Genomic DNA, 55,436 nt, shown 5'->3' on the forward strand with positions numbered 1-55,436 from the left:
GCCGACGGCAGCCAGGCCTCCGGCTCCCCGGCCGCGGTCGCCCCCGCCGGCAAGCTGGCCGTCGCCACCAACCCCGACCTGGGCAAGGTGCTGACCGACGGCAGCGGCCTCACCCTCTACCGTTTCGACGCGGACACCGCCAATCCCCCCAAGTCGAACTGTGACGGCGACTGCGCCACCACCTGGCCGCCGGTGCCCGCCGACGACGCCTCGGCCGGTGAGGGCATCGACAAGTCGCTGCTCGGCGAGGTCACCCGCTCCGACGGCACCAAGCAGCTGACCGTCGCCGGCTGGCCGATGTACCGCTACGCCAAGGACGTCAACGCCGGTGACGTCAACGGCCAGGGGGTGGGCGGCAAGTGGTTCGCCACCGCCCCCGACGGCAAGAAGGCCACGCTGGCCGCCCTGCCCGGTCTGTCGGTCCGCAAGGACGCCAAGCTCGGCGACATCGTCGTCGACAAGAACGGCATGACCGTCTACCGCTTCATCAAGGACAAGGCATGGCCCAAGGTCGTTTCGAACTGCACGGGCGACTGCCTGACCAAGTGGCCGGCCGTGGCCGAGGTCTCCTCGGACGACACCAAGGGCATCGTGAAGAAGGGCCTGATGGGCTTCACCCGGCCCGACAACGGCCAGAAGCAGCAGACGGTCAACTGCTGGCCCATCTACACCTTCTCCGGTGACGCGAAGGCAGGGGACACCAACGGCCAGGGCGTCGGCGGCACTTGGTACGCCGTCTCGCCCGAAGGAAAGCTGGTCGGCGCGCCGAGCTAGCGAGAGTCCCGGACGACGACACGCAACGACGCACGACCGCCCGCCCCCTCCACACCGCACGGAGGGGGCGGGCTTCTTGGCGTCCCGAGGTGAAGCGCTCCCGAAGGGGCGCGGGGCTGTATCGATGTGCGGCTCCGCCGCGTGGGCGCGAGCAACCACGAATCACCCGCACCCGACGAACAAACCGAACGCGCCCCAAATCGAACACCGAATTCCCAGGTGGTGACCGGGAACGGATGGTCAATTTCCGTTTCGGCTACCCCTGTTCGCAGGCGATCAGTAGCCTCAGCTCGAACACCGGATCGTCTCAGTCTTGGAGAGATACATGGAGCGTCCCGCCTGGGCCCCACGGAGCATCGACATCTCGGTGCCGAGCGTTTCGCGTATCTACGACTACTACCTGGGCGGTTCGCACAATTTCGAGGTCGACCGGGAAGCGGCCCGCAAGGCGATGACCCACCTGCCCGGCCTGCCGAAGATCATGCAGGCCAACCGCGCCTTCATGCGCCGCGCCGTCCGCCACGCCGTGGCCACCGGCATCGACCAGTTCCTGGACATCGGTTCCGGCATCCCCACCTTCGGCAACGTCCACGAGGTCGCGCAGGCGGCGCACCCCGGCGCCCGCGTGGTGTACGTCGACCACGACCCGGTGGCCGTGGCGCACAGCAACGCCGTGCTGGCGGGCAACGAGGACGCGGACGTGGTCGCCGCCGACCTCCGCAAGCCCCAGGAGATCCTGTCCAGCCCTCAGGTGGAGCACCTGATCGACCTGAATCGGCCAGTGGCGCTGCTTCTCGTTGCCATACTGCACTTCGTGGAAGACGCGGACGACCCGTACGGGGCAGTGGCACAGCTGCGCGACGCACTCGCGCCCGGCAGCCTGCTTGTTCTCACGCATGCCTCGTACGAGGGAATCCCGTTGCCGGCCGAGCGGGCCGAGGGCGCGGTGGACGTATACAAGGACATTCGCAACCCGCTGATCATGCGCTCGCGCGACGAGATCGCGCGGTTCTTCGAGGGGTACGACATGGTGGAACCCGGACTGGTGCCGATGCCGCGCTGGCGGCCGGAGTCGGCGCCGGAGGACGAGGATCCGTATGCCTTCTCCGGATTCGCCGGCGTGGGGATCACGGCGTGACCGCGGAGCCGGGCGGCCCGGAGGACAGACTGCGCAGGTTCGCGACGATCTGGAGCCGGGCGGTGTTCCCGGTCACCTCGACGTCCCTGACCCGCCGGGAGTTCGAGGAGCAGCTGCTGCCGCTGGCCCGCCGCCTGAGCGAGATCCTGCTGGCGCACGGCTTCGACACCGACGAGGCCAGGCAGGTGGGCGCCGCGCTGATCGACGCGCACTGCACCGACCCCGAGGCGCTGACCCGCTCCCTCGACTGCGTCGACGCGTACCTGGTCCTGTACTGCGGCGAGGACGGCCCCCAGGACGAGCTGCGGATGCGGTCCTCGCGGATCCAGCACGCGATGGCCGCCGGGTTCGCCCAGGCGCTGCGTGAGCGCACGCTGGCCGAGCAGGAGGCCATCGCCCAGGCCGCGTTGCGCGCGCAGGGCGTGGTCGCGCAGGCGCTGCACGCCAGCGAGGCCCGCTTCCGCGCCGTCTTCGAGGGCGCGGCGATAGGAATCGGCATCGCCGACCTCGAAGGCAACGTCCTCCAGGTGAACGGCGCGCTGCTGCGCATGTTCGGCGGCTCCGAACAGACCCTGCGCGGCCGCAAGGTCGTGGAGTGGGCGCATCCCGAGGACGCGCCGCAGACCTGGCGCCTCTACGAGGAGCTGGTGCGCGGCGAACGCGAGCACTACCACGTCGAAAAGGCGTTCAACCGCTCCGACGGAACGGTCCTGTGGACCAACCTGACCGTCTCCCTGCTCCGGGACGCGGACGGCGAGCCGCAGTACCAGCTGGCCCTCATGGAGGACACCACCGAGCGCCGCCTGCTCAACCTCCGGCTGCGCTACGAGGCCACCCACGACGCGCTCACCGGCCTGCCCAACCGCACGCTGTTCTTCGAGCGCCTGGAGAAGGCCCTGGCGGCCGGCGAGGGCCAGCGCTTCGGCCTGTGCTACCTCGACCTGGACGGCTTCAAGACCATCAACGACAGCCTCGGCCACTCGGCCGGCGACCGGCTGCTCGTGGAGGTCGCCGACCGGCTGCAGTCCTGCGCGACGGCGCCCGGCGAGATGGTCGCCCGGCTCGGCGGCGACGAGTTCGTGGCCCTGACCACCGGGCCGGCCACCCAGCGCGAGGTCGACGACCTGGCCGACCGCATCATGAACGCCCTGGTCACCCCGATCCGCATCGACGGCCGTGAACTCATGGTCCGCGGCTCCATCGGCATCGTCGAGGGTCCGGCCGGCGAGCGGACCCCGGCCGAGGTGCTGCGCAGCGCCGACATCACGATGTACCGGGCCAAGTCGGCGGGCGGCAACCGCTTCGAACTGGCCGACCCGGAGGCGGACGCCCGCGCGATCACCCGGCACGGCCTGACCACGGCGCTGCCGGCCGCCCTGGACCGGGGCGAGTTCTTCATCGAGTACCAGCCGCTGGTCCACCTCGGCGACGGCAGTGTCCGCGGCGCCGAGGCACTGGTCCGCTGGCTGCATCCGCAGCACGGGGTCCTCGGCCCCGACCGGTTCATCCCGCTCGCCGAACACACGGGGCTCATCGTCCCGTTGGGCCGCTGGGTCCTGGAGGAGTCGATCCGCCAGGCCCGCGAGTGGCGAGAACGCTACGGCGAGCACGACAGCGCCGGTCCGCTGCGGATCAACGTCAACCTGTCCCCGTGCCAGCTCTCCCACCCGGGCCTGGTCCAGGACACGGTGGACATCCTGGAGCGGACCGGGGTGGCCCCGGACGCCCTCTGCCTGGAGGTCACCGAGTCCGCGCTCATCGGCGCCGACGACGACCTCCTCAAACCCCTGCGGCGCCTCGCCGAGATGGGCGTGGACATCGCCCTGGACGACTTCGGCACCGGCTACTCGAACCTCGCGAACCTGCGCCGCCTGCCCGTGAGCATCCTCAAGCTGGACCGCTCCTTCACCCAGAGCATGCAGCAGTTCCCGGCGGACCCGGTCGACCTCAAGATCGTGGAGGGCATCGTCACCCTCGCCCACAGCCTGGACCTGGCGGTCACGGTGGAGGGCGTGGAGACCGGCGCCCAGGCCGAACAACTCCGCATACTCGGCTGCGACACCGCCCAGGGCTGGTACTACGCCCGCCCGGGCCCACCGGAGCGCCTGCACGACCTGGCCTTGGTGGACGCCACGGGTTGAGCGCCCCAAAGGGGCGCGGGGAACTGCGCGACCAGCCACGCACGACCCTGCGCCCCCACCGGTGATCAACCAGAACGGCGCCGACGGGCACTCTCACCGCTCCAACAGCATCCTCTGAAGCTCCCGAGCGGCCCGAGGCGGCGCCACGTCACTCCGGTGCGCCAACGCGATGGTCCGGTGCAGACCCGGCCGAGCCAACGGAGTGACCCGAAGCCCGCGCCCCGACCGGGCGGCGACCATCCGGGGCACCACGGCCACCCCCAGCCCCGCCCGCACAAACCCCAGCACCGCGTCCATCTCACCCCCCTCGACGGCGAACCCCGGCTCGAACCCCGCGGAGCGGCACGCCGCGACGGTCAGCTCCCGCAGGTCGTACCCGTGCCGGAACATCACCAGCCGCTCCCCCTCCAGGTCGGAGATCCTCACCCCACCGCGCCCCCGCCCGGGCGCCGTCGCCTCGGGCGAGGACACCACCACCAGGTCCTCGCGCAGCAGCTCCACGGTCGTCAGCGCGGGCGACGCCGGCGGCAGCGGCAGCACGATGAGCGCCAGGTCCAGCGCCCCGCGCGCCAGCTCCCGTACCAGGTCGTGGGACCCGCTCTCCTCGATCAGCAGCTGGATCCCCGGATACCGGTCGTGGAACGCCCGCAGCACGTCCGGCAGCAACCCGGTGCACAGACTCGGCGTCGCCCCCAGCCGCACCCGCCCGCTCCGCAGCTGCACCAGCTCCTGCACCTCGTGCCGGGCGGTGTCCGCGTCCGCGAGGATCCGCCGGGCCAGCGGCAGCAGCGCCTCGCCGGCGTCGGTCAGCGTGATGTTCCCGCGCGCCCGCAGGAACAGATCCGCCCCGAGCTCCCGCTCCAGCGCCTTGATCTGCTGGGACAGCGACGGCTGGGCGACATGGACCAGCTCGGCGGCCCGGGTGAAGTGCCGGGTCTCGGCCACGGCGACGAAGTACTGAAGCTGCTGGAACTGCATGGTGACACGATAGCTTCCAGCTATGGAATCCAGCCGTGCCATGTCTTGGACCGATCGGGTCATCCGGCCTTAGCGTCGTCCCCATGGCTCTGGCAACGCGGACGGACCGACGGCCGTCCATGGCGCGCACGATGTGGGACAGCTCCGTCGGCAAGAAGACGGTGATGGCCGTGAGCGGCCTGATCATGCTGCTCTACCTGGTCGTCCACATGATCGGGAACCTGAAGATCTACTTCGGGGCGGGCGAGTTCAACCACTACGCCCACTGGCTGCGCACCATCGGCGAACCGTTCATGCACTACGAGTGGACGCTCTGGCTCATCAGGATCGTCCTGGTCGTCGCCGTGGTCGCCCACGCCACCTCCGCCTACCAGCTCAGCCGCCGCGACATCAAGGCCCGCCCCACCAAGTACGTGCACGGCAGGCCCCGGGCCAGCTACGCCACCCGCACGATGCGCTGGGGCGGGATCATCCTCGGCCTGTTCATCGTCTGGCACATCCTCGACCTGACCACCGGCACCGTGCACTCCGGCGGCTTCCAGGAGGGCCACCCGTACCAGAACGTCGTGGACACCTTCTCCACCTGGTACGGCGACGTCATCTACATCGTCGCGATGCTCGCGCTCGGCCTGCACGTGCGGCATGGCTTCTGGAGCGCCGCCCAGACCCTCGGCGCCGGCAGCCGCACCCGCGACCGCGCCCTCAAGGCCACGGCCAACGTCCTCGCGCTGCTGCTCACGGCCGGTTTCATCGCCGTACCCGTGGGTGTCATGACCGGAGTGGTGAGCTGAACATGACCGACTACGTGAACTACACGACCGGTGAAGCGGTCGCCGACGGCAAGGCCCCCGCCGGCCCGGTCGCCGAACGCTGGGACAGGCGCCGTTTCGAGGCCAAGCTGGTCAACCCCGCCAACCGGCGCAAGCACACGGTGATCGTCGTCGGCACCGGCCTGGCCGGCGGATCCGCCGGCGCCACCCTCGCCGAACAGGGCTACCACGTCGTCCAGTTCTGCTACCAGGACTCGCCGCGCCGCGCCCACTCCATCGCCGCGCAGGGCGGTATCAACGCGGCGAAGAACTACCGCAACGACGGCGACTCCGTCCACCGGCTGTTCTACGACACCGTCAAGGGCGGCGACTTCCGGGCCCGCGAGTCCAACGTCCACCGCCTCGCGCAGATCTCCGTCGAGATCATCGACCAGTGCGTGGCGCAGGGCGTGCCGTTCGCGCGTGAGTACGGCGGCCTGCTCGACACCCGGTCCTTCGGCGGCGTCCAGGTGTCCCGCACCTTCTACGCCCGCGGCCAGACGGGCCAGCAGCTGCTGCTCGGCGCCTACCAGGCGCTCAGCAGGCAGATCGCCGCCGGGAACGTGGAGATGCACCCGCGCACCGAGATGCTCGACGTGATCGTCGTCGACGGCCGGGCGCGCGGGATCGTGGCCCGGGACCTGATCACCGGCAGGATCGACACGTACTTCGCGGACGCCGTCGTCCTCGCCAGCGGCGGCTACGGCAACGTCTTCTACCTGTCGACGAACGCCATGAACTCCAACGCCACCGCGATCTGGCGGGCGCACCGGCGCGGCGCCTACTTCGCCAACCCCTGTTTCACGCAGATCCACCCCACCTGCATCCCGCGCACCGGCGACCACCAGTCCAAGCTGACCCTGATGAGCGAGTCGCTGCGCAACGACGGCCGGATCTGGGTGCCCAAGGCCAAGGGCGACACCCGGCCCGCGAACCGGATCCCCGAGGACGAGCGCGACTACTACCTGGAGCGCATCTACCCGTCCTTCGGCAACCTGGTCCCGCGCGACATCGCCTCCCGTGCCGCGAAGAACGTCTGCGACGAGGGTCGGGGCGTCGGCCCGGGCGGGCAGGGTGTCTATCTGGACTTCGCCGACGCGATCAGGCGGATGGGGCGGAAGGCCGTCGAGGCGAAGTACGGCAACCTCTTCGACATGTACCAGCGGATCACGGACGAGGACCCGTACGAGGTGCCGATGCGGATCTACCCCGCCGTGCACTACACGATGGGCGGGCTGTGGGTCGACTACGACCTCCAGACCACCGTCCCCGGCCTGTTCGCGGTCGGCGAGGCCAACTTCTCCGACCACGGCGCCAACCGGCTCGGCGCGAGTGCGCTGATGCAGGGCCTGGCCGACGGCTACTTCGTCCTCCCGGCCACCATCAACGACTACCTCGCCCGCAACCCCCACCAGGAGGCGGTGACGGCCCAGCACCCCGTCGTCCAGGAGGTGCTGGCCGAGACCGAGGACCGGCTGAACCTGCTGCTGTCGGTCGACGGCGACCGTACGCCGGACTCCTTCCACCGCGAACTCGGCGAACTCATGTGGGAGTTCTGCGGCATGGCCCGCACGGACGCCGGTCTGCGCAAGGCACTCGAACGGATCCCGCAGATCCGGGAGGAGTTCTGGCGGCGGATCAAGGTGCCGGGGACCGGCGAGGAGTTCAACCAGTCCCTGGAGAAGGCCAACCGCATCGTCGACTACCTGGAACTCGCCGAGCTGATGTGCCTCGACGCGCTGCACCGCGCCGAGTCCTGCGGCGGCCACTTCCGGGAGGAGTCCCAGACGCCCGACGGCGAGGCCGCCCGCAAGGACGACGAGTTCGCGTACGCGGCCGCCTGGGAGTTCACCGGCACCGGGGACGCCCCGGTCCTGCACAAGGAAGACCTGGTCTTCGAGTACGTCCACCCCACCCAGCGGAGCTACGCATGAAGCTCACCCTGCGCGTCTGGCGGCAGAAGAACGCCGACGCCGACGGCGCGATGTCCACGTACGAGGTGGACGGCATCTCCTCCGACATGTCCTTCCTGGAGATGCTCGACACCCTCAACGAGGAACTCATCCTGCGCGGCGAGGACCCGGTCGCCTTCGACCACGACTGCCGCGAGGGCATCTGCGGCGCGTGCTCCCTGGTGATCAACGGGGACGCGCACGGACCGGAGCGCACCACCACCTGCCAGCTGCACATGCGGTCCTTCAAGGACGGCGACACGATCGACATCGAGCCGTGGCGGGCCTCCGCGTTCCCGGTGGTCAAGGACCTGGTGGTGGACCGGTCGGCGTTCGACCGGATCATCCAGGCCGGCGGGTACATCACCGCGCCGACCGGGGCGGCGCCGGAGGCCCACGCGACGGCGGTGCCGAAGGCCGACGCCGACTTCGCGTTCGAGCACGCGGAGTGCATCGGGTGCGGGGCGTGTGTCGCGGCCTGCCCGAACGGGGCGGCGATGCTGTTCACGTCCGCCAAGGTGAATCACCTGAACGTGCTGCCGCAGGGGGCGCCCGAGCGGGAGACGCGGGTGCTGGACATGGTGGGGCAGATGGATGCGGAGGGGTTCGGGGGGTGCACGTTGACGGGCGAGTGCGCGACGGCCTGTCCGAAGGGGATTCCGCTGGTGTCCATTACGAGCATGAACAAGGAGTGGCTGCGGGCTGCCCGCAAGGCCGGGAAGCGGTAGCGCCGTTGCGGGGCGCTGCGCCGTGGGGGCTGGTCGCGCCCACGCGGCGGCAGCCGCATAGCAAATGCAGCCCCGCGCCCCCGACGGGGCGCTGGTGTGCGGGGCGCTGACAAGTGAAAGACGTTCGCCGAGAGGTGCGGACGGGCGGGGTCGGGGTTGGTGCTCTCCGGCCCCGTCTCGCGTTCTTTACGGCCGTTTGATCACGGCAGGGTTACTCTCGGGCGTCTGTGAGTGACCGGAAACGGTCCGACCCCCGGCATTCAGCAGTCGCACATCCACGGGTCCCGCGCATGTCACGCCGAGTCCAGCCTGCCACGGAAGAAAGCAGGTGCAGATTTCCTCAGCTTCCGCTCGGCGCAGGAGACCTCCATGACCGCCATGCCCGCCTCACCCCCCGCTCTCGCCGCCCCAGCCGGGGATTCCGGCTACCTGGTGCAGCTCGCCCGTGACGAGGACGACGTCCGGGCCGCACAGCGGCTGCGCTACCAGGTGTTCGCCGGAGAGATGGGCGCCCGGCTCGACGGGCCGGAGCCGGGACTGGACGTGGACGCCTTCGACGCGTACTGCGACCACCTCCTCATCCGCGAGGCCCTCACCGGCGAGGTCGTCGGCACCTACCGGCTGCTGCCGCCGGAGCGCGCCGCGGTCGCCGGCCGCCTGTACTCCGAGGGCGAGTTCGACCTGAGCACGCTCGCCCCCATCCGCTCCGGCCTGGTCGAGGTCGGCCGCTCCTGCGTGCACCCCGCCCACCGCGACGGTGCCGTCATCGGCCTGATCTGGGCCGGCATAGCCCGGTACATGGTCGACCGCGGACACGAGTGGCTGGCCGGCTGCTGCTCCGTCCCGCTCGCCGACGGCGGCACCCTCGCCGCCGCCACCTGGGACAAGGTCCAGGCCAAGCACCTCGCGCCGGAGGAGTTCCGGGTGCGGCCGCTGAACCCCTGGGTACCCGGCGTGCCGGCCCCCGAAGGACGTACCGAGCTGCCCGCCCTGCTGCGCGGTTACCTCCGCCTCGGCGCCTGGGTGTGCGGGGAGCCCGCGCACGACCCGGACTTCGGGGTCGCCGACATGTACGTGCTGCTGTCGATGCGCCGCGTCAACGCGCGCTATCTGCGGCACTTCCTCTCGCTCGTCCCGGCCTGATGAGCGTCTGGCTGCCCAGCGCGCCCTGCACCCCGGGCGCGTGCGTGGAGCGTGCGGGATCCCTCACGACCCTGCCCCGGGCCGTGCTGCGGTTCGCCGCAGTCGTGACTCTGATGCTCGTGGCCGTAGCGCTGCTGCCGCTCGGCGGGCGGATACCCACCGAGTGGGTGCGGCGGTTCTCCCGGACGCTCGTCCGGGCGGCCGGGGTCCAGGTCCGGATCACCGGGAGCGCTCCGGGCAACGGCGGGGTGCTGCTCGTCGCCAACCACATCTCCTGGATGGACATCCCGCTGCTGGCCGCCGTGCGGCCGGCGCGGATGCTCGCCAAGAAGGAGATCCGCGAATGGCCGGTGGCCGGCGCGCTCGTGGCCGGGGCCGGGGCGCTGTTCATCGACCGGGACCGGCTGCGCGCCCTGCCGGACACGGTCGGCCGGATAGCGGGGGCGCTGCGGGAGGGCGCCGCGGTGGTCGCCTTCCCGGAGGGCAGCACCTGGTGCGGCCGGGCCCAGGGGCGGTTCCGGCGGGCCGTCTTCCAGGCCGCGCTGGACGCCGGCGCGCCCGTGCAGCCGGTGCGGCTGCACTACCGGCTGGAAGCGGGAGCGGCCAGCACCGTGCCCGCCTATGTCGGCGCGGACACGCTGCTGGCCTCCCTCTGGCGAGTGGTGTCGACCCGCGGCCTGGTGGCCGAGGTGGACGTACGGCCGCTGATAGCGGCCGGCAGCCACCCGGACCGTCGTACCCTCGCCCGCGCCGCCCAGCCGGTGACCCACGAGCCGGCCTGGACGCACGCGGCTCTGGTGAGCCCCGAGCGGGCCTCTCAGTGGTCGGTCTCCAAGTGGAGCCTGAGCAGGTCGACACCGTAGTCGCCGCCGTTGGGCGTGCGGATGACGGTGTGGATGTGCTGCTGGGTGGGCGTGCCGTTCGGGCCGCCCATGCCACCGCCGCCGCCCGGCCCGCCGGAGGGCATACCGCCGGTGGGCCGGCCGGTCATCTGGCCGGTGGGCCGGCCCGAGGGCTGTCCTGAGGGCCGGCCGCCGCCGGTGCCGGTCTTCGTGCCGTAGGCGAGCGGGGACTGGGCGTCGTACTCGATGAGCACGACCGGGCTGTGCACCCGGTAGTAGAAGGCCGAGGTGTCCTTGGTCTCGCCCAGCCAGTAGAAGTAGGTCTTGTCCAGGTACTTCTCGACCTCCTTCATCTTCACCCCCGCGTGCCCGTCGTCCATGTAGCCGACGTACACCCGGACCAGGTCGAGGAGCTTGTCCTGCTGTGCCGAGGTGAGCTCGGAGCCGGGCAGGCCCTGGTAGGCGAGCTTGAGGTTGTCGGAGCCGGCGCCCGCCTTCATGTCCGTGCCGGACTTGCTCACCTTGGAGTCGATCACCTTGGCGCGCTGCCCCGGGGTGAGGGAGTGCAGCAGGGCCAGACCGGCCCTGGTCTCCGGCTTGAAGAGGGTGATCTTCTCGCCTTTGTAGGTGGCCGAGGTCGGCTCGGAGCCCATGAAGGTCGGCGTCATCACGACCTGGTCGCCGAGGACGAAGTAGTTGATGGCGACATGGTGGCCCTCGAACTGGAAGCCCCACGGCTTGCCGGTCGACGGGGTGCCCATGAAGGTGAAGAAGTAGGCGCCCTCGGTGAGGGTCTCCCGGTTGCCGCCGTTGTAGTCGCCGAGGAACTGGTTGAGCTTCATGATGTTGCGGGTCTGGGTGAGACCCTTCGCGGACAGCGCGGCCCCGAGCAGCGCGTAGCCCAGCTCCCGCTTCCTGTCCGTGATGTCGCCCATCCGGACACCCTTGCGCTCGTAGCCGTCGACGTTGCTCCAGGCCAGCCACTCGTCGTCGGCCACATCGAAGGTGCAGGACGTGCGCTCCTTCGCGCTGAGACCGTCCAGGAACGCCTGCGCGGCCTTGACGACCTTGTCCGTGGAGACGCCGGTGGAGTGGATCGAGTACAGGTCGTCGACGGTCCTGCCGTCCGTGGTGAGGCCCGTGAAGTCCTTGTACTTGACCTCGGTCTGGCCGGGGCCCATGCCGCCGGGGCCGCCCGAGGGCATGCCGCCGTTCGGGCCTCCGGAGGGCGAACTCGACGCGTTCGACGAGCCGTCGGAGCAGCCGGTCATGGTCGCCAGCGCGGCGACACCGCCGGCGAGCAGCGCCTTGTTCATGAACCAGCGGCGGCTGCGCTCGGCTTCGGGGGTGCGGGGGTGGTGTCCGTGCATGCGCCCAAGGTCCCGGGGCAACCTGAAGCGTTCCTGAAGACCCTCAGGGCAGGCAACGGGACAGATAGGGCGCGGTGACGCTGCCCCCGGCCCGGGCGACCTCGGCCGGCGGGCCCGCCGCGACGATCCGCCCGCACCGGTCCCCGCCGCCCGGGCCCAGGTCGATCACCCAAGCGGCGTCCAGCCACCACCGTCATGTCGTGCTCGGCAGGAACAGCAGCTCCACACTGACGAACCGTTCCTGGTGGCTGAGCAGGAGTGGGTCCTGTTCAGCCGCACGCCCCGAACGGTCTTGGACGCACTGGTCCCCGGCGCACTCGACCCCTGGGCGGCGACACGCATCGCGTGCGTGGTCCGAGCCAGGGAGGCCAGTTCCCTCACGACCTGGCCAATTGGGTACGGACAGAGGGCGACGGAGAGGCCCCAAACCTTCTCTCCGGAGGAGAGGGGGCTCCGCACGCTGGCTCCGTTCCCGGTGTCCCAGATCGCATGGTCACGTTAATCCGATCAGCCCAGGGCACCGCAAGCCCGCGCCCGGTACATCACACCATCGAGCTAACTCGACCTCGAACGCACTCCCCGACAAGCAGTTGCCACCCTCGCCCTGACAGGTCTCGCAGCGGCCCCCGGCCACGTTGAAGGAGAACCGCCCGACGCCGTAACCACGTTCCCGCGCCTTCTCGGTCCCCGCGAACACCTTCCGTACGACGTCGAACAGGCCGGTGTAGGTGGCCAGGTTGGACCGCGGGGTGCGGCCGATCGGCTTCTGGTCGACGGAGACCAGGCGGCCGACCTCGGCCGGCTCCTCGGTGATCTCGCCGATCAGCGTCGACTTGCCGGAGCCGGACACCCCGGTGACGGCGGTGAGGACACCGAGCGGGAACTCGGCGGTGACCGCGCGCAGGTTGTGCCGGGTCACCGGGCCGACCGTCAGCCAGTCCTGGGCGGGCCGCGGCCGGCGTGGCGGGACGGGATCCCGCGCGAACAGGTAGCGGGCGGTGGCGGACTCCGCGACCCCGGCCAGCTCCGCCACCGGTCCGCTGTGCAGCACCTCGCCGCCGTGCTCGCCGGCCCGAGGACCCACGTCCACCAGCCAGTCGGCGCCGCGCACCACGTCGAGGTGGTGCTCCACCACGAACACCGAGTTCCCGGCCTCCTTCAGCCGCTCCAGCACCGCCAGCAGCGCCTCGGTGTCCGCCGGGTGCAGCCCGGCCGACGGCTCGTCCAGGACGTAGACGACACCGAAGAGCCCGGAGCGCAACTGGGTGGCCAGGCACAGGCGTTGGAGCTCGCCCGCGGAGAGGGTGGGCGTGGCCCGGTCGAGGCTGAGATAGCCGAGGCCCAGCTCGACGACGGGGGCGATGCGGGAGGTGAGGTCCGCGGTGAGGACCCGCACGGTCTCCCACCCGCCCTGCTCGCCGAGGAGCTGGGACAGCTCCGTCAGCGGCAGCGCGACGAGGTCCGCGATCGTACGGCCTGCGAAGGTCACGGCGAGGGCCTCCGGCCGCAGCCTGCTGCCGCCGCACACCGGACAGGGCGCACTGGTCAGGAACCGCTCCGCCCTCGCCCGCAGCGTCGGGCTCTTGGAATCGGAGAAGGTCTTCAGCACGTACCGGCGGGCGCTCGTGTACGTGCCCTGGTACGGGCGTTGGATGCGGTCGGCGTCCCGGACCGGGTGCACGGTGACCACCGGCTGCTCGTCGGTGTAGAGGATCCACTCGCGCTGCTCGGCGGGCAGTTCGCGCCACGGCCGGTCGACGTCGTGGCCGAGCGCGTCCAGGATGTCCCGCAGGTTCTTGCCCTGCCAGGCGCCCGGCCAGGCGGCGATCGCGCCCTCGCGGATGGACAGCGACGGGTCGGGGAGGAGCGACGCCTCGGTCGTCCGGTGCACCCGGCCCAGTCCGTGGCACTCGGGGCAGGCGCCCGCCGCCGTGTTGGGGGAGAACGCGTCGGAATCGAGCCGTTCGGCGCCCGGCGGATAGTCCCCGGCGCGCGAGAACAGCATGCGCAGGGAGTTGGAGAGGCTGGTGACCGTGCCGACCGAGGAGCGGGAGGTGGGGGCCGAGCGGCGCTGCTGCAGCGAGACCGCCGGCGGCAGCCCGCTGATCCCGGCGACCTTCGGCGCCCCGACCTGGTGGATCAGCCGGCGCGCGTACGGCGCGACCGACTCGAAGTAGCGCCGCTGGGCCTCGGCGTAGACCGTGCCGAACGCCAGGGACGACTTCCCCGAGCCGGACACGCCCGTGAAGACGGCCAGCACGTCCCGGGGGATGTCCACGTCGACGCCCTTGAGGTTGTGCTCACGGGCGCCACGCACGCGGACGTACGGGTCGTGGGGGCTGTGGATCGGACGGACACTTCGTGACGGGCGGCTCGCGGGGCAGGGACAAACCCCGCGATCCTAGCCCGGGCAGCTCTCTACTGCGGAGGGTCGCCCTGCCTCCGCTCCCGCTCGATGTAGTCGTCGGCCTGCTTCTGGCCCATGTCGACCTGGGACTGGTACTTGTTCCCGGTCCGCTGGTCGATCATGTCGCCGCCCTTTTGGACGCCCTGTTTGGCCTGGTCCTCGTGGCCCTTGAGCATCCCCTTGAGCTTGTCCAGCATGGACATGGCAGCCCTCCTCGCTGGTTGCGGCTTCCAACCCCCAGCGTCACCGGCCCGGGCGCCGTCCGCATCTCGGCGGCCGTCCCCGTGCGGGCCCGGCGCGCCTGTGCGAGCTTGGAAGACGCGGATTGCCGCCGATCGCAGAACCTTCCGGAGAGGCTCTCGCGCAGCCGCCCCGCGGCGCCGCCCCGCACAGCTGTCCGCAGAAAGGCCCGGCCCCATGAGCACTTCCGGTTTCGGATTCGGACGCAGTCCCTTCGAGGAGTTCGACGAGCTGATGTCCCGCTTCTTCGGCGGCTCGGGGGCGGGTGCCCAGCCCCGCCGGCCGCAGCGCGTCGACATCGGCAGCCTGCTGTCCGAACGGGCCCGGGAACTGGTCGCGCAGGCCCGCGACCTCGCGGCCGTCGAGGGCAGCGAGGAACTGGACGCCCGGCATCTGCTGGCCGCCGCCACCGCCCACGACTCCACCCGGCGGCTGCTCACCGAGGCGGGCGCCGACCCCGACCAGCTACGGGAGCGGCTCACCGCGGGGCACGGCGGCGGTGAGAGGACCGAGCCCACCGCCCTCACCCCGGCCGCGAAACGCGCCCTCCTCGACGCCTACCAGATCTCCCGCGCCGAGGGCGCCTCCTACATCGGCCCCGAGCACCTGCTGCGCGCACTCGCCGCGAACCCGGAGTCGGCGGCCGGGCGGGCGCTCGGCGACAGCGGCTGGGAGCCGACCAGGATGCCGGCCGAGGGCGCGGCGGAGCGCAGGAAGCCCAGCACCACGCCGACCATCGACGAGTACGGCCGTGACCTGACCGAGGACGCCCGGGCAGGGCGCCTGGACCCGGTGATCGGGCGGGACGAGGAGGTCGAGCAGACCATCGAGGTGCTCTCCCGGCGCAGCAAGAACAACCCGGTCCTGATCGGTGACCCGGGGGTCGGCAAGACCGCCATCGTGGAGGGCATCGCGCAGCGGATCGTCGCCGGGGACGTGCCCAAGACCCTCGAGGGCAAGCGGCTGGTCTCCCTGGACCTGGCCGGGATGGTGGCCGGCACCAAGTACCGGGGCGAGTTCGAGGAGCGGCTGAAGAAGCTGCTCGACGAGGTCCGCGAGCACGGCAACGAACTCGTGCTGTTCCTGGACGAGTTGCACACGGTCGTCGGTGCGGGCGGCGGCGGGGAGGGATCCCTCGACGCGGGCAACATCCTCAAACCCGCCCTCGCCCGCGGTGAACTGCACCTCATCGGCGCGACCACCGTCGACGAGTACCGCAAGCACATCGAGAAGGACGCGGCCCTGGAACGCCGGTTCGCGCCCATCCTGGTCGGCGAGCCCACCGTCGACGACACCATCGAGATCCTGCGCGGCCTGCGCGACCGCTACGAGGCCCACCACCAGGTCCGCATCACCGACGAGGCGGTGGTCGCGGCGGCAGAGCTGTCCGACCGGTACATCACCTCCCGGTTCCTGCCCGACAAGGCGATCGACCTGATGGACCAGGCGGCGGCCCGGGTACGGCTGCGCTCCAAGACCCCGCCCACCGACACCCGGGACATCGAGGACCGGGTCGCCGCCCTGAACCGGGAGAAGGACCAGGCCGTCGCCGACGAGGAGTACGAGCGGGCCAAGGAGCTCCGCGACCGCATCAAGGCGACCGAGGCCGAGCTGGAGCAGGCCGGCACCGCCGAGGAACACGCGCCCAAGGTCGCCGCCGAGGACATCGCCGAGGTCGTCTCCCGCACCACCGGCATCCCGGTCGCCCAGCTCACCGAGGAGGAGCGGGAGCGGCTGATGAAGCTGGAGGAGCACCTCCACGAGCGGGTCGTCGGCCAGGACGAGGCGATCACCGCCGTCGCCCGCGCGGTCCGCCGCGCCCGTGCCGGCATGAGCGACCCCAACCGCCCCGTCGGCAGCTTCCTCTTCCTCGGTCCGACCGGCGTCGGCAAGACCGAACTGGCCCGCGCCCTGGCCGCCGCCCTCTTCGGCGACGAGACCCGCATGATCCGCCTCGACATGAGCGAGTTCCAGGAGCGCCACACGGTCTCCCGGCTGGTCGGCGCCCCGCCCGGATACGTCGGGCACGAGGAGGCCGGCCAGCTCACCGAGGCGGTGCGCAGGCAGCCGTACGCCGTGCTGCTCCTCGACGAGGTGGAGAAGGCGCACCCGGACGTCTTCAACACCCTGCTCCAGCTCCTCGACGACGGCCGCCTCACCGACGCCCAAGGACGTACCGTCGACTTCAAGAACACCGTCGTCATCATGACGTCGAACATCGGCGCCGACCGCATCCTGGCCGCCGGCACGGAGGACTACAGCAAGGTCCGCGAGGCGGTCATGCCGGCCCTCCAGCAGCACTTCCGTCCGGAGTTCCTCAACCGCATCGACGAGATCATCGTCTTCCGCGGCCTGGACCGCACCCAGCTGCGCGAGATCGTCGACCTGCTCCTGGAGCACACCCGGAGCCGGCTGCGCGCCCAGGACGTCACCCTCGAAGTCACCGACGCGGCGGCCGTGTTGCTCGCCAACCTCGGCCACGAGCCGGACTTCGGCGCCCGTCCGCTGCGCCGCACCATCCAGCGCGAGGTCGACGACCGCCTCGCCGACCTGCTGCTCTCCGGCCAACTCGTGGCGGGCGAGCGGGCGGTGGTGGACGCGGAGAACGGCGAGATCGTGATCCGCTCCGACAAGCCGGCCACGGTCTGACCGGTCCGGGCCCACGCTCCGGCCGGTCCGGTCAGGAGGCGACGATCCCGGCCAGCCGCCGGTACGAGTCCAGCAGTGCCGTGCGGTCGTACGTACTCGTGGTGACCAGCACCTCGTCGGCACCGGTTTCCTTCAGGACCGTCTCCAGCTCGTGGGCGACCTGGTCCTCGGTGCCGGCGATGTGCCCGGTGAGCCCGGACTCGTAGAAGCCGCGTTCCTTCGCGGTCATCGTCCGGGCCTCGACGGCCTCGGCCGGGGGCAGCGGCGGGAACGCACCGTGGGTGCGGGAGTACGCCGTCGACCAGGCCTCCGGGACGAGCAGCCGGTGTGCCGCCTCGGGGGTGTCGGCGACGGCGACCGTTCCGGAGATCACGACGTACGGCTCGGCCGCCCACGGGGAGGGCCGGAAGCGGTCGCGGTAGCGGTCGATCCCGCGCCGCATCTTCTCGCGGCCCCGGAGGTCGCCGATGACCATGGGCAGCCCGGCCCGGGCCGCGATGTCCGCGCCCTCGCCCATCGCCAGCACGAACGGCGGCACGCGCAGCCCCTCCGCCGGGCGGGCCCGCACCCCGGTCGGCGAGGTCCCCTCGAACCAGCCGAGCAGCTCGCCGAGCTGCGCCGCGAAGTCCTCGGCGTCGCCCTTGCCGCGTCCCAGCGCTTTGCGCACGCCGTCGGTGAAGCCCACCGACCGGCCGAGCCCCATGTCGATCCGCCCCGGGTGGAGCGACTCCAGCACGCCGAACTGCTCGGCCACGACCAGCGGCTGGTGGTTGGGCAGCATGACGCCGCCGGTCCCGACCCGGATGGTCCGGGTCGCGGCGGCCACGGCGGCGGCCAGCACGGTCGGTGCCGATCCGGCGACCCCGGGCACCCCGTGGTGCTCCGACACCCAGAAGCGGTGGTACCCGAGCGCCTCCACCTCCCGCGCCAGCGCCACCGTGTCCCGCAGCGCCTCACCGGGCGCGTGCCCCTCCCGGGTGCGGGAGCGGTCGAGGACGGAGAACCGGGTCCGGGCGATGGTTGCGTTCACACAGGGTTCAACAGCCGCGCGGCCACGGGATTCCCACCGGGCCGAACCGCCGGGGGAGTCGCGTTCTAGGGTTGCCGCGTGACAGAGAGCAGCAGCCGTCCGATCGCCGTGTTCGACATCGACAACACCCTTGCCGACACCGCGCACCGGCAGCGGTTCCTGGAGAGCAAGCCCCGGGACTGGGACGCGTTCTTCGCGGCCGCGCCGCACGACCCGCCGATCGCCGAGGGGATCGCGCTGGCCGTGGCGAACGCCGAGGAGTGCGAGATCGTCTATCTCACCGGGCGCCCCGAGCGCTGCCGGCGTGACACGCTCGACTGGCTCGCCGCCCACGGGCTGCCGGAGGGGCGCGTGCACATGCGGCGCAACGCCGACCGCAGGCCCGCCCGGTACACCAAGCTGGAGATCCTGCGCCGGCTCGCGGAAGGGCGTTCGGTCCGCCTCCTGGTCGATGACGACGAGCTGGTGTGCGACGCTGCCGAACGGGCCGGGTTCACCGTCGTACGGGCCCGCTGGGCCGACCGCTCGGCCGCGCTGGAACAGGCCCAGGAGGGGGAGGGGCGGACCTGACGGTACGGCGTCAGCCCTCTTCGTCGATGCGGAAGCCCACCTTCAGGCCCACCTGGTAGTGCTCGATCTGACCGTTCTCGATCTGGCCCCTGACCTGCGTGACCTCGAACCAGTCCAGGTTGCGCAGGGTCTGGTTGGCGCGTGCGACACCGTTGCGGATGGCCTGGTCGATGCCCTCGTGCGAGGTGCCGACGATCTCGGTGACCCGGTAGGTGTGGTTCGTCATCGGGAAGCTCCTCTCGTCGTCACTCCACGGTGCCGCATCCGGAAGCGGAGCGCGAGGCGTCGGTTCCGAAATGCCTACAGCCCTTGACCCTCCATATTGGTCCATACCAAAATCCCGTACACCCGTACGAGCCCCGGTGCTCGTTCCCCCACGTCGGGCCTCTTCGCCTGTCCGCCAGACAGAACAGGAACCCCCGTGAGACATCGCCGCCCGCTCGCCCTCGCCTGTGTGTCCGCCGCCCTGCTGAGCGCCTGTGGAGTCCTGCCGGGCGAAGGGGGTGGGCGCCACACGGTCACGGTCTGGCTGATGCGGAACAGCGCCTCGGCGGACTTCCTGCACCGGTTCTCCGCCGACTTCGAGCGCACCCACAAGGACATCCGCCTGGACATCCGCATCCAGGACTGGACCGGCATCGTGGACAAGGTGCAGGCCGCGCTGAAGAGCGATTCCGACGACGCGCCCGATGTCATCGAGGTCGGCAACACCCAGGTCCCGGAGTACGTCGAGGACGGCCGGCTCACCGACCTCACCCTGGAGTCGATGCGCGACTGGGGCAAGGAGCACTGGCTGCCCGGCCTCGCCGAGCCCGGCTCGGACGACTCCCGCCAGTACGGCATTCCCTGGTACGCCGCCAACCGGGTCGTCATCTACCGCAAGGACCTGTTCCGGAAGGCGGGGATCACCTCGGCGCCGAAGACCCGCGAGCAGTGGCTGGCCGACACCGAGAAGCTCAACTCGGGTGGCGACCAGGGGATCTACCTCGCCGGACAGGACTGGTACACCCTCTCCGGGTTCATCTGGGACGAGGGCGGAGACCTCGCCCGGGAGACGGACGCCGAGTGGAAGGGCACCCTCGACAGCCCGGCCGCGCTGCGCGGGATGGACTTCTACCGGCGACTCCAGGCCCTCGGCAGGGGGCCCGTCGACGCCGACGAGGAACACCCGCCCCAGGCCCAGGTGTTCGCGGGCGGACAGGTCGCGCAGATCGTCGCGGTACCCGGCCTCGCCCAGTCCATCGCGCAGGAGAATCCCGAACTGAAGGACGAGATCGGCTACTTCCCGGTGCCGGGGCTCACCGCGGCCCACCCCGGTGCCGTCTTCACCGGCGGCTCGGACCTCGTCGTACCGCAGAACACCGACCGGCCCTATGACGCGACGGCCGTCGTCGGTGCGCTGACCGGCGCCAAGTGGGACACCGACCTGGCCCGCACCATGAACTACGTGCCCAACAAGACCACGCTGGCGGGCGCGGTGGCCGGGGAGGAGGGGGTCGCCGCCATGGCGGCGGGTGCCGCACGGGGGCGAGCGACCCCCCACACCCCGGACTGGCCCGCGGTGGAGGCCGACAACCCGATCAAGGGCTACATGACCAAGGTGCTCGACGGGGCGGACCCCGCGACCGAGGCCCGCCGCGCCTCCCGACGCATCACCGAACTACTCGCACCGGACTTCGGCTGAGCGCCCCGAAGGGGCGCGGGGCCGCAATGCATGTGCGGCTACCGCCGCGTGGGCGCGACCAGCCACGACGGCGCCGCAGACGACCGACGACATGGCGCGGCACTTCCAGCGGAGCTGGGGCGGAGCACTCAGCGAGCCACGCTCAGCGACAGAGCGAAGCGCTCCTGCGCGTCGGTCCACCAATGCGTCAGCTCCAGCCCCGCACCGGCCAGCTCGGCGGTAACGCCGTCCCGCCGGAACTTCGCCGACACCTCGGTGCGCAGCTCCTCGCCCGCCGCGAAGTCCACGGCCAGATCGAGCGCGGGCACCTTCACGGTCTGCGCCACCCGGGAGCGCAGCCGCATCTCGATCCACTCGTTCTCCGCGTCCCACAGGGCGACGTGGTCGAAGGCGTCCGGGTCGAAGTCGGCGTCCAGCTCCCGGTCGACGACGGCGAGGACGTTCTTGTTGAACTCGGCCGTCACCCCGGCCGCGTCGTCGTACGCCCGGACCAGCACCCCCTCGTCCTTGACCAGGTCGGTGCCGAGCAGCAGCGCGTCGCCGGGCGCGAGCCGCCGGCGCACCGAGGCCAGGAACACCGCCCGCTCGGCGGGCAGCAGGTTGCCGATCGTGCCGCCGAGGAACACCAGCAGCCGGGGCCCCGGCGTCTCGGGCAGCTCCAGCCGGCCGGTGAAGTCGGCGATCAGGGCGTGCACGGACAGCCCCGGCCGCTCCGTGACGAGCGCCTCGCCGGCCTGCGTGAGCGCACTCTCGCTGACGTCGACCGGGACGTACACCTCGATGCCGGTGAGCGCGTCGATGAGCAGGCGGGTCTTCTCGGAGGAGCCCGAGCCCAGCTCCACCAGGGTGCGGGCACCGCTCGCGGCGGCGATCTCGCCGGACCGGGCGCGCAGGATCTCCCGCTCGGCCCGGGTCGGGTAGTACTCGGGCAACTCGGTGATCTGGTCGAACAGTTCGCTGCCCCGGGCGTCGTAGAACCACTTCGGCGGCAGCGTCTTGGGCGTGGCGGTGAGGCCGGTCAGGACGTCGGCGCGCAGCGCGGCGTCCGTCGCGTCCTCGGGAAGGGTGCGGGTGACACGGAAGGGACTCACGTACAAGGCTCCTTAGGTGGTACCGATGCCAGGTCCTCGACCGGGTTGTCGACGGGCGTGAGGACGACGCCCGCGCGGCTCGCGGTGAGCAGCGTGCGGTCGGGGACCTCCTGCCAGCGCGGGTCGTCGTCGTACGGCTCGGAGGCGACGACGGTGCGCAGGCCGGGTTCCGCGAGGTAGTGGAGACTGTCGCCCCACGCGGTGGCGGTGATGGTCTCGCCGTCGGTGAGGAGGAGGTTGAGCCGGGCCGCGGGCGCCGCCTCGGCCACCTGCTGAACCGTTTCGGCAAGGGCCGGGCCCGGCTCCGTACCGGACCGCAGCCGGTGCAGGGCCAGCGCCCAGACGAACGCCGAGTCGGTGCGGGCCTCCATCGACAGCAGGTCGGCCGGGGGCAGCAGCGGGACGAGCGGCGCCAGCGACTGCGGCCAGCCGGGGACCGCCCCGTTGTGGCTGAACAGCCAGCGGCCCGCCGCGAACGGCGCCGCCGCGGCCTCCGCGTCCGCGCCCGCCAGGGTGGCGTCCCGGACGGCGGCCAGCAGCGCGCCGGTGCGCACGACCCGGGCCAGGTCGGCGAAGGACTGGTCGGCCCAGATCGGCCCGGCCCGCCGGTAGCGGGCCGGCTGCGGATCGTCCGGGGCGTACCAGCCCACCCCGAAGCCGTCCGCGTTGACCGTCCCGTACCGCTGCCGCCGGGGTGCCCACGACTGCCGGTAGAGGGAGTGCTCGGGCTCCACGAGGAGCCGGCCGAGCGGCTCCTCGGGTCCGAGGCAGGCCAGGTGACGGCACATCAGGCAGCCTCCTCCGAACGGGCGGTGCGGAAACCGGAGAAGATCTGCCGCCGGATCGGGTAGTCCCAGTTGCGGAACGTCCCCCGGCAGGCCACCTGGTCCACGGCGAACGAACCGCCGCGCAGCACCTTGTACTCGGGGCCGAAGAACACCTCCGAGTACTCCTTGTACGGGAAGGCGCTGAAGCCGGGGTAGGGGAGGAAGTCACTGGACGTCCACTCCCACACGTCACCGATCAACTGCCGTACACCGAGCGGGGACTCGCCCTCCGGGTAGCTGCCGGCCGGGGCCGGACGCAGATGGCGCTGGCCGAGATTGGCGTGGTGCGGCGCCGGGTCGGCGTCGCCCCACGGGTAGCGCCGGGACCGGTTCTCGCCCGGGTGGTGCCGGGCGGCCTTCTCCCACTCGGCCTCGGTGGGCAGCCGGCGCCCGGACCAGCGGGCGTAGGCGTCCGCCTCGTACCAGCACACGTGCAGCACCGGCTCCTCGGGCGGCACGACTTCCGTGACCCCGAACCGGCGCCGCAGCCACTGGCCGCCCTCCCGGTGCCAGAACTGCGGCGCGGAGATGGAGTGCTGCCGGATGTGCGCCCAGCCTTCGGGCGTCCACCAGCGCTCGTCCTCGTAGCCGCCGTCCTCGATGAACGCCAGGTACCGGCCGTTGGTCACCGGGGTGGTGTCGATCCAGTAGGGCGCCACCTCCCGCCGGTGCGCGGGGCGTTCGTTGTCCAGCGCCCAGGGCTCGGTGGAGGTGCCCATCGTGAACGGGCCGCCGGGGACCAGGACTTCGGCCGGGCCGGTGAACGGCGGCGCCGGAGCCGGGTCCGGGGCGGTCAGGGCCTGGGGGCCCGTGCGGAGCTGATGGGTGATCAGCATCGTCTCGTCGTGCTGCTGTTCGTGCTGCGCGATCATCCCGAAGGCGAAGCCCGCCTCGGTCAGCCGGGTGCCGCTGAACGCCGCGCCCTCCAGCAGGTCCAGGGCCCGGCCGCGCACCTCCGCCGCGTACTGCCGGGCCTCGGCGGGCGCCAGCAGCGGCAGCGAGGGCCGCTCGGACCGCGGATGTTCGAAGGCGTCGTAGAGGCTGTCGATCTCCGGGCGCATCGCCTCCCGGCCGCCGACGTTGCGCAGCAGCCAGAGCTCCTCCTGGTTGCCGATGTGCGCGAGGTCCCAGACCAGCGGGGACATCAGCGGGGAGTGCTGGGCGGTGAGGTCGGGCCCCTCCACGCAGCTGGTCAGCAGCGTGGTGCGGTCGCGGGCCGTGGTCAGGGACTTCAGTGCCCGCTCCCGCAGGGTCTCGATATCGATGTCGACGTCGGTCTCGGTCATGCGCTGATGTCCTTCCCCTGGGCGCGACCGGCCGTGCCGCGCAGTCGGTCCAGCAGGTCGTCGGCCGGGCAGCGGCCCCGCAGCACGTACCGGTCCCGGTACGCCGCCACCGCGTCCATGACCCCGGAGCTCGCGCCGATCCTCGGCAGGGCCTCCAGCGCCGCCGCGAAACAGGCGACGGCGGCCTCGTGCAGCTCCGGGTCGCGGAGCCCGGTGCGGGCCGCGTCGATCCACAGCGGGTTGTTCGGGGCGGGCCGCGGCCCCGCCCGCTCGGCGAGCGGTTTCACCGTCCGGTACGCCGTCTCGGCGGCCTCCGGGTCCTCGAACAGCGCCGCCGTCACCGCCAGCGGCACGATCCACCCGTCGTCGCCGGGCTGCGCGTCGATCATCCGCAGCTCCAGATGACCGCGTGGCCTGACCGGCGGGAACAGCGTGGTGAGGTGGTACGCGAGATCCGCGCCGGTGGGCGTCCCGGACCGGGTCCAGGCCCGGAAGGTCAGTTCCTCGGGAACCTCCCAGGGGCCGGTCTCCCGCCGCAGGCACATCACCGGTGCGTCGAGGACGTGCCGGGCCCAGGCGGTGCGCGGGTCGCCGTCCAGAGGGGGCCCGCCCGCGCGGCCCGCGCCGATCTCCATCCACAGCAGCTGGCGGGTGGAGAGCCAGCCGGTGGGCCGGTGCCCGACCAGCGGGGAGTTCGCGAACGCGGCCACCAGCACCGGGCCGAGCTGATGGGCGAGCCACCAGCGCCTGGTGTACCCGAGCGGACCGGGCTCCTCGTGGCCGGCGTCCAGGCAGACCTGGACGGACGCCGAGGCGCACATCATGTGGCGGCCCGCGGTGCCGGTGCGGTCCAGGCACGTCTCCATCGCGTCGTAGCGCGGCTCGCGCAGGAAGCGGCGGGGGGTGTGCCAGGGATCGTGACCGACGCCCACGAGTCCGAGGTCCTGTTCGGCGAGGACCTTGCGGACGGCGTCCAGGTCGGCGGAGACGGTGCCGATGCACTCCGTGAGGGAGGCGGCGGGCGGCGAGCTGAGCTCCAGCTGGCCGCCGGGTTCGACGGTGAGCGCCGAGCCCAGGGGCACCGTGCGCAGTGCGGCGTAGGCCGCTTCGAGTCGTTCGGATGCCACCGGGAGCTGCGGCCCGCGCAGCTCGTGGACCAGCCATTCCACTTCGACCCCGAGCGTGCGGGGCGGGCCGGTCTTGAAGCAGATGCCCTTGACCAGGGCCTCCACCTCGGCTTCGGTGACAGCCGTGCGGTCGTCCGAGAAGTCGGTTTTCACCGACCCGTCGGTACAGTCACCGCTGTCGGATATTGAGTCGGACATGTCGGGATCCTCCTGAGATTCCACCATGCCACCGTCCCGGCCGTGGATACGCCCGGGGCGGCATCGTCCGTCCCACCCAAGACCTTCACCTCGATTCGCACAAGGGCACCTATCGGGACGTTCTAGATCGGTAACCTCTGCTTCCCTGCCGCTTTGTTGCTGCTTCCTTTCGTGTTTCCGGCCGTTTCGGGCCAGGGAAACTCCGTTGCACGGCACCACCAGGATCACCCAGGATGCGTGCATGAGCACGACGGGGGAGGCCGCGCGGGCCGCTGCCATGGCGTCCACGGGGGTGGCGCCATGAGCGCGCGCCTGCGCGGCATCGCACGGCAGACCGAAGAGATCGTGGCGGCGGGGAGCTACCGCGCGCCCGACGGCCGTCAGGTCCTGCTGGCCGCCGACATCGCGGCCGCACGGGCGGGGACGCGGCTGTACGGCCCGGAACCGGTGCCGGTCCCGGATCCCCTCCCGACCGCATCGGACGCCGTCCTGGAGGTCACCGGCGAGAGCAGCCTGGAGGCCGCCCGCCGCCTCGCCGACAGCCCGGTGGCCGTGCTCAACTTCGCCTCGGCCCGCAATCCGGGCGGCGGCTACCTCAACGGCGCCCAGGCGCAGGAGGAGGCCCTGTGTCGCGCCTCCGCGCTGTACACGTGCGTCCGCGAGGCCGCCGCGTACTACGACCACCACCGCGCGCACCGCGACCCCTTCTACACGGACCGCGTGATCCACTCCCCGGCCGTCCCGGTCTTCCGCGACGACCGTGGCGCGCTGCTTGCCGAGCCCTACCGGGCGGGCTTCCTCACGGCCGCCGCCCCCAACGCGGGTGTGATCCGCCGTACGGCTCCGGAGCGGACCGGCGAACTGCCGGGGGTCCTCGCCGTACGGGCCGGACGGGTGCTGGAGGTGGCCGCCGCGCACGGCTACCGGCGACTGGTACTCGGCGCCTGGGGCTGCGGGGTCTTCCAGAATGACCCCGCACAGGTCGCGGGCGCCTTCCGGGGGCTGCTGGGCCCCGGCGGACGGTTCGCCGGGACCTTCGCACACGTGGTGTTCGGGGTCCTGGACCGCACGCCGGGATCCGTGGTCCGGGGTGCCTTCACCGAGACGTTCCGGACCGCTGGGGTCTGAGCGGATCTGGTGAAGTCGGCTGCGGTCCCGCGCCCCGTAGGGGCGCTGGGGGCACCCCCGGCCGAAGGCTGGGGGAGGAACTGCTCGACCAGCCCCCACCGGCTCGCGGTGAATGAGCCGCGCGACCAACGGAGCGCCCGGATCAGTTCCAGCCGTAGCGCTCGTGCAGCCGGTGGCGTACGAGGTTGAAGCGGCCCCGGTCGAGTGCGCAGGCCTCGCGGCGCATGCCGTCCTCGTGCAGCCTCAGGACGCGGTCCACGTCCACCCAGGAGTCGCGCCCGGTGCGGTCCCACGGCCCGCTGCCGATCGCCACCCACTCGCGGTCGTTGTCGTGCCGCTTGCTGGACAGTTGGACGGCGAGCAGGGTGCCGGCCGCCTCCCGGGCGACGACCAGCACCGGCCGGTCCTTGCCCCGCCCGTCGTTCTCCTCGAAGGGCACCCAGGTCCACACGATCTCACCGGGGTCGGGGTCGCCGTCGTGGGCGGGGGAGTACTCGGTGCGCACCTTGCCGACCTCGTGCGGGTCGGCCTCGGTGGTCGCGGTGGGGCCGTACCGGCCGGGGATGTTGTCGTCGTCGATAAACGCAGTCACGAGGGCACCCTAAGGGGCCTCAGCCTGCGAGAACAGGCGGGGTGCCGGTGCGGCGCAGCTCCGCCTCGATCAACTCGACGGTGACGTCGGGGCGTTCGAGGTGCGGAAGGTGACCGGCCTCGGGGACCGGCTCGAACCGGCCCTGCGGGAAGGCCTTCGCGTAGGCGGCACCGTACGCGGGCGTGACGATACGGTCGCTCTCGCCCCAGATCACCAGCGCGGGCTGCCGCACCCGCCCCAGCCGGGGGAGCAGCTTCGGGTCGGTCATCCGGCCGCCGTCCGTGAGCAGCCGCATGGTCGCCATGTTCGCCCCGCGGCGGGCGAGTTCGGCGGCGGGGAGGGCGGCCGGGTCGACGTAGAAACGGTCCGGGTCGTGCCAGGAGTGCTCGGCCTGGGCGCGCGGGTCCAGCGCGAAGAAGTCGGTGACCTGTTCGCCGTCGATGTCCGCGCCGACCGCGTTGATGAGGACCAGGCCGGTGATCAGCCCGGCCGTGTCCCGTATCGCCATCTCGGTGGCGAGTTGGCCGCCCAGTGAGGAGCCGATGACCAGGACGTCGCTCAACTCACCGTCCTGGAGCAGGTGGAGGTAGGCGCCGGCGAGGTCGTCGACACTGGTCAGCCAGTCGGGGCGGGGTGTGCCGTCCCAGCCGGGGTGGACCGGGGCGATGGTGTGGGCCGACTCGGCGAGGCGGGCGGCGAGGCCGGCGACCGTGGCGGGGCCGCCGCCCCCGTGGAGCACGAGCACCGGGCGGCCGGAACCGGCCTCGGTGAGGGAGATGGGGAGATCCGGGTACACCTGGGCGATGCGGTTCGTCGTCATGCCGTCCAATCTAACTAAGGATGTTTATATAAACAAGCTTAGTCATCGGTTACAGTGGAGCCATGCAAGATGACCTGCACGTTCTCGGAAGAGCGGTGAAACAGGCCCAGTACCGGCAGCACCGGGCGATGGACAGCGCGCTCTCGGCCGTCGGCACCACCCTCGCGCAGTGGGACGCGCTGCGCGCCATCGACCGGTCACCGGGCGCCTCGGCACGCGAGCTGGCCGCGGCCACCTTCCAGAGCGAGCAGGCCTTCGGCACGCTGGTGGGCCGGCTGGCCGCGCAGGGCCTGGTGGAACGGCAGCCGGGCCACGGGCGGCGGATCCGGCACCGCCTCACCCCCGACGGGGAGCGGATGCTGGCGGCCGGGCACGGGGTGGCCGGCGAGGTGCTCGCCGGCTGCTTCGCCGGGCTGTCGCCGGCGGAGCGGGCGACACTGCTGGACCTGCTGCAGCGGCTCAACGCGCAGGAGTGACCACAGGGGTGCCCCCGGCCACGGCCGGGGGCACCCCTGTGCTCCGGTTGTTCTCCGGCTGCTACTCGCCGCCCTCCTCCACCTGCACCTTCTGCGACGTCGGGGCCGTGGCCCCGTTGAGGACCGGCGAAGTCCCGGCCGGTGCCTGCCCGTTCTGGTTCATCGAGGCAAGGAGCTGGCGGGCCAGACCGAGCCCCGTGCCGCCCATGGTGAGCGCCTTGGCGAACAACTCGGCCATGCCGTCGGCACCGTTCAGCAGCACCATGTTGTCGACGTTGCCGAACGCGGAGGCGCCGGCCTTGACGATCTCCGGCCAGTTCTCGGCGAGTTGCTGGGCGACGACCGCCTCCTGGTTCTCCGCGAGGGCGGCGGCACGCGCCTTGATGGCCTCCGCCTCCGCGAGACCCTTCGCCCTGGCCGCCTCGGCCTCCGCCAGCCCCTTGGCCTGTGCGGCGGCCGCCTCGGCCTCACCGGTGGCCCGGGTCGCCGCCGCGGTGGCCGTACCCCGGGACTTGGTCGCCTCGGCCTCGGCGCCCGCGGCCGTCTTGACCCGGGTCGCCTCGGCCGCCGCCGCCAGCTCGGTCTCCTTCGCCTTCGCCTGGGCGGCGGAGATACGCGCGTCACGCTCGGCCTCGGCCAGCGTCCGCTTCTCGTAGGCCCTGGCGTCGGCCGGCTTGCGGACGTCCGCCTGGAGCTGTTGCTCGCGCCGGTGCGCCTCCAGCTCGGCGACCCGCGTCTCCTGGACCACGACCTCCTGCCGTGCGGCCGCGTCGGCGAGCGGACCCGCCTGCCGGGCCTGGGCGGCCGCCTTGTCCCGCTCGGCCTGGTAGCCGGCCTGGAGGATCTCGCTGTCCCGGGTGGCCTCCGCCATCCGGGCGAACGACTGCTGCTCCGCCTCGGTGGCGAGACGGTTCGCCTCCGCCTGCGCGATCCGGGCGTCCCGCTGTACGGCTGCCGCGTGCGGCATCGCCAGGTTCTGTATGTACCCGGTCGGGTCCTCGATCTCGTGGATCTGCAGGGAGTCCACGATGAGCCCCAGCTTCTCCATCTCCGTGCCGCAGGCGGCCCGGGTCTGCCCGGTGAGCTTGTCCCGGTCGCGGATCATGTCCTCGACCGTCAACCCGCCCACGATGGACCGCAGATGACCCGCGAACACGTTGTGCACCCGCTCGGACATCATCTTCTGCTGGTCCAGGAAGCGGCGGCCCGCGTTGGCGATCGACACGAAGTCGTCACCCACCTTGAAGATGACCACACCCCGCACCTTCAGCGGAATGCCCTGCTGGGTCACGCAGTCCACCGACAACTCGGTCTCGTTGAGGTCCAGGGAGAGCTTGCGCACCGCCTGCACGCCCGGCAGCACCAGCGTGCCGCGCCCCGTGACGATCCGGAACCCCATGCCCTCTTCGAGACCCTCGGTCCGATGCTTCGAACCGGAGATGATGAGCGCCTCGTTCGGCTCGGCCACCCGCCACATCATCTTGAACACACCGATCAGCACGAGAACGGCGAGAACCGCCGCCCCCGCAACGACGCCGACAACCATCGGCATACGCCCCCTTTGAATGGTGCCCTTTCGGCACCGAACGAAGGGAGTGTGCGCCCGCGCGAGCGCCGGGAGAAGACGCTGACGATTCCTTGTTGCAATCTTGACGCATACGCCCCTCACCTGGGGCTATGCCCGCTCAACTGTCGTACGCGGGCGTGACGTAGACCGTCCGAGGCGGCAGGTACTCGACCACCATCACCACCGTGCCCCGCTCGATCCGGCCGGTGCCGTCGGCGGCGTACGCGAGGAAGTGCTCGGCGCCCCCGCGCACCCGGACGATCACCTCGCCGACGAGCCCGGGCCCGATCGTTCCGCTGACCCGCCCCACGAGCCCGACCATCGACGCATCGTCCATGGTCAGAGGGTACGGGCAGGTCAAGCCACGGGAAAGTGGCCTGCTCCTACGCCGCCGGGGCGTCGACGGCCGTGGCCTGCGGCGGCCAGAGCTCGTGCCAGCGCAGTTCGGCCTCCAGCTGGGCGGCGAGGGAGACGAGCAACGGCTCGCTGTCCGCGGGCCCGAGCAGCTGCGCGCCCACCGGCAGCCCGTCCCCGACGAACCCGGCCGGCACGTTCACCCCCGGCCACCCCAGCACGTTCCACGGCCAGGCGTAGGGGCAGGCCGCGATCATCGCCCGGTCGGTGGCGAACTGACCCAGGCCGAGCAGCGCGCCGACGCGGGGCGGCGGCGCGGCGGTGGTCGGCGCGAGGACGACGTCGTACGACGTGAAGAAGGCGCCGATCCTGGCCCGCAGGGCGGCCTCCGCGCGCCGGGCGGCCCGCAGCGGGGCCCCGCCGAGCAGCCGGCCCAGGCGGGCCGCCTCCAGGGTGCGCCGGTCGAGGAGGCCCGGATGCGGTGCCTCGCGGACGCGCTCGGCGATCCCGGCCGTGGCGCGCGGGACGAAGGTGAGCCCGATCTGGCCGTAGGGCGGGTCGGCCTCCTCGACGGTGTGGCCCAACGCGGCCAGCCTGTCGGCGAGTTCGAGGACGCAGGTGCGCAGTTCCGGCTGGAGCCGGGCGGGGAGCGCGGTGAACGGCGGCTTGAGGGAGAGGGCGATGCGCAGCCGCCCGGGATCGCGGCCGACCGCGTCGCCGAGGGTCAACGGGGCGGGCCGGTGCGGGTCCTGCGGATGGTTCCCGCTCGCCGCGTCCAGCAGCAGGGCCGCGTCGGCGACCGTGCGGGCCAGGGTGCCGTTGACCGTGATGCCCTGGAAGGACTCGCCGCGCGGCCAGGTGGAGATGCGGCCGCGCTGCGGTTTGATGCCGACGAGGTGGGTCCAGGCGGCCGGGATGCGCACGGATCCGGCGCCGTCCGAGCCGAGCGCGGCCGGCACCAGTCCCGCCGCGACGGCGGCCGCCGAGCCGCCCGAGGATCCGCCCGGCGTGTGCAGCGGCTGCCACGGGTTGCGGGTCGCGCCGAAGGCCGGTCCCTCGGTGAACGGCCACTGCCCGAGCTCGCACGTATTGGTCTTGCCGACGATCACGGCTCCGGCCGCGCGCAGCCGCCGTACCGCCTCCCCGTCCTCCGCCGCCGGCGGGAACTCGCCCGGGCAGCCGAAGGCGGTCGGCTCGCCGGCCACGTCCGTGTCGTCCTTGACCGCGACCGGCACCCCGAGCAGCGGCCGGCGTACCCCGGCGGCCAACTCCCGGTCGGCGGCGTCGGCTTCGGTGAGGGCCGCCGTACGGCGCACGATCCGGAAGGCGTTGAGGGAGCCCTGCGTGGCCTCGACGCGCGCGAGGCACTCCTCGACCAGCTGGCGCGAGGTCAACTCCCCTGCGGCCAGAGCGCGTACGGACTCGGCGAGACCTGCGGAACGGTCGTACGGCATACGGTGACCCACCTCCGGGGCGCAGCGTTTACCGGAGAGTAACGTCGATCCGGCTTCCCCGGGACAGGTTTCCCACAGCCGGCGCGCAGGGGCGCCCCAGTCCTGCACAAAGCATTGACGTGCACCTGTCGCGACTTCTACTTTCTGCGTCGACTTGTCGAACCCAGTTCGAAATGCCGGACACATTGCTGTGTCCGCGTCTGCACGAGCCCCCCGGAGAGCCGCCGTGACCACACGTCCCCCCGCCCCGTCCCGTCGCACCCTGCTGCGCGCGCTGGCCGCCCTGCCCGCGACGGCCCTGGCCCTGGGCGAACTGCCCGGCCTGCTCGGCGCGGCCGAGGCCGCCGCGCCCACGAGCGGCTACGCCACCCGCTACACCATCGTCCCGTTCCTCGACAGCGACGACGGCACGGTGAACGTCTACCAGTCCGACGACGCCACGGACTTCCGCCTCCTGCAGTCCTCGGCCTACACACCGCCCGGCAACCGCATCCGCGACGCGAGCATCTTCAAGCACACGGACGGCTACTACTACGTCACCTACACCACCCACACCTGGGAGGACGAGAGCACCACGATCGGCTTCGCCCGCAGCGCCGACCGGGTCGACTGGACGTTCCTGTACGACTACACGATCCCCCTCACGAACCTGTCCCGGGCCTGGGCGCCCGAGTGGTTCGTGGACGGCGACGGCAGCGTCAACGTCATCGTGTCCTGCTCGACCACGGACGACGAGTGGATCTTCACCCCGTACGTCCTGACGGCGACCGATTCCGCGCTCACCGCCTGGACCTCACCGGTCGCCCTGTCCGGCATCGGCCCGAACCACATCGACACGTACATCGTGAAGGTCGGCTCGACCTACCACGCGTTCACGAAGAACGAGACGGCGAAGTACATCGAGTACGGCACGGCCGCCAGTCTCAAGGGCCCCTACACGATCTCCAGGACCGGTGACTGGGCGGGCTGGGGCAGTTACCGCGAGGGCCCCTCCGTGATCCAGCTCGACAACGGCGCCTGGCGGATCTTCTTCGACGGCTACGGCGACGGCAACTACTACTCCAGCGACAGCCACGACACCTTCGCCACGTGGTCCACGCCGGCCGCCCTGCCGACCCTCTCGGGCACGGCCCGGCACTTCACGGTGATCAAGGAGACGGTGTCGGGCGGCCCGTCCCTGACGAAGAACGCGACCCGCTCCTTCCAGTCGGTCAACTACCCCACCAGGTACTGGGAAGAGGTGTCCGCCCTCCTCAACCTCCCGGTGGTGACGAGCTCCAGCGCCACCACCGACAAGCAGGCGGCCACCTTCACGGTCGTCGCGGGCCTCGCCGACGCCAACGCCTACTCCTTCCGCGACGCCTCCGGAAACTACCTGCGCCACTACGACTTCCGGGGCCGCTTCGACGCGAACGACGGCACGACGACGTTCGCCCAGGACGCCACGTTCATCGCCCGCACGGGCTCGACCAGCGGCTCGGTCCGCTTCGAGTCGTACAACTACCCGGGTTACTACCTGCGCCACTACAACTACCAACTCCGCGTGGACATCTCGAACGGCACCGACCTGTTCCGGCAGGACAGTTCGTTCTTGCCGGTGACGTCCTGGGCCTGAGCCGTACTTGCGGAACGGGGTGAACAGGTGTGAGGGGCCCGGCGAGCGCCAGAACGCTCGCCGGGCCCTCGGTGTCGAGGGACGTCGACGATGCGGCCGCCCTCGCGGACCTTCTGGGTCAGTGTGTCGGCCCGGACGAACGAGTAAAGGCCCTGGTCAAGGGGGGGCGATTGCGAAACGTGGCAGCCTGTTCGTCCAAGTGTCTGGCCGCCGCAGACCCGCTCGCCCCTGGAAGCGCTACCGAACAACCTCGCCGAGACCAGACGCTCTTTGAGGCTGTGCAGCACGACTAGGCGTTTCGCATCGTGATCCGGAGGCGGCTCCCACGGCAACGCGCAGGTCAGTCGAAAATGGCGCAGTTGACCGCGTCCATCAGGGCCGCGCCGGTCTGGTGCGCCTGCTTGGTGAGAGTGGACGTGGCGAAGAAGAAGGCGGCCGTGCGACGGCCGGTGGAGTCGGTGACGTTGTAGGTCGCATAGCCCGGGACGACGCCGACGTGGTCCCAGACTGTGCCACAGGAGGTCTTCGCCGTCTCGATGCCCAACCCGTAGGCGAGCTCGTCCGGGTCCCCCGAGCCGTCCTCCGGCACGGTGGTGCGCATCTCGGCCAGTTGGGCGGCAGGCAGCAGGCGGCCCGACATCAGTGCGCCGTAGAAACGGGACCAGTCACCTGCGGTGGACACGATCGCGGCATCCGCTCCGTCGGCCGTGACGTAGTCGCCGGTGACGTCCACGTGGTCGTCGTGCTGCGGTCCGGCGTAGTTCCTGAACTCGTCGGGGACGTCCGGTGGCATGTGGGCGGCGTCGGGTTCGTAGCCGTGCGCGTGACGGTCGTGCCAGGCGGAGCCGGTGGCGTAGAAGGTGTGCCGGAGCCCCAGAGGCCCGGCGATCCGGTCCCGTACCAGCGCCGCGAGGCTTTTGCCGGTGGCCTTCTCCAGGACGGCGCCGATCGCTATGTAGTTGGTGTTGCTGTACGACCACTCGGTGCCGGGCTCGAACAGTGCCGGGTGTCTGCTCACCAGGCTCAGGATTTCCGTCGACGTCCATACGTGGGAGTCCCGGCCGGTGAGGGCGGGCGCGAGGGCGGGGTCGTCGGTGTAGTCGAACAACCCACTGGTGTGGTTGAGCAGCATGCGCAGGGTGATCGCTCTGCCGTTGCGCACCTGGCCGGGCAGCCACTTGTCGACCGGGTCGGTGAGGGCGAGTCTGTGCTCGGCGACCAGTTGCAGGACGAGGGCGGCCATCACCGTCTTGGTGTTGGACGCTTCTCGCACTTCGTCGTCCGCCCTGAGCCGATGGTCCTTCTTCGTCCAGGCGGCCTGCTCGGAGATCTCGATGGGCCTGCCGTGACCGTCGTCCACGCGCACGATCACCCCAGGCACTCCTTCTTCCACCAACTTCCGCGCCAGCTCCCGCAGGTGAGCGCGTGTCTCCGCGGTGCCGTCCTGTCGGACCGCCGTACTCTCGTGGATCGTGTTCGCAGTTGACGGGGTCGCGGCGAGGGGCACGACGAGGGCCGCGGACACCGCAACTGTTGCCATTGCGCGAAACCCCGTTAATTGCGGGCGCCGTCGAACACGCACATTCACACGCAATTCATGCTCCTTCGAGATCCGGGAAGGTCGTCGGGCACGATCGGGGTACGGCGAGGACAACACGGGGCTCCGCTCGGCGAGTTGCGGCCGAGCCCCGGGGCGAAGCCAGCTCCGGCGGGCCCTGCACGGCCCTGGAGAATCTTTCGGAGGATAGCCGAAGACGGGGTGAAAAAGACGGCCGATGACGCCGATGCGGTCGTGCCGGCCATCGGCCGACGCGCGGGATGGTTCGGGACCCGGATCACCGAGGGCGAGGGAACGGATGTGGCCCGTGTCGAACTCCCGGAGCACCAGGTGGAGCCGGTCCGCGCGGTCGGCGCCGCGGGCAAGCCGATGATCGGCGTCCTCTATCAGGGACGCCCCTACCCCCTGGCCGAGGTCGAGCCTCGGCGCGACTCCTCGCGTACTACCCGGGGCCCGAGGGACCGTGGCATCACCGCCGCGCGGTGAAGTCCGCCACGTTCCGTGACCTGCGTGAGTGCCTGGACGCCGTCTTGGTGGCTTCGGGCGTACCGAACCGCGACGTTCAGACGCGGATACGGCACGAGACTCTCGCCTTGACCCTGGACTCGTACGGCTTTGCCAGGGAAGCGGGCTGGGAGAACGCGCCCGCCTCGTTTGAGGAGTTGTTCGGCATCCCGGCGCCCCGGACCTTCGCCGGGTGCTCGATCTCGAGCGATGGGTGGTCGTGTGTTCATCGGCGGTCGTTCACTCTCCTGGGCGGGGCGGACCGGGTGAGTGCGTCGCTGTGATGGACAGCGTTCCCGAAGCCGACCGGGCTGCTGCCGACCTCTCCATCCCCGGTGCCCGGCTTCGGCCGCAGGCGCGCGATTCCGGAGGCCTGGTCCCGGTGCCCCCCGATAGGCCGAACGCAGCACGAGTGGCAACACTGCTGTCACTTTCGGACAGTAGGAACCATGAACCGTCACCGACGCCCACACCGGCGTGCCCCGTGGATCGCGGGCGGTGCAGCCGTGCTCATCTTCGGTGGCATCGGTGTGTGGGCCTTGGTGACGCAGGAGCACGGCACGCCCCGGCCGACGCCGTCGGGCCTCACGCTGCCCACGCCCCCCCGATCGCCGGGGCCCACCCCTACGCCGTCCAGCAGCCCTCCTCGGCAACCGACACCGTCCAGCAAACACCCCCAGCCGACACAGGGGAGGACGACAGGCGCCCCGCTGCCCCCGACGAAGCCGAAACCGAAGCCGGAGCCGACGCCCGCACGGTCCTCGGCAGCCAAGCCGCCGGTGACGACCCCACCGACGGCTGCCCCAGTGGCACCGGTAGCACCAGTGCCACCAGTGCCACCACCGACACCGGTGACACCTACGCGGCCTCCAGGAGTGCCGTCGACGCCGTCAGTGACGTCGCTTCCGAGGCCGCCGTCGACGCTGCCCGCGACGCTGCCCGCGACGCCGTCTGTGACGTCGGTTCCGAGGCCGCCGTCGACGCTGCCCGCGACGCCGTCTGTGACGTCGGTTCCGAGGCCGCCGTCGACGCTGCCCGCGACGCCGCCTCCGAGCGTGCCATCGACCCCGGCTCCGGCACCGTCCGCGACGTCGCTTCCGCGGGGGCCGTCGACGCTGTGGTACACGAGCCCGGCGGCAACGGCCGCTGCCAGGCGTATGGAGGCCGCCGGGGCGGTCGGCGACCCCGCCTGCTCTCTGTCGGCTTTCGGGCGGCCTGATCCGGCGCTGATCCCGACCGGCCTGACGTCGGTGGGCACCGGACAGGCCGGCAGCTACTGGTGCCTGATCTGGAACCGTGACCCGTGATCCTCGTGTTCCTCAGCCCCGGGTGCCGCTGCCCGACAGGGTGCCGTCCACCACGTCGCGGAGCTGGTCGGGCCACGGGCCGCGGTAAGCGGCGGGCAGGCTTCGGCGATGCGGCGCTGTCTGCGCGGCGAGTCGCCGTGGTCCAGCGGGTCTGTGCACGTTCGAACGGCCATTGCTCGAGCGTGTCGTCCGCGAGCGCCGCCTGGAAGTACGGTGCGGCGTGCTGCGGTTCCGCGAGGAGCGCGCGGACCCGGGCGGCCCAGTACCTCGCTGCGGGAACGGTCGGCGGCGATTCACCGCATGATTTCTGCGGTCCCGTCCTCCCGACCACCCACCACCGGCGGACCGGGAGCGTGAGCCGGGCACCGGTTCTCTCGCGCGCTTCCACCATTTCTCACGGATGCTCCAGGAAGTGAGGCCCGTCGGACAGTAGCTCGCGCCTGGTCCGGCCCGCCCGTGGGAGCGGGTGCGGTGGGTGGTCTGGACCCGTCAGCATCGCGGGCCGGCGACGGCGTAGGCGGTGGTGCCGGACAGCAGAAGGACGAGGGCTGTCCATGTGCCCGTCGCGGTGCCGGGAGGCAGCAGCATCCAGCCGGCCACCTCCATCGCCGTGTTCGTCCGGGCCGGAGCGAAGGACGCGAAGGACAGCCAGGCGAACGGCAGCGTCCACGCGTACGGACCGCCCGAGAGCGCCGCGGCCAGTGCGGCCAGCCCGATCAGGCCCGCACCGTCCCGGACGACGAACTCGGCGGCGGCCAGGTCCTTCCCCATGGTCTGAACCGCCAGCAGCACCGCGGCGACGGCCACGGCGGAAAGCAGCACGTGCGCAGCTCTGCGGGGCACCCAGCGGATCGCAGCGGTCCGGTCCAGTTCGGTGTCCTGCCCGCCGAGCCCGATCGAGGCGGCCATCGCACCCGTGGCGAGGACGAGGGCGGGCAGCCGCGGATCAGCGGGCGCCCCGCCGCCGTCGCCGGCGAGTGCCCACGGCACCACCGCGCCGGTCACCGCCGCGGCGAGCGACGCGGGTACTCGGCGCGAGCGGGCGTACAGCGTCAGCCATCTCATCGGGACGCGCTGCCGGTCAGCGCTTGGAGCACGTCTCCCTTGCACGAGAACGCGGCCGTACGCATCGCGTCGATCCGCGCGAGCTGCTCGGCCCGCGGCAGCGCCTTGAGTTTCTTCCACACCGGGCGGGCCGCGGTGTCGGCGTAGTGGCGCAGGCTCGGCGTCGAACCCGGCAGCGACCTCAGCTCCCCGAGGACCCAGCCCACAGCTACGGTGCGCGCGACATCCTCCTCGCCCGTGCCGCTCCAGCCGACGGGGGTGCACCCAGGCACCATGCCCTCGCCGACGAGGGCCCAGGTCAGCTCCGTGCCCTTCGCGGCGGTGATGACGTCGTCGTCGAAGTCGACGGGCACCGCCCTGCTCGACCACGTGGGCGTGGTCCCCTCCGGCAGCACGGTGGTGTTCTCGCGGACGGAGACCGGCGCCCGGCTGCCGAGGGCGGCGTGCAGCAGGCCCAGCGCCTGCCTGCCCGGCTCCGCGACGTCGGCGAGTTGTGCCTGGTGCGTCCTGGTCACGCACACCGGGCCGTCGCACACCGGCTCCGCGGCGGCCTTGTCGAGGACGTACATCCGGTTCGGGTCGGAGGGGAGGACGAGCAGGGCGATCCCCGCGCCCGCCAGGACGGGCGCCAGGGCGAGCAGCCGGGCCCGCGGGGTCGCGGCGACCAGCAGCGCGAAGCCGGTCGCGGCCATGCCGAGCAGCCAGATCGTCTGCCCGAGGTGCACGGCGGGGGAGAGCGTGTCGAGAGTGTCGCGGACGTCCTGCACCGCCGGGGACAGCAGCGAGATCCGGTTCGGCTCGGTGCGCGGGATCCCCGAGGCCGTGGCCGTCTGCGTCCGGCCCAGCGTGGTCTGCATGAGTGCCGTGAACGCGAACGCGCCCACGGTCAGCAGTGGCGGGGTGAGCACCGACGGCAGGGCGCGCGCCGCCCCCATGCCGAGTACGGCTCCCGAGGCGAGGGACAGTGCGCCGACCAGCGAGATCGGCAGCCATCCCAGGTGCGTGTACGCGGTGTGGGCGAGCACCTGGACCCCGCCCGTGAGGACGAGCAGTGCGAAGGCCGAGGCCAGGGTCGTCGCCGTCGTGCCCGCAAGAGCGCCGGCGCGGTGCCAGGCGGGGCGCGACGTGGTCGTCAGCAGCTCGGACATCTTCGAGCGGCGGTCGCGCAGCCCCTGCAACGCACCGAACCCGACGGCGAGCGGCCACAGGTAGAACAGCAGGGCGCGGGTCCACAGGGCCATGGACGTCCACTGGGCCGTCCACGCTGTGGTGCCGCTCCACCACGTGCCGTTCACCAGGTACAGGAACGCCAGCGCGGACGTCAGGACCACGGCGCCGGCCCAGGGGGCGACGGACCGTTTCAGTTCGGTGCGCAGCACACGTGTGTTCACCACGAGCCCCCTGCCTGCTCCGGGTCCTGGAGGAGGGCCGAGTAGCCGCGCTCCAAGGGGCTGTCGCCCACGTATTCGGGACCGCCGGCCGCGGCCAGTTCGTCCGGGGTGCCCTGGAACACCAGCCGGCCCCCGGCGAAGAGCACCACGTCGGTGCAGGCGGCGGCCACGTCCTCCACCAGGTGCGTCGAGACGACCACGCAGGTGTCCGTGCCCAGCTCCTGCAGCAGCTGACGAAAGCGCAGCCGCTGTGCCGGGTCCAGGCCGACCGTGGGCTCGTCCAGCAGCAGGATCGACGGGTCGTTCACGATGGCCTGGGCGATACCGACCCGCCGGACCATGCCGCCCGAGAGCGTCTTCATCCGGTCGTCGGCACGGTCGGCCAGACCGACCCGCTCGACGGCTCGCTGCACAGCCGCGGGGATGTCCTTCCCGGGCACCTCCTTCAGCCACGCCATGTACTCGACGAACTCGCGAACCGTGAAACGCTTGTAGTAGCCGAACTCCTGCGGCAGATAACCGATCCGGCGGCGCAGCGCACGGTGCTCGCCCCTGCCGCCCGCGGACTCGCCGAGCAGCTCCAAGGTGCCCTGGGCCGGGCGCAGTACGGTGGCCAGCGCCCGGATCAGCGTGCTCTTGCCCGCCCCGTTGGGGCCGAGCAGACCGTGTACGCCGGTGCCCAGCGCCAGATCGAGGTCGTCGACGGCCATCCGTTTCCTGCCGGCCCTCACCTTCAGCCCGGTGGCCCGGATCTCCCAGGCGTAGGGCGTCGGTGCGATCTCGGCCGCGTTCGACGCGGGCATAATCCGATGTTCCTCTCCGACGTTCAACGATGGGCTCCCAGCACGCAGTACGCGCCCCTGCGGGCGATCACGACACCTGTGCCGAGCAGGAGGACCAGCCCCCACACGGGCATACCGTCCGTCCGCAGGGCGAAGGGGGTACGGCCGGCGGCCACGGTCGGCGCCACGACCACCGCGGCCCAGCCGGCCATGAGCCAGACGGCGGCGCGGGTCACCCCCACGACCCCGCCCAGCGCCAGCGTCGTGGTGGTGAAGGCCAGACAGGGCAGCAGCCACTGCGCGGCCGTCACCCCTGTCACCCAGCCGGCCAGCAGCAAAGCGGGGACGACCACGGCGAGTACGGCCGCGGTACGCCGCAGTACCAGGTACAGACCCGCGCGCGGCGCTGAGGCCGTCAGCTCGTACGCGGGATCCAGACCGCGCGACCACGACGCCGCGACGCCGAGCACGGGCAGGACCGGGGCGAGCAGCAGCACCAGTGACACCTGGCCGAAGCCGGTGCCGACCAGGTCGAGCAGCAGGGCCAGCAGCGTCACGCCGACGACCATGGCCAGCCACGGCGCCATCGCGGGCGTCAGCCACCCCGACAGACGTGCCGACCGGCGCCGTCGGTGCGGCATCGTGGCGGTGACCGCCAGCCGGGGTTCGAGGCCGGACCACACGGTGTCGACCAGCGACGCCACGGCGGGCACCTCGGCACCGACAACGGCGGACAGCCGGTCACGGCATCCCCGGCACTCCTCCAGATGGGCTTCCACGGCCCACACTTCGTCGGCGCCGAGATCCTTGGCGCCGCGGGCATAGCCTTCGATGATCCGTGCCGACGCGTGTTCCCCGTTCATGCCAGCGCCCTCCGCATCTCGGTCCGGGCCCGGCGGGCCCGCGTCTTGACGGTGCCCTCGGGCAGTCCCAGCAGGACCGAGGTCTCCCGGACGGACAGCCCGTCGAGCACCATGGCCTGCAGTACGTCCCTGAGTTCCGGCGCCAGCAGTCGCAGCGCGTCCCCGACGTCACCGGCGACGGTCGCCGCGAGCACTTCTTCCTCGGCAGCGGGCGCCGCGGGGGACACCGCGGCGGCCGGTGGCGGCTCCGCGTGGTGGGCCCGGCGCCGGAACGCGTCCACGAGCCGGCGCGCCGCGATCGTCCACAGCCAGCCGACGGCGCTTCCCCCGGCCGCGGACCCGGCGAACGCGCCCGCAGCGCGCCACACCGCCAGATAGGTCTCCTGCATGACCTCGGCGACGATCTGCTCGTCCGCGCAGCGACGACGCAGCCGCACCGCCATCCACGGCGACGTGCGCCGGTACAACTCCTCGAACGCGGCACGGTCACCGCCGGCCACCAGCCGGACGAGATGCTCCTCGTCCAGTCGGCCCAGTGCCTTCCTCGCTGATCTCACACCCGCAAGACGCCGGGATCGAACGAACGGTTTTCCGAACGAGGTGATGCCCGTCACACCCTCGTCGGGCCTCTGTGCGGACGGCCCGGACGCGCGTGGTCGTCACAGAACACCGTCGACGGGCCACGGGTGATGATCCGCCGCGCGCACCACGAGAGCAGTCCCAGGGCATCCGCGAAGGCCCCGTCCTCCAGATCTCCGGTCAGCTTCCGTTCGACCCGGACACGGGCGACGCCGTCGGCACCTCGGTCGCCGAGCAGACCACGCAGGTACTGCGCGACGTCACCGCCGCCCTCAAGGCGGCCGGCGCCGGCCTCGACGACGTCGTGATGCTGCGCGTGTACCTCACCGATGTCTACATGCAGCTGCCGCCGGGACTGCTGGTGGAGATCGACGCCCTGGCCGTGCTGGACGGGTGACACAGACGGTCGGTCGTCCTTCTGCTGTCAGCCGACCGTGGCTTTCGGATCGACGTCGCAGTGATCGATCGCGTCCACACGTCCCGTACTGGCGACGGGTACGCGCAGGGTCGCCTTGTCCTTCGCGGCCACCGACACCTGATCGGAGGTGTCGATGACGGTGAAGCCGGTCCTGTCCTTGAAAGCGATCTTCACGGTGAAGAGGCCCTCGCGTGTGTTCGGATTCCTGACTTCGACGGTGGCGTAGGGGTCGTCCGGGCTCGCGCAGCGAACGAGGGCGGCGGTGCCGTTCTTCAGAGGCCGGGCGGTGGCGCGGGAGGGGGACGCCGTGGGGGTGGCGGGGCGGGTGGGCTGCGCACGGTGAGTGCCGGTTCCGCTCGGGGACGGCCTCGAACCGTCGTGGTCCTGGCGGGAACCGCTGCAACCGCCACCGTCACTGCCGTGCTGGTCACGGCTCGAGGAGAACCCGGTCAGGGCCAGGACGACCATGGCCGACACCGCGGTGAATCTGAGGTTGCGCCCCCGTGTGTACATGCCGTAACCCTAACCACAGGCGTCGCCCCCGCCCCGGCGGGGGCAGCCGGGGGCTCGGTCTCCGGGGACGATTCCGACCTGTCAGTAGCCGACGGTGAAGCGCTCGCCGATGTGCCGTGGCTGTTCGATCTCGTCGAGCAGGGCGACCGCGTAGTCCTCGGCGGAGATACGGCTGCTGCCGTCCTCGGCGATGATCAGATCTTCCTTGGCGATGCGGTAGACGCCGGTGCGCTCGCCCGGCTCGATCGTGGCAGCGGGGCTGAGGCTGGTCCAGCGCACATCGCTGACGGTGCGGCAGTAGTCCAGGGCGTCCCCGTGGGCGTGCATGATCTGGAGCAGGAACTCCGGCAGGCCCTCCGCGTCCCAGACCTGCGTGCCGTCCGGCCTGCGCAGGGAACCGGCGCCGCCGACCAGGACGAGCCGGGGTGCCGGTCCCTCCAGGCTGCGGACGCCGGCGACCAGGGATTCGGCGCCGGGCCTGATGGTGGCGACGTGGCCGGGCCCGTCGCCTCCGCCGACCGCGCTGATCACGACGTCCTGCCCCTTGGCCGCTTCGGCGACGGACCCGGGATCCAGGACGTCGCCGGTGACCACGGTCAGGCCGGGGTCGTTCCGGGTGAGCTTCGCCGGGTCGCGGACGACCGCTGTGACCATGTGGCCACGACGGAGCGCCTCGTCCAGGATGCGGGATCCGATGGTGCCGGTGGCGCCGAACAGGGCGATCTTGGACATGTGAACGAATCTCCAGTTCCCTCTGACCGTCTCAGGGTCCGCAGATTACCGAGACCTTTCGGGACGGACGTGAGGTATCGGGCCACTCCCGGCGAGCACGACCCGATCAGGCGACATCCTCCGCCCGGGCCGATCCCGGCGATCCGTGTTCATGCCCGTCCTCGGCCTCCCAGCGCAGCAGGTCGCCGGGCTGGCATTCGAGCACCTCGCAGAGCGCGGCGAGGGTCGCGAAGCGTACCGCCTTGGCGCGGCCGTTCTTGAGCACCGCCAGATTGGCGGGCGTGATCCCCACGCGGTCGGCGAGTTCGCCCACGGACATCTTCCGCCTGGCCAGCATCACGTCGATGTCGACGGCGATCGGCATCAGATCACCTCGTCCAGCTCGGCCTGCATCTCCCTCGCCTCGACGTCGCGTGCGACAGCCTGGGCGAGCAGCATCCGCAGCACGAGCACGATGAGCGCGACCCCGAGGATGGCCACGCCGATCCCGCCCATGATGAGGGTGACGCCCGGGTCGTCCCGCTGGCCCGGCGCGTTGACGGCCGTGACCGCGAACCACAGGAGGGCGGCCGCCACGATCGCGCCGATCACGCCGTCCACGTACCGGAAGGCGGCGTGGGAGAACACGGTTCCGTGTCGCACCATCGACACCAGCCGCCATACGCAGACCAGGGCGACCTGGGCCGAGGCCATGCCCAGGATCGTGATCAGGCGGAACGCCGTCAGCGGGAGTGTCCCGTCCTCCGGATCGCTCCCGCTGACCAACACCCAGACCATCATCGCCTGTACGAGCGCGGTGCCGACGAGCACCAGCGTGAGCACGGCGCGCAGCGCACGCACGGTCAGCTTCCCCACGGCTCCTCCTTCCATCGAGTTACGATGGGAATCTATCGATATTCGATAGGTTGAGCAAGGGAGTGGCCGGGACCACCGTCCGCCGGACCGGGAACCCGGCCGCCAGGTGGCACTCGTCCAAGAGCGGCTCAGTCCATCCCGCCGACGACGATCTGGTCCCAGTCGATGACGGATCCGGTCACCACTCCGCTGCGGTCGGAGAGCAGGAGGACGACGAAGTCGGCGATCTCGTCGACCTGGCCGAGCTTGCCCATGGGCTGGGCCGCGGCGGCCTTCTCCCGCCAGTCGTCGCCGGCGTCGTGGAAGGCGCGCTGGACGGCGTCCTCGCCCTCGGTGTCGGTCCAGCCGATGTTGAGGCCGTTGACGCGGATCCTGTCCCAGCGGTGGGCGTGGGCGGCGTTGCGGGTCAGCCCGGCAAGGCCTGCTTTGGCCGCGGAGTAGGCGGCCAGGTAGGGCGGGCCGCCGTGGGCGCAGTTGGAGATGATGTTGACGATGGTGCCGGGTGCCTTGCGGGCCTTCATGTCGGCCACGGCCGCCTGCATCGAGAAGAACGGCGCCCGCAGGTTGATCGCCATGTGCTGGTCGAACATGTCGGGTGTGGTGTCCAGGAGCGAGCCACGTGAGGTCAGCCCGGCCGCGTTGACCAGGCAGTCGATCCGGCCGTGCGCCTCCAGGGTGCGTACGACGGAGTCGCGGGCCTGCGCCGGGTCGGCGAGGTCCGCCCGTACGAAGAGCGCGCCGGTGTCGGCGGCGACCTTCTCACCCAACTCGGCGCGGCGGCCGGTCAGGACGACGGCCGCGCCCTCGCGTACGGCCGCCCGTACGATGCCGGCGCCGACGCCCTGGCTGCCGCCGTTGACCAGGACGACCTTGCCCTGAAGAAGTGCCATGAGTGCGGTGTTCCTTTCAGCAGTGGCGGCGCTCGGCGCCGGCCCGCAGTTCGTGCTCCAGCCGGTCGGGTGTCCAGCCCTCGTCGACGGCCTGCCGGAGGGTGTCGGCCTGGGAGGGCGGGGCGAGGCCGTCGACCGGTGGGTCGAGGTCCAGGTCGGTGGGGAAGGGGTAGCCCTCGGCGGTGGCGGCGACCACGCGGCGCAGCCAGTCCTCCGAGACGCCCTCGGCCTTGCGGCGCAGCAGCACCGGGAAGAGGGCGTTCGCCATCGCCTCGCGGTCCACCGTCTCCATGGCGCGCCCGAAGGCGGAGGAGATCTGCAGCAGGTTAGCCATGCGGCGGATACCGGCGGAGCGGTTGTGCCCGGCGGCGTGGAAGAGCGCGGGATTGAAGAAGGCCGCGTCGCCCTTGTCCAGGGGGAGCTGGACGTGGTGGGCGTCGAAGTACTCGACGAACTCGGGCAGGCGCCAGGCGAGATAGCCGGGCTCGTACTTCTGGGAGTGCGGGAGGTAGAGCGTGGGGCCGGACTCGACGGGCATGTCGCAGTGGGCGACGGCGCCCTGGAGGGTGAGGACCGGCGACAGGCGGTGGACGTGCGCCGGGTAGGCGGCGGCCCGCTCCCGGGAGAGGAAACCGAGGTGGTAGTCGCGGTGCACGCTCTGCGCGGCGCCGCCCGGGTTCACGACGTTGACCTGTGAGGTGACCTGGTAGGCGGGGCCCAGCCAGGCCTCGGCGATCAGCGCGGTCATGTCGTTGGCGTAGTAGTCGGCGAACACCTCTGGTGCCCGTACGGCCACCTTGTCCAGGGCGTTCCACACGCGGTCGTTGGCGCCCGGCTCGGCGAAGTGGTCGCCGCGGGCGGCACCGCTCGCACGCTCCTCCTCGATCAGCGCGGTGAAGGTCTCGGTGGCCCGGTCCACGACGTCGGGGTCGGCGAACGCGCCCTTGAGGACGACGATGCCGGGTCCGTCGAGCAGTGCCCGGACCAGCTCGTCCTGGACCTCGCGGCGGCCGTCGGCGGTGGCCGTGAGGGTGCGGAGCCGGTCGCTGTCGTACAGCGGCACGTTCTGTTCCACCCGCTCCGCCGAGGGGTGGTCGGCGGCATCCGTCGCCTGCTCGACGAGCGAGCGGAACGCGTCGAGGTCGCAGTCGGCCTCGGTCAGCCGAGTCCGCTGTGCGGTGGTCTGGGAGGGCATCCGGGTCCTTTCGCCGTGCCTGCCTTTCTGTCAGTGTTGAGAACCCGAACCCATCATTCAATGCTCAGCAGTGCATCAAAAGTCCATCACCGTTCGCTGGAATCCGTCATGCGCCACCCCTATACGATCAGGGAAATCGCCCGTCAGGCCGGGCTGAGCACGGCCACCGTCGACCGCGTCCTCCATCAGCGGGGCAACGTGCGGGAGGGCACCGTCCGCGAGGTCCACCAGGCCATCAAGGACCTGGACCGCCAGCAGACCCAGGTCCGCATCGGCGGCCGCACGTTCATGATCGATATCGTCATGCAGGCACCGGAGCGGTTCTCCACCGCCGTACGCGGGGCGCTGGAGGCCGAACTGCCGGCCCTGCACCCGGCCGTCGTGCGCTCCCGCTTCCACTTCCGCGAGACCTGCCCGCCCGAGGATCTGGTCTCCGCCCTGGAGAGGATCGCCAAGCGCGGTACGCAGGGCGTGATCCTCAAGGCCCCCGACGTACCGGAGACGGCGGCCGCGGTCGGGCGGCTGGTCGCGGCCGGCATCCCGGTGGTCACCCTGGTGACCGACCTTCCGCACAGCGCCCGCCTCGCCTACATCGGCATCGACAACCGCGCGGCCGGCGCCACCGCCGCCTACCTGCTCGAACAGTGGCTCGGCGACCGGCCGGGAAACGTGCTCACCACCATCAGCCGGGGTTCCTTCCGCGGTGAGGAGGAACGCGAGATGGGTTTCCGCAGCGCGATGCGCCTCGCCGCCCCGCACCGCTCGCTGGTGGAGGTCACGGACAGCGACGGGCTGGACGCCACCCAGTACGACCTCGTCCGGGAGGCTCTCCGACGCGACGAGGACGTCGTCGCCGTGTACTCCGTGGGCGGCGGCAACCGGGCCACCCTCGAGGCCTTCGACGTCCTCGGACGGCAGTGCGCGGTGTTCGTCGCCCACGACCTCGACCACGACAACACCCGCCTGCTCCGCGAGCGCCGGCTGTCCGCGGTGCTCCACCACGACCTGCGCCAGGACATGCGCCGCGCCTGCCAGACCGTCATGCGGGCCCACCGGGCCCTGCCGGACGACGGCCCGCCGCTCCCCTCGGCGATCCAGGTGGTCACCCCGTTCAACCTGCCACCCGGGACCCCGTCCACGGCGACCGCCGACTGAAAGCGCCCCAGACGCTCGGCGGCCCGCCTGACGCCGGTGATGCGGAGGCCCGCGCCCGGCCGACGGTGAGGTGGCCGGCACGCACTGTCCGCCGCCCACCGGCCGGCGGATCAGGGCTGGAGGGGCATGCTGGAGCAGTTGGAGGTGGTCGCCTTGCCGGCGAGCCGGTCGGCCAGCCAGTGGACGGCGTCGGTCTGGTCGGTGAGGAGCGGGGCGAAGTGGTTGAGGAGGGCGCTGCCGACGTTGGGCAGCACGACGGCCTTGTAGGTGACATCGCCTCCCCTGCGGCACCAGTCGACGGCGAGTTGCCGGGCCTGGGCGTGTGGAACGAGGTTGTCGCTGACGCCGGTTGCGACACGGACGGGCCCGGACGGCGTGAGGGTGCCGATGCGCTGGCTGTTCAGGAACGACTGGAGTGCGGGTGTGTCGGCGATGATGTCGCTGATGGACTGTCCGTCGGTCGTCCATTTGGTGCTCTTCGCGTAGGCGTAGCCGAAGATCGCGTCGCCGACGCACATGGTCGACAGGTCGGCGAGGGCGGCCTTGCCGGCGGCGTTGAGGTGCGCCTCGGCGATCGGCTTCAGCGAGGGGTCGGACTGGAGGAAGCCGTTGAGCGACCAGCCCAGCGCACCGGCCAGTTCGCTGCCGTCGATGGCCTTGGTCACCGAGGTCAGGTCGGCGGGCGGCGCGCCCGCGTAGGTGCCGGCGAGTGTGACGTCGGGGGCGTAGGACGCCTGGAGTTCTGCTGCGGCTGCGGCCGCCCCGCCGCCCTGGCTGTAGCCGAACAGCCCCACCGGGGACGCGTGGGTGACGGAGGCTCCGCCGACCGAGCGGGCGGCGCGGGCGGCGTCCAGCACCGCGTGCCCCTCGTCGACGCGGTTGACATAGGTGTGCAGCCGGTCGGTCGCGCCGAGACCGACGTAGTCGGTGACGACCACCGCGATGCCCTTCGCGAGGAGGCGGTAGACCGCCAGGTCCTCGTAACCGACGGACACCGTCTGGCTGTTGGCCGTCAGCGGGTGTTCGAGTCCAAGGGAGGCGGCGCACTGGTCGCCCTGTCCCATGGTTCCGGGTGCCACGACGACCAGGGGGCGCGGTCCGTCGCCCTGCCATGCGGCGGACGGTTCGATGTAGGCGCCGGTTACGGCCACCGGCTGACCGTTGGAGTCCGTGGACTTGTACATCAGACGGGTCGCGCTGCCGGGAAGCGGGCCGTCGAGTCCGGGCAGGCTGATGGCGAGTGGGAGGGGCTCGGTGCGGACGAGGGCGCCGTCGGCCGCGGGCAGGTGGGCGGGCGGGTTGTAGAACGCGGGGATGTCGACACCCCGGGAGACCACCTCGTCCGCCGCCGTGGCGGGGGTGTCCGAGAGGGCCTGAGCGCCTAGGCAGGCGGCGGCGGTGACTGCTGCGGCCAGAAGCCGTCTGCGTGCGGGCATGGCGAACCTCCTGAGAAGCGGCTGGCAGTGAGGTGCACACGCGGCACGGGAGCGACCGTCCCAGGGGCGCGCTCGTGCCGCTCGATGGCGGTGCGCCAGACCTTACGCACGAGTAAGTTACTCGTGACAGCGGCTTGCAGGTTACGGTTCGGTAATTTGACGGTCTGTCTCACAGGAGGCGGTGGCGGTCACCGATCGTGAGGCCTGCGGAAGGGGCGATCAGCGCCGCCGTCGGTACGACCAGCCGGTTCCGATTCCCGCTACGTGCAGGGCCAGGGCGGTCAGCCCCAGCAGCATCAGGTTCGTGGAGGTGAACGTGTCATTGGTGCTGATGTCCGCCGCGTTGATCAGGAAGGCGATGAAGAACAACACCGCCGCAACTATGCCGGGCATGAACTGGCTCCTCTCGAAGGGGTGAATCCCGTATGCCCGCACATCACCTCCACAAGCCCTTCGCCGGCCGGCCATGGGGAACGGCTCAACGGGACGCGTCGGACGGCGCTGCGGGCGCGCTTCGAGTCGACGGCCGTCGTGCTCTTTCCGGTGATACCGGGTCAATTACCTTGCAGATTTCTCAATTCGGCGCGACAACCGAGGAAGACGGTCAGAATGTGGCGGTGCGGCCGGTGGTGTGGGGCGCCGGCTGTCGCGTGCTGTGAAAAGGGAGTTCTTCCGTCTCCGGGCAACGGCGTACGCTCCGCGTCGAAGGAGGGTGCCATGGCCGCTCACGCGAAAGCGATCGGGATCTGGTGGCTGGCCACCATGGCTGCCCTCACGACGGCGGTCATCGCGGTCGTCCTCGTCGTCCAGGCGGACTCGGGGGAGGCGTCCCCGCCGCAGCAGCCGTCCCCCCTCACCGCACCGCCGACCGGCACCGCCGGGACGACGAGCACCACGCCCTAGGCTCGCCCCATGACCGAGCCGCCCCCGATACGAGACGGGCCGAGGCGGTTTCCTGCGCCGCCGCGCTACGACGCGCTCGGTTCCGCCGCCGGGCCGAAGCCGCGCAGTTGCCGGATCGTGCCGCCGAGTCTGTCGCGGAACCCGTCCAGCATCTCCGGCTGGGCGCTGACGATCCACCGGGTGCCGACCAGGTACTGGCCGCCGTACCCCGAGGCGGAGTCCAGCCAGGTCTCCTTGAGTTCGTCGGTGGGGAAGGTGGTGATGAGGTAGTCGACCTTCCTGGTGTGGCACAGGCCCTGGCGCAGTTCCGTGGCCTCGATGCGGATCTTGGGCTTGCAGCCGGTCAGGCCGGCGATCACCTCGACCTTGGCCGGAGCCACCACACCGTTCGCGGGGGCGTCCGACACGGAGACCTTCGTCTGCCTCCGCTTCGTGTCGGCGTCGTCGTCACCGCCGCCACAGGCCGCGGTCAGGGGGACGATCGCCAGGGTCGCGGCCAGGGTCGCGCCGCGCATCAGGCGGCCGGTGTGCCGGGCTCGTGGCTGCTGCGGCACGTTGCCCTCCGTTTCCGGGTGGTCCTGCCCGGCCGACGGCCAGGCGTACGACAGGGGGTACGGGTGAACACCAGCGGCTGTTCACCCCGTGTGCCGGCTGAGGAGTGCCTCGTCAGACCGTCGACAGATCGATCGCCCGGTCCAGGTCGTGGGGGAGCAGGACGCGCAGGATCGCTTCGAGGAGGTAGTAGTCGGCATAGGGGAGGGAGATCTCGATGCCGTCCTCGGCGGGGCGGTTGCGGGTGCAGCGGGCGACGACGGCCTCGGCGCGGGTGGAGTGGGTGGTGAGGCAGGTCTCGCACAGGGCACCGAGGATGCGCAGCGCGGTGCTTCGGTAGGGTCGGCTGCCCGTGGCGGCGGCCAGGTCGAGAAGCCCGCAGGCCATGACGGTCCCGGCGGAGGCGTCCTTGACGTCGTACGGCTGCTGCGGTGCGCGATAGTCCCAGACGGGCACGTGGTCCGGGCCGAGGGCCTTGACGGCGTAGTCGGCGAGCGTGCGGGCGGTGGCGAGGAACCGGCGGTCGCCGGTGCGCCGGTACATCGTGGTGAAGCCGTAGATGCCCCAGGCCTGTCCGCGGGCCCAGCAGGAGGTGGGGCTGTAGCCCTGGACGGTGTTCGGGCCGATGGGGGCGCCGGTGGCGGGGTCGAGGTCGTAGGTGTGCGGGGTGGATCCGTCCGGTCGCGGGAAGAGGCGCCGGGTGGTCTGCGCGTGTCCCACGGCCGCGTCCATGAACGCGCTCTCGCCGGTCTGCCGGGCGGCGAAGACGAGCAGGTCGAGGTTCATCATCGTGTCGATGATCATGCGCCCCGCGTTGTCGGAGGTGTTGAGCGCACCCCAGGCCCGCAGGTAGCGGCCACGGGGGTTGTAGCGCTGGAGCAGTGAACGCGCCGCCTGTACCGCGCCGTCCCGCCAGGACGTGTCGCCGGTCAGTCGCCAGGCGGTGACCCAGGACGGGGTGAACAGGAAACCCAGGTCGTGTGTGCTGGTGTCGTACTGGCGGGGGGCGAGTTTCGCGGCCGACGCCAGGGCGAGGGCGCGCAGGCTGTCGTCGCCGCTGTGGAGCCAGCTCATCCAGAGGATTCCGGGCCAGAATCCGCCGACCCAGTCGCCGTTCTGGGAGTAGACCCACTTCTCGAACTTCGTCCCGACGGGGAAGGCGCTCACCCCGGGCGCGACGGCACGCACCTTCGCGACCGCGTAGTCGGCCGCGTCACGCAGCACCGTCTCGGTCGCCGCCGGCACCTGGCCGGTGAGCGCCTGCGCGGACTGAGGTGCGGCGGCGTACGCCACCGCGGCGCCGCCTGTGGTGGCCAGCACGGCCCTGCGGGACATGTGCATGGGTGCCTTCCTCTCCAACTGAACTGATGAGTGGGGGAGTTGAAGGAGTCTCGCATGCGGCGCCGCTCGCGTACATGCATGTGCGTAAGGTTCAGGTACGTGAACTGCCTTCGTGGGGTGACCGGCTCAGGGCGGCGACCTCGCGAACGGTCGCCCGTCGTGTCGACCGTCCGACCTCGACGGTCACGTGTGAGGTGATGCGCAACGGCGGCCCCGCCGCCTACCCCGACAGCACCGGCCGGCCGGTGCCGGTCCGCGCATGGGCGCTCGGCCGGGCGGCGGAGTCCACGGGTGTCTTCGGGTCGTGCTCATCGTCCCTGGCCGGAGGCCGTCACGGCAGGGCAGGATTGGCGACAATATCGTTGGCGATCTGTTCCGTTGCGGAAAGGGGCACCACGTGCCGGCAGCACCCAACATCCCGTCCGGGTCCGACCCGGTCGTCGAGGTCATCCGCGCGGCGATCGTGCGCGGGGAGTACGTGCCGGACCAGCGGCTCGTGGAGGTCGACCTGGCGGAGCGGTTCGCGGTCAGCCGGGGTGCCGTGCGCTCGGCCCTGCTCCAGCTGGGCAACGAGGGGCTGGTGGAGCGCATCCCCAACCGTGGCGCCCGGGTGCGCGCGGTGCCGCTGGCCGAGGCGATCGAGATCACCGAGGTGCGGATGGTGGTCGAAGGCCTGTGCGCGGCCAAGGCCGCCCAGCGGGTGACCGACGCGGGGATCGCCGAACTGGGGGAGATCCGCGCGGGGATGACCGGGGCGGTCGAGGCCGGGGAGGTCATGACCTACTCCGAGCTGAACAACCGGCTGCACCGCCGGCTCATGGAGCTGAGCGGCCAGTCCACGGCCGGGGGAGTGCTGGAGCGGCTGCGCGGCCAGTCGGTACGGCACCAGTTCCGGCTCGCCCTGCAGCCGGGGCGGCCGGCCGTCTCGCTCCCGGAGCACCTCGCGATCATCGACGCCGTCTGTGGCCGTGACCCGGGCGCCGCCGAACAGGCCGCCCGCGCGCACCTCGGCAGCGTCATCCACGCGCTGCGCGAAATCGCCAACAAGCCCACGTCGAGGGCGAGTTAGCGCGGCGGTGCGCCGCGGGACGGGCCCGGACGGCGGTCGGTGCGGCTCTGGGGCTCGACAACCTCGTCGCCCGCGCGGCGGACGGTGCGGGCACCCACACGTCCCAGTTGCTCCCGGTGCTCGTCATCACCGGCCTGCTCGCCACAGCCTGGACGGCCGCCTCCGGCCGCCCGGAGCGATCTTGGCGGTTCGCTCACCGTTCATAACCCCCTCACCTGTGTGAAGGCGGCCGTTCGGGCGGTGTCGGAAAGGTCCTGGCGGCCTGTCACAACGAAACCCCAGGACGGATTTCGTGACCGAATCACGTGCTCGCCGGTGGCGCCACAGCCTCCGTGTTCTGCTCGTCGCCGTCGCCGGACCGACGCTCGTCGTGGGTGCCCTGACGGCGTCGCCCGCCCACGCGGCGGCGGCCGACGACATCCGGATCAACGAGGTGGTCACCACCGGGAGCGTCAACGACTCGGTGGAGCTCTACAACAAGGGCACCGCCACGGTCGACGTCTCCGGATGGATCCTCAGGGACGACAACGACAGCTCCACGTACGCGATAGCCTCCGGGACCACGCTCGCTCCCGGCGGCTTCGTCGCCTTCGACGTGCACAACGCCTTCGGTCTGGGCTCCTCCGACGAGGCGCGCCTGTACCTCGCGGACGGCACCACCCTGGTCGACAGCTTCAGCTGGACCTCGCACTCCGACCCCTCCTGGTCGCGCTGCCCCGACGGCACCGGCTCCTTCGGGTCGGCCGCGCTGACCCTCGGCGCCGCCAACGACTGTGGCTCCGGCGGTATTTCGGCGACCGCGTGGCCGGGCGGCAGCTCGGTCGCCACCGCCGACACCAAGAACGCCTTCGGCTCCGACATGAGCGGCCTCTACCAGGAGGGGAGCGTGCTGTGGGCGGCGCAGAACAGCGGCAAGCTGTGGCGGCTGGTGCCCAACGGCTCCACCGCCTGGAAGGCCGACACCAGCAGCGGCTGGACCTCCGGCAAGACGCTCAGGTTCCCGAGCGGTTCGGGCACGCCCGACGACGAGGGCGTCACGCTCACCGGCTCCGGCTCCAGCGGCGGTGTGTACGTGGCGAGTGAGCGCAACGCGGACTCGTCCGGCACCAGCAGGCTCTCCGTCCTCAAGTACGACGTGAGCGGCACCGCCACCGCCATCACCGCGGCCGCCGAGTGGAACCTGACCTCCGACCTGCCGTCGGTGGGCTCCAACCTCGGCCTGGAAGGCATCACCTGGGTCCCCGACGCCACCCTGACCGCCGCCGGGTTCAAGGACGCCTCGACCGGTGCCGCCTACAACCCGGCGAACTACGGCTCGCACACCGGCGGGGTGTTCTTCGTCGGCGTCGAGGGCACCGGCATGATCTACGGCTACGTCCTCGAGGACGGCGGCACCTTCACCCGCGTGGCGTCCCTCAGCAGCGGCATGGCCGGTGTCATGGAGCTCCAGTGGGAGCCGCAGACGTCCCGTCTCTGGGTGGTCTGCGACGACACCTGCTCCGGCCGGCACCGCACCATGCAGATCAACTCCTCCGGTGTCTTCGCCACCACCGCCGTCTACAACCGCCCGACCGGCATGGACAACTACAACAACGAGGGCTTCGCCGTCTCCGGCTCCGACGCGTGCAGCGGCGGCACCAAGCCGGTGTGGTGGTCCGACGACAGCAACGACAGCGGTCACGCCCTGCGCAGGGGCACCATCACCTGCTGAGGCCCTGCCGGGCCGCGCGCGCCGCGCTGTATCGTACGCGCGGCACCACACGCACCACCGGAACATGCGTCAACTCCCGTACCGGCACGTCGACTTCACCGACGTGCCGGTTCCTTTCGCCGCCCCCGGAGGAACCGTGGCAACCAGCCGCCCCCACCGTTTCCGTGTGCCTCTGACCCGACGCAGATCCCTCGCCGTGACGGCCGCCCTCGCCGCCGCCTGCGGTGCCGGCCTCACCCAGCCGACCCCCGCCGCCGCGGACGCCGCCACCGACCGCGCCGCCCTCGCCCAGTGGTGGGCCCCGGTCAACTTCCAGGACGTCGACTCCACCGGCGAGACCGCACTCGGCGGCAAGTCCGACTACATCACGTCGTACGACTACGACGGCGACCTCAACGGCCGCGACAACTGGGAGAACACCAGCCAGTTCCCGCTCGCCGCCCGCGTCTACTACTCGGTCGTCCAGACCCCGTCCTTCTCCTACCTGCTGTACACGTACTTCCACCCGCGCGACTGGTCGGACGGCGTCCTCGACAACTACCAGGAGGACCTCACCGAGCACGAGAACGACGCCGAGGGAGTCCTGGTCGTGGTGGCCAACGACGGCTCCGCGCACGGCCAGTTGAAGGCCGCCGTCACCGTCGCGCACAGCAACTTCTACTCCTGGGTGCCCTCCGGCAGTGACTTCACCAGCGGCCAGGAGAGCGTCGACGGCACGCTGAAGCTCCAGGGCGACCCGCACGACGACGGCCACGGCCGCCCGTTCACCACCCAGCAGCCCAACACGCACGCCGCCTGGGCCGAGGGATACCTGTCCCAGGAGCGCAGCCAGTACGCGAGCGGCGACGGCATCGTCTACTACCCCGGCTCCACCGCGGAGGTGCCGTCCGGCTCCGACGACCGGGACGTGCAGTACACCCTGACCGACGTCTTCGCCGCGAACGGCATGTGGGCGAACCGCACCCTGACGACGTTGTTCGCGACGCCGGACAACTTCGCGGGCGACGACAGCTCCAACCCCTACGGCGCCAAGTGCGGCGCGGGCGGGGTCCTCGGCCCGGCCGACGGAGCGTGCGACACCGACGCGGCCAACCCGCCCTGGGCCTGGGACGACGGCGACGACCTACCCGGCCGGGGCTACCTCGCCACCAACCCCGCCGAACTGGTCTGGGACTACTTCAACTGGCCCGGCAAGCCCTCCTCACCCGACCTCGCCTACACCTGGGACCAGTACAACGGCATCACCTCCTGATCCGCTGCAGCGCCCCGTAAGGGGCGCTGGGGGTACCCCCGGCCGAAGGCTGGGGGAGGAACCGCGCGACGAGCCCCCACCGGCCCGCACCCGACCGCCGGACCGGGCGACGGTGCCGGGCGGGGCTCGGCGCGCGGGATCGGCCCGGAGCTGGTGTGCTGGGTGAGGGGGCTTCGGACCCTACCCGTCGTACCCGTTCCGGGAGAGACGCATGAGTACCTACCGAGTCGCGCAGGTGACCGCTCTGGGCGGGCCGTTCGAGATCGTCGAGCGGGAGGTGCCGAGGCCGGGCCCCGGCCATGTGCGGATCGCCGTCGAGGCCTGCGGCATCTGCCACAGCGACACCTTCTTCGTCACCGCCGCACTGCCCGGTGT

The 55,436-nt window shown here is 71.5% G+C and carries 53 protein-coding genes and 2 pseudogenes (2 of these 55 running past the window's edge); 23 read left to right on the forward strand and 32 right to left on the reverse strand.

All coding sequences use genetic code 11. The features are described 5' to 3' along the window. The 3 genes from ACZ4UV_RS38875 to ACZ4UV_RS38885 form a co-directional block, all read left to right on the forward strand. Nucleotides 1-774 carry the 3' portion of an SCO0930 family lipoprotein gene (locus tag ACZ4UV_RS38875; RefSeq protein WP_451017382.1) on the forward strand. 198 nt of this gene lie to the left of the window's left edge, so only the last 774 of its 972 coding nucleotides appear in the window; the start codon falls outside the window, past its left edge; the stop codon is at nt 772-774. Nucleotides 775-1,099: 325 nt separating this feature from the next. Beyond that, on the forward strand, nt 1,100-1,912 hold the full coding sequence (locus ACZ4UV_RS38880; RefSeq protein WP_467844557.1) for an SAM-dependent methyltransferase: 813 nt from the start codon (nt 1,100-1,102) through the stop codon (nt 1,910-1,912). Further along, nucleotides 1,909-4,053, forward strand: coding sequence for a putative bifunctional diguanylate cyclase/phosphodiesterase (locus ACZ4UV_RS38885; protein WP_451017383.1), 2,145 nt, complete (start codon nt 1,909-1,911; stop codon nt 4,051-4,053). The genes ACZ4UV_RS38880 and ACZ4UV_RS38885 overlap by 4 nt, the downstream gene beginning before the upstream one ends. Before the next feature lie 93 nt (nt 4,054-4,146). On the opposite strand, the gene ACZ4UV_RS38890 is transcribed toward ACZ4UV_RS38885, so the two are convergent. Beyond that, complete coding sequence (locus ACZ4UV_RS38890) at nt 4,147-5,031, reverse strand: LysR family transcriptional regulator (RefSeq protein ID WP_390041429.1); 885 nt, start codon at nt 5,029-5,031, stop codon at nt 4,147-4,149. 119 nt (nt 5,032-5,150) lie between these two features. Here ACZ4UV_RS38890 and ACZ4UV_RS38895 point away from each other — a divergent pair, with 119 nt between their 5' ends. The 5 genes from ACZ4UV_RS38895 to ACZ4UV_RS38915 all read left to right on the forward strand — a co-directional run bounded on the left by ACZ4UV_RS38895 (nt 5,151) and on the right by ACZ4UV_RS38915 (nt 10,526). Beyond that, a complete protein-coding gene (locus ACZ4UV_RS38895; RefSeq protein ID WP_390041771.1) occupies nt 5,151-5,822 on the forward strand; it encodes a succinate dehydrogenase in 672 nt (223 codons plus the stop codon). A 2-nt stretch (nt 5,823-5,824) separates the two neighbouring features. After that, nucleotides 5,825-7,774: a fumarate reductase/succinate dehydrogenase flavoprotein subunit gene (locus ACZ4UV_RS38900; protein WP_467844559.1), complete on the forward strand. Its 1,950-nt coding sequence runs from the start codon at nt 5,825-5,827 to the stop codon at nt 7,772-7,774. Further along, nucleotides 7,771-8,520, forward strand: coding sequence for a succinate dehydrogenase/fumarate reductase iron-sulfur subunit (locus tag ACZ4UV_RS38905; RefSeq protein ID WP_451017384.1), 750 nt, complete (start codon nt 7,771-7,773; stop codon nt 8,518-8,520). Before ACZ4UV_RS38900 ends, ACZ4UV_RS38905 begins: the two co-directional genes overlap by 4 nt. A 369-nt stretch (nt 8,521-8,889) precedes the next feature. Beyond that, nucleotides 8,890-9,663, forward strand: coding sequence for a GNAT family N-acetyltransferase (locus ACZ4UV_RS38910; protein ID WP_451017385.1), 774 nt, complete (start codon nt 8,890-8,892; stop codon nt 9,661-9,663). After that, a complete protein-coding gene (locus ACZ4UV_RS38915) occupies nt 9,663-10,526 on the forward strand; it encodes a lysophospholipid acyltransferase family protein (RefSeq protein WP_451017386.1) in 864 nt (287 codons plus the stop codon). The genes ACZ4UV_RS38910 and ACZ4UV_RS38915 overlap by 1 nt, the downstream gene beginning before the upstream one ends. Here ACZ4UV_RS38915 and ACZ4UV_RS38920 read toward each other — a convergent pair. From ACZ4UV_RS38920 to ACZ4UV_RS38930, 3 genes and pseudogenes are all read right to left on the reverse strand, one after another. After that, entirely contained in the window at nt 10,481-11,875 is a 1,395-nt protein-coding gene (locus tag ACZ4UV_RS38920; RefSeq protein ID WP_467844560.1) for a DUF3500 domain-containing protein, read from the reverse strand. The two genes, ACZ4UV_RS38915 and ACZ4UV_RS38920, sit on opposite strands and share 46 nt — an antisense overlap. Before the next feature lie 43 nt (nt 11,876-11,918). Beyond that, nucleotides 11,919-14,222: pseudogene (locus ACZ4UV_RS38925) on the reverse strand (excinuclease ABC subunit UvrA). 71 nt (nt 14,223-14,293) lie between these two features. After that, entirely contained in the window at nt 14,294-14,485 is a 192-nt protein-coding gene (locus ACZ4UV_RS38930; protein WP_390041443.1) for an antitoxin, read from the reverse strand. A gap of 214 nt (nt 14,486-14,699) precedes the next feature. On the opposite strand from ACZ4UV_RS38930, the gene ACZ4UV_RS38935 reads away from it, so the two are divergent. Next, the gene (locus ACZ4UV_RS38935) at nt 14,700-17,171 is read left to right on the forward strand and encodes an ATP-dependent Clp protease ATP-binding subunit (protein WP_467844561.1); all 2,472 of its coding nucleotides are present in this window, start codon (nt 14,700-14,702) and stop codon (nt 17,169-17,171) included. A 31-nt stretch (nt 17,172-17,202) separates the two neighbouring features. Here ACZ4UV_RS38935 and ACZ4UV_RS38940 read toward each other — a convergent pair whose 3' ends face one another. After that, the gene (locus ACZ4UV_RS38940) at nt 17,203-18,201 is read right to left on the reverse strand and encodes an LLM class flavin-dependent oxidoreductase (protein ID WP_451017389.1); all 999 of its coding nucleotides are present in this window, start codon (nt 18,199-18,201) and stop codon (nt 17,203-17,205) included. Nucleotides 18,202-18,279: 78 nt separating this feature from the next. Between ACZ4UV_RS38940 and ACZ4UV_RS38945 the strand changes: the two genes are divergently transcribed. Further along, nucleotides 18,280-18,771 (forward strand): phosphatase domain-containing protein, encoded by a 492-nt coding sequence (locus tag ACZ4UV_RS38945; RefSeq protein WP_467844563.1) that lies wholly within the window; start codon nt 18,280-18,282, stop codon nt 18,769-18,771. A 10-nt stretch (nt 18,772-18,781) separates the two neighbouring features. On the opposite strand, the gene ACZ4UV_RS38950 is transcribed toward ACZ4UV_RS38945, so the two are convergent. Continuing rightward, entirely contained in the window at nt 18,782-18,997 is a 216-nt protein-coding gene (locus ACZ4UV_RS38950; protein WP_293996087.1) for a dodecin, read from the reverse strand. A 195-nt stretch (nt 18,998-19,192) separates the two neighbouring features. Here ACZ4UV_RS38950 and ACZ4UV_RS38955 point away from each other — a divergent pair, with 195 nt between their 5' ends. Continuing rightward, the gene (locus ACZ4UV_RS38955) at nt 19,193-20,455 is read left to right on the forward strand and encodes an extracellular solute-binding protein (RefSeq protein ID WP_451017391.1); all 1,263 of its coding nucleotides are present in this window, start codon (nt 19,193-19,195) and stop codon (nt 20,453-20,455) included. 128 nt (nt 20,456-20,583) lie between these two features. On the opposite strand, the gene egtD is transcribed toward ACZ4UV_RS38955, so the two are convergent. Genes egtD through egtA form a run of 4 tightly spaced genes read right to left on the reverse strand, consistent with a single transcriptional unit; the run spans nt 20,584 to nt 24,984 of the window. Continuing rightward, a complete protein-coding gene (gene egtD, locus ACZ4UV_RS38960; protein WP_451017392.1) occupies nt 20,584-21,546 on the reverse strand; it encodes an L-histidine N(alpha)-methyltransferase in 963 nt (320 codons plus the stop codon). Continuing rightward, nucleotides 21,543-22,334 carry an ergothioneine biosynthesis protein EgtC gene (gene egtC, locus ACZ4UV_RS38965; RefSeq protein WP_351500279.1) on the reverse strand — a complete coding sequence of 264 codons (792 nt, stop codon included), beginning with the start codon at nt 22,332-22,334 and terminating at the stop codon, nt 21,543-21,545. Before egtC ends, egtD begins: the two co-directional genes overlap by 4 nt. Then, nucleotides 22,334-23,659, reverse strand: coding sequence for an ergothioneine biosynthesis protein EgtB (gene egtB / locus ACZ4UV_RS38970; protein WP_467844569.1), 1,326 nt, complete (start codon nt 23,657-23,659; stop codon nt 22,334-22,336). The genes egtC and egtB overlap by 1 nt, the downstream gene beginning before the upstream one ends. Continuing rightward, nucleotides 23,656-24,984, reverse strand: coding sequence for an ergothioneine biosynthesis glutamate--cysteine ligase EgtA (gene egtA / locus ACZ4UV_RS38975; protein ID WP_467844571.1), 1,329 nt, complete (start codon nt 24,982-24,984; stop codon nt 23,656-23,658). The genes egtB and egtA overlap by 4 nt, the downstream gene beginning before the upstream one ends. Nucleotides 24,985-25,284: 300 nt before the next feature. Between egtA and ACZ4UV_RS38980 the strand changes: the two genes are divergently transcribed. Further along, nucleotides 25,285-26,112, forward strand: coding sequence for a TIGR02452 family protein (locus tag ACZ4UV_RS38980; RefSeq protein WP_451017395.1), 828 nt, complete (start codon nt 25,285-25,287; stop codon nt 26,110-26,112). A 142-nt stretch (nt 26,113-26,254) separates the two neighbouring features. Here ACZ4UV_RS38980 and ACZ4UV_RS38985 read toward each other — a convergent pair whose 3' ends face one another. Both ACZ4UV_RS38985 and ACZ4UV_RS38990 read right to left on the reverse strand, forming a co-directional pair. After that, nucleotides 26,255-26,704 carry a type II toxin-antitoxin system PemK/MazF family toxin gene (locus ACZ4UV_RS38985; protein WP_351500287.1) on the reverse strand — a complete coding sequence of 150 codons (450 nt, stop codon included), beginning with the start codon at nt 26,702-26,704 and terminating at the stop codon, nt 26,255-26,257. 19 nt (nt 26,705-26,723) lie between these two features. Then, nucleotides 26,724-27,524, reverse strand: coding sequence for an alpha/beta fold hydrolase (locus tag ACZ4UV_RS38990; protein WP_451023338.1), 801 nt, complete (start codon nt 27,522-27,524; stop codon nt 26,724-26,726). 62 nt (nt 27,525-27,586) lie between these two features. Here ACZ4UV_RS38990 and ACZ4UV_RS38995 point away from each other — a divergent pair, with 62 nt between their 5' ends. Beyond that, the gene (locus ACZ4UV_RS38995; RefSeq protein ID WP_390041463.1) at nt 27,587-28,000 is read left to right on the forward strand and encodes a MarR family winged helix-turn-helix transcriptional regulator; all 414 of its coding nucleotides are present in this window, start codon (nt 27,587-27,589) and stop codon (nt 27,998-28,000) included. 61 nt (nt 28,001-28,061) lie between these two features. Here ACZ4UV_RS38995 and ACZ4UV_RS39000 read toward each other — a convergent pair whose 3' ends face one another. The 3 genes from ACZ4UV_RS39000 to ACZ4UV_RS39010 form a co-directional block, all read right to left on the reverse strand. Further along, nucleotides 28,062-29,552 (reverse strand): SPFH domain-containing protein, encoded by a 1,491-nt coding sequence (locus ACZ4UV_RS39000; protein WP_467844575.1) that lies wholly within the window; start codon nt 29,550-29,552, stop codon nt 28,062-28,064. A 133-nt stretch (nt 29,553-29,685) separates the two neighbouring features. Further along, nucleotides 29,686-29,904: a hypothetical protein gene (locus ACZ4UV_RS39005; protein WP_351497368.1), complete on the reverse strand. Its 219-nt coding sequence runs from the start codon at nt 29,902-29,904 to the stop codon at nt 29,686-29,688. A gap of 46 nt (nt 29,905-29,950) precedes the next feature. After that, the gene (locus ACZ4UV_RS39010; RefSeq protein WP_451022929.1) at nt 29,951-31,375 is read right to left on the reverse strand and encodes an amidase; all 1,425 of its coding nucleotides are present in this window, start codon (nt 31,373-31,375) and stop codon (nt 29,951-29,953) included. Nucleotides 31,376-31,601: 226 nt separating this feature from the next. Here ACZ4UV_RS39010 and ACZ4UV_RS39015 point away from each other — a divergent pair, with 226 nt between their 5' ends. Beyond that, complete coding sequence (locus ACZ4UV_RS39015; protein ID WP_451022930.1) at nt 31,602-32,990, forward strand: glycoside hydrolase family 43 protein; 1,389 nt, start codon at nt 31,602-31,604, stop codon at nt 32,988-32,990. An 80-nt stretch (nt 32,991-33,070) separates the two neighbouring features. Here ACZ4UV_RS39015 and ACZ4UV_RS39020 read toward each other — a convergent pair. Together ACZ4UV_RS39020 and ACZ4UV_RS39025 are read right to left on the reverse strand one after the other, a co-directional pair. Continuing rightward, nucleotides 33,071-33,207, reverse strand: a pseudogene (locus ACZ4UV_RS39020) (transposase); the annotation flags it as partial. A 123-nt stretch (nt 33,208-33,330) separates the two neighbouring features. Next, the gene (locus ACZ4UV_RS39025; RefSeq protein ID WP_467844579.1) at nt 33,331-34,362 is read right to left on the reverse strand and encodes a serine hydrolase domain-containing protein; all 1,032 of its coding nucleotides are present in this window, start codon (nt 34,360-34,362) and stop codon (nt 33,331-33,333) included. Between the two features lie 387 nt (nt 34,363-34,749). On the opposite strand from ACZ4UV_RS39025, the gene ACZ4UV_RS39030 reads away from it, so the two are divergent. Further along, nucleotides 34,750-35,034 (forward strand): glycoside hydrolase family 3 C-terminal domain-containing protein, encoded by a 285-nt coding sequence (locus ACZ4UV_RS39030; RefSeq protein ID WP_451021300.1) that lies wholly within the window; start codon nt 34,750-34,752, stop codon nt 35,032-35,034. A gap of 550 nt (nt 35,035-35,584) precedes the next feature. Beyond that, nucleotides 35,585-36,271: a hypothetical protein gene (locus ACZ4UV_RS39035; RefSeq protein ID WP_467844582.1), complete on the forward strand. Its 687-nt coding sequence runs from the start codon at nt 35,585-35,587 to the stop codon at nt 36,269-36,271. A 577-nt stretch (nt 36,272-36,848) separates the two neighbouring features. Here the strand turns inward: ACZ4UV_RS39035 and ACZ4UV_RS39040 are convergent. From ACZ4UV_RS39040 to ACZ4UV_RS39060, 5 genes are read right to left on the reverse strand one after another with little or no spacing between them, the layout of a single operon-like run. Then, the gene (locus ACZ4UV_RS39040) at nt 36,849-37,424 is read right to left on the reverse strand and encodes a hypothetical protein (RefSeq protein WP_467844584.1); all 576 of its coding nucleotides are present in this window, start codon (nt 37,422-37,424) and stop codon (nt 36,849-36,851) included. Continuing rightward, nucleotides 37,421-38,815, reverse strand: coding sequence for a hypothetical protein (locus ACZ4UV_RS39045; protein ID WP_451021304.1), 1,395 nt, complete (start codon nt 38,813-38,815; stop codon nt 37,421-37,423). Before ACZ4UV_RS39045 ends, ACZ4UV_RS39040 begins: the two co-directional genes overlap by 4 nt. After that, nucleotides 38,812-39,618 (reverse strand): ABC transporter ATP-binding protein, encoded by an 807-nt coding sequence (locus tag ACZ4UV_RS39050; RefSeq protein WP_390041476.1) that lies wholly within the window; start codon nt 39,616-39,618, stop codon nt 38,812-38,814. Before ACZ4UV_RS39050 ends, ACZ4UV_RS39045 begins: the two co-directional genes overlap by 4 nt. Nucleotides 39,619-39,641: 23 nt before the next feature. Further along, nucleotides 39,642-40,460 carry a zf-HC2 domain-containing protein gene (locus ACZ4UV_RS39055; protein WP_451021305.1) on the reverse strand — a complete coding sequence of 273 codons (819 nt, stop codon included), beginning with the start codon at nt 40,458-40,460 and terminating at the stop codon, nt 39,642-39,644. After that, the gene (locus ACZ4UV_RS39060) at nt 40,457-41,017 is read right to left on the reverse strand and encodes an RNA polymerase sigma factor (protein WP_390041480.1); all 561 of its coding nucleotides are present in this window, start codon (nt 41,015-41,017) and stop codon (nt 40,457-40,459) included. The genes ACZ4UV_RS39055 and ACZ4UV_RS39060 overlap by 4 nt, the downstream gene beginning before the upstream one ends. A 95-nt stretch (nt 41,018-41,112) precedes the next feature. On the opposite strand from ACZ4UV_RS39060, the gene ACZ4UV_RS39065 reads away from it, so the two are divergent. Next, the gene (locus tag ACZ4UV_RS39065) at nt 41,113-41,436 is read left to right on the forward strand and encodes a Rid family hydrolase (protein ID WP_451021307.1); all 324 of its coding nucleotides are present in this window, start codon (nt 41,113-41,115) and stop codon (nt 41,434-41,436) included. Between the two features lie 27 nt (nt 41,437-41,463). Here the strand turns inward: ACZ4UV_RS39065 and ACZ4UV_RS39070 are convergent, their stop codons facing one another. The 6 genes from ACZ4UV_RS39070 to ACZ4UV_RS39095 form a co-directional block, all read right to left on the reverse strand. Continuing rightward, entirely contained in the window at nt 41,464-41,970 is a 507-nt protein-coding gene (locus ACZ4UV_RS39070) for a hypothetical protein (RefSeq protein WP_451021308.1), read from the reverse strand. Between the two features lie 81 nt (nt 41,971-42,051). Further along, nucleotides 42,052-42,702 (reverse strand): NAD(P)-dependent oxidoreductase, encoded by a 651-nt coding sequence (locus ACZ4UV_RS39075; protein WP_451021309.1) that lies wholly within the window; start codon nt 42,700-42,702, stop codon nt 42,052-42,054. Nucleotides 42,703-42,808: 106 nt separating this feature from the next. Beyond that, entirely contained in the window at nt 42,809-43,066 is a 258-nt protein-coding gene (locus tag ACZ4UV_RS39080; protein ID WP_390041487.1) for a helix-turn-helix domain-containing protein, read from the reverse strand. Then, nucleotides 43,066-43,557, reverse strand: coding sequence for a DUF2975 domain-containing protein (locus ACZ4UV_RS39085; protein WP_451021310.1), 492 nt, complete (start codon nt 43,555-43,557; stop codon nt 43,066-43,068). The genes ACZ4UV_RS39080 and ACZ4UV_RS39085 overlap by 1 nt, the downstream gene beginning before the upstream one ends. A 128-nt stretch (nt 43,558-43,685) precedes the next feature. Next, entirely contained in the window at nt 43,686-44,447 is a 762-nt protein-coding gene (locus ACZ4UV_RS39090) for an SDR family oxidoreductase (RefSeq protein ID WP_467844592.1), read from the reverse strand. A gap of 16 nt (nt 44,448-44,463) precedes the next feature. Further along, the gene (locus tag ACZ4UV_RS39095; protein ID WP_451021312.1) at nt 44,464-45,642 is read right to left on the reverse strand and encodes a phytanoyl-CoA dioxygenase family protein; all 1,179 of its coding nucleotides are present in this window, start codon (nt 45,640-45,642) and stop codon (nt 44,464-44,466) included. Nucleotides 45,643-45,750: 108 nt separating this feature from the next. Here ACZ4UV_RS39095 and ACZ4UV_RS39100 point away from each other — a divergent pair, with 108 nt between their 5' ends. Next, nucleotides 45,751-46,797, forward strand: coding sequence for a LacI family DNA-binding transcriptional regulator (locus ACZ4UV_RS39100; RefSeq protein ID WP_390041494.1), 1,047 nt, complete (start codon nt 45,751-45,753; stop codon nt 46,795-46,797). A 110-nt stretch (nt 46,798-46,907) separates the two neighbouring features. On the opposite strand, the gene ACZ4UV_RS39105 is transcribed toward ACZ4UV_RS39100, so the two are convergent. Next, the gene (locus tag ACZ4UV_RS39105) at nt 46,908-48,233 is read right to left on the reverse strand and encodes a lipase family protein (protein ID WP_451017166.1); all 1,326 of its coding nucleotides are present in this window, start codon (nt 48,231-48,233) and stop codon (nt 46,908-46,910) included. A 219-nt stretch (nt 48,234-48,452) separates the two neighbouring features. Next, nucleotides 48,453-48,626: a hypothetical protein gene (locus tag ACZ4UV_RS39110; RefSeq protein WP_351497320.1), complete on the reverse strand. Its 174-nt coding sequence runs from the start codon at nt 48,624-48,626 to the stop codon at nt 48,453-48,455. A 324-nt stretch (nt 48,627-48,950) separates the two neighbouring features. On the opposite strand from ACZ4UV_RS39110, the gene ACZ4UV_RS39115 reads away from it, so the two are divergent. Next, entirely contained in the window at nt 48,951-49,136 is a 186-nt protein-coding gene (locus ACZ4UV_RS39115; protein ID WP_451017167.1) for a hypothetical protein, read from the forward strand. A gap of 65 nt (nt 49,137-49,201) precedes the next feature. Here ACZ4UV_RS39115 and ACZ4UV_RS39120 read toward each other — a convergent pair whose 3' ends face one another. Together ACZ4UV_RS39120 and ACZ4UV_RS39125 are read right to left on the reverse strand one after the other, a co-directional pair. Beyond that, a complete protein-coding gene (locus ACZ4UV_RS39120) occupies nt 49,202-49,651 on the reverse strand; it encodes a hypothetical protein (RefSeq protein WP_390041773.1) in 450 nt (149 codons plus the stop codon). A gap of 151 nt (nt 49,652-49,802) precedes the next feature. Continuing rightward, nucleotides 49,803-51,029, reverse strand: coding sequence for a glycoside hydrolase family 88 protein (locus tag ACZ4UV_RS39125; RefSeq protein WP_467844597.1), 1,227 nt, complete (start codon nt 51,027-51,029; stop codon nt 49,803-49,805). A gap of 397 nt (nt 51,030-51,426) precedes the next feature. Here ACZ4UV_RS39125 and ACZ4UV_RS39130 point away from each other — a divergent pair, with 397 nt between their 5' ends. From ACZ4UV_RS39130 to ACZ4UV_RS39145, 4 genes are all read left to right on the forward strand, one after another. Next, on the forward strand, nt 51,427-52,098 hold the full coding sequence (locus ACZ4UV_RS39130; RefSeq protein ID WP_451017169.1) for a GntR family transcriptional regulator: 672 nt from the start codon (nt 51,427-51,429) through the stop codon (nt 52,096-52,098). 292 nt (nt 52,099-52,390) lie between these two features. Further along, nucleotides 52,391-53,809 (forward strand): lamin tail domain-containing protein, encoded by a 1,419-nt coding sequence (locus ACZ4UV_RS39135; protein ID WP_451017170.1) that lies wholly within the window; start codon nt 52,391-52,393, stop codon nt 53,807-53,809. 166 nt (nt 53,810-53,975) lie between these two features. Beyond that, nucleotides 53,976-55,061: a hypothetical protein gene (locus ACZ4UV_RS39140; RefSeq protein ID WP_467844600.1), complete on the forward strand. Its 1,086-nt coding sequence runs from the start codon at nt 53,976-53,978 to the stop codon at nt 55,059-55,061. A gap of 211 nt (nt 55,062-55,272) precedes the next feature. Further along, nucleotides 55,273-55,436: the 5' end (the start) of an alcohol dehydrogenase gene (locus ACZ4UV_RS39145; RefSeq protein WP_451019174.1), read on the forward strand. 862 nt of this gene lie beyond the right edge of the window; the window shows 164 of its 1,026 coding nt (coding positions 1-164); its start codon is at nt 55,273-55,275; its stop codon lies off the right edge, out of view.

It is taken from the genome of Streptomyces sp. NPDC028289 (assembly GCF_055565975.1).

Coding starts and splice junctions, on each gene's coding strand:
- ACZ4UV_RS38880 (WP_467844557.1), top strand. CDS start 1,100: ATGGAGCGTCCCGCCTGGGCCCCACGGAGCATCGACATCTCGGTGCCG.
- ACZ4UV_RS38890 (WP_390041429.1), bottom strand. CDS start 5,031: ATGCAGTTCCAGCAGCTTCAGTACTTCGTCGCCGTGGCCGAGACCCGG.
- ACZ4UV_RS38895 (WP_390041771.1), top strand. CDS start 5,151: ATGGCGCGCACGATGTGGGACAGCTCCGTCGGCAAGAAGACGGTGATG.
- ACZ4UV_RS38900 (WP_467844559.1), top strand. CDS start 5,825: ATGACCGACTACGTGAACTACACGACCGGTGAAGCGGTCGCCGACGGC.
- ACZ4UV_RS38905 (WP_451017384.1), top strand. CDS start 7,771: ATGAAGCTCACCCTGCGCGTCTGGCGGCAGAAGAACGCCGACGCCGAC.
- ACZ4UV_RS38910 (WP_451017385.1), top strand. CDS start 8,890: ATGACCGCCATGCCCGCCTCACCCCCCGCTCTCGCCGCCCCAGCCGGG.
- ACZ4UV_RS38915 (WP_451017386.1), top strand. CDS start 9,663: ATGAGCGTCTGGCTGCCCAGCGCGCCCTGCACCCCGGGCGCGTGCGTG.
- ACZ4UV_RS38920 (WP_467844560.1), bottom strand. CDS start 11,875: ATGCACGGACACCACCCCCGCACCCCCGAAGCCGAGCGCAGCCGCCGC.
- ACZ4UV_RS38930 (WP_390041443.1), bottom strand. CDS start 14,485: ATGTCCATGCTGGACAAGCTCAAGGGGATGCTCAAGGGCCACGAGGAC.
- ACZ4UV_RS38935 (WP_467844561.1), top strand. CDS start 14,700: ATGAGCACTTCCGGTTTCGGATTCGGACGCAGTCCCTTCGAGGAGTTC.
- ACZ4UV_RS38950 (WP_293996087.1), bottom strand. CDS start 18,997: ATGACGAACCACACCTACCGGGTCACCGAGATCGTCGGCACCTCGCAC.
- egtC (WP_351500279.1), bottom strand. CDS start 22,334: ATGTGCCGTCACCTGGCCTGCCTCGGACCCGAGGAGCCGCTCGGCCGG.
- egtB (WP_467844569.1), bottom strand. CDS start 23,659: ATGACCGAGACCGACGTCGACATCGATATCGAGACCCTGCGGGAGCGG.
- egtA (WP_467844571.1), bottom strand. CDS start 24,984: ATGTCCGACTCAATATCCGACAGCGGTGACTGTACCGACGGGTCGGTG.
- ACZ4UV_RS38980 (WP_451017395.1), top strand. CDS start 25,285: ATGAGCGCGCGCCTGCGCGGCATCGCACGGCAGACCGAAGAGATCGTG.
- ACZ4UV_RS38990 (WP_451023338.1), bottom strand. CDS start 27,524: ATGACGACGAACCGCATCGCCCAGGTGTACCCGGATCTCCCCATCTCC.
- ACZ4UV_RS38995 (WP_390041463.1), top strand. CDS start 27,587: ATGCAAGATGACCTGCACGTTCTCGGAAGAGCGGTGAAACAGGCCCAG.
- ACZ4UV_RS39000 (WP_467844575.1), bottom strand. CDS start 29,552: ATGCCGATGGTTGTCGGCGTCGTTGCGGGGGCGGCGGTTCTCGCCGTT.
- ACZ4UV_RS39005 (WP_351497368.1), bottom strand. CDS start 29,904: ATGGACGATGCGTCGATGGTCGGGCTCGTGGGGCGGGTCAGCGGAACG.
- ACZ4UV_RS39010 (WP_451022929.1), bottom strand. CDS start 31,375: ATGCCGTACGACCGTTCCGCAGGTCTCGCCGAGTCCGTACGCGCTCTG.
- ACZ4UV_RS39040 (WP_467844584.1), bottom strand. CDS start 37,424: ATGAGATGGCTGACGCTGTACGCCCGCTCGCGCCGAGTACCCGCGTCG.
- ACZ4UV_RS39050 (WP_390041476.1), bottom strand. CDS start 39,618: ATGCCCGCGTCGAACGCGGCCGAGATCGCACCGACGCCCTACGCCTGG.
- ACZ4UV_RS39055 (WP_451021305.1), bottom strand. CDS start 40,460: ATGAACGGGGAACACGCGTCGGCACGGATCATCGAAGGCTATGCCCGC.
- ACZ4UV_RS39070 (WP_451021308.1), bottom strand. CDS start 41,970: ATGTACACACGGGGGCGCAACCTCAGATTCACCGCGGTGTCGGCCATG.
- ACZ4UV_RS39075 (WP_451021309.1), bottom strand. CDS start 42,702: ATGTCCAAGATCGCCCTGTTCGGCGCCACCGGCACCATCGGATCCCGC.
- ACZ4UV_RS39080 (WP_390041487.1), bottom strand. CDS start 43,066: ATGCCGATCGCCGTCGACATCGACGTGATGCTGGCCAGGCGGAAGATG.
- ACZ4UV_RS39090 (WP_467844592.1), bottom strand. CDS start 44,447: ATGGCACTTCTTCAGGGCAAGGTCGTCCTGGTCAACGGCGGCAGCCAG.
- ACZ4UV_RS39095 (WP_451021312.1), bottom strand. CDS start 45,642: ATGCCCTCCCAGACCACCGCACAGCGGACTCGGCTGACCGAGGCCGAC.
- ACZ4UV_RS39100 (WP_390041494.1), top strand. CDS start 45,751: ATGCGCCACCCCTATACGATCAGGGAAATCGCCCGTCAGGCCGGGCTG.
- ACZ4UV_RS39105 (WP_451017166.1), bottom strand. CDS start 48,233: ATGCCCGCACGCAGACGGCTTCTGGCCGCAGCAGTCACCGCCGCCGCC.
- ACZ4UV_RS39110 (WP_351497320.1), bottom strand. CDS start 48,626: ATGCCCGGCATAGTTGCGGCGGTGTTGTTCTTCATCGCCTTCCTGATC.
- ACZ4UV_RS39115 (WP_451017167.1), top strand. CDS start 48,951: ATGGCCGCTCACGCGAAAGCGATCGGGATCTGGTGGCTGGCCACCATG.
- ACZ4UV_RS39120 (WP_390041773.1), bottom strand. CDS start 49,651: ATGCGCGGCGCGACCCTGGCCGCGACCCTGGCGATCGTCCCCCTGACC.
- ACZ4UV_RS39125 (WP_467844597.1), bottom strand. CDS start 51,029: ATGCACATGTCCCGCAGGGCCGTGCTGGCCACCACAGGCGGCGCCGCG.